This window comes from Priestia sp. ST2 (assembly GCF_055810735.1).
Map to the genome: position 1 here is coordinate 1 of NZ_JBVVNT010000016.1, position 46,488 is coordinate 46,488.

Annotated in this window: 37 protein-coding genes, 4 pseudogenes and 1 other annotated feature; of the genes and pseudogenes, 28 read left to right on the forward strand and 13 right to left on the reverse strand. The window is 33.5% G+C overall.

Going from position 1 to position 46,488, the window contains the following annotated elements; genetic code table 11:
- The first annotated feature begins 407 nt into the window (after nt 1–407).
- The 8 genes and pseudogenes from AC0KUU_RS29090 to AC0KUU_RS29125 all read left to right on the forward strand — a co-directional run bounded on the left by AC0KUU_RS29090 (nt 408) and on the right by AC0KUU_RS29125 (nt 9,645).
- Complete coding sequence (locus AC0KUU_RS29090; protein ID WP_322552715.1) at nt 408–776, forward strand: DUF5412 family protein; 369 nt, start codon at nt 408–410, stop codon at nt 774–776.
- Nucleotides 777–986: 210 nt separating this feature from the next.
- Nucleotides 987–1,571, forward strand: a complete 585-nt coding sequence (locus AC0KUU_RS29095; protein WP_322552714.1) for a TetR/AcrR family transcriptional regulator — start codon at nt 987–989, stop codon at nt 1,569–1,571.
- A 159-nt stretch (nt 1,572–1,730) separates the two neighbouring features.
- Nucleotides 1,731–2,204 carry a nuclear transport factor 2 family protein gene (locus AC0KUU_RS29100; RefSeq protein WP_322552713.1) on the forward strand — a complete coding sequence of 158 codons (474 nt, stop codon included), beginning with the start codon at nt 1,731–1,733 and terminating at the stop codon, nt 2,202–2,204.
- 38 nt (nt 2,205–2,242) lie between these two features.
- Complete coding sequence (locus tag AC0KUU_RS29105) at nt 2,243–3,097, forward strand: ergot alkaloid biosynthesis protein (protein WP_322552712.1); 855 nt, start codon at nt 2,243–2,245, stop codon at nt 3,095–3,097.
- A gap of 388 nt (nt 3,098–3,485) precedes the next feature.
- Nucleotides 3,486–3,917, forward strand: coding sequence for a VOC family protein (locus tag AC0KUU_RS29110; RefSeq protein ID WP_318331331.1), 432 nt, complete (start codon nt 3,486–3,488; stop codon nt 3,915–3,917).
- A 610-nt stretch (nt 3,918–4,527) separates the two neighbouring features.
- Entirely contained in the window at nt 4,528–6,144 is a 1,617-nt protein-coding gene (locus AC0KUU_RS29115; RefSeq protein WP_322552711.1) for an FAD-dependent monooxygenase, read from the forward strand.
- Nucleotides 6,145–6,698: 554 nt separating this feature from the next.
- Nucleotides 6,699–6,942: a binding site (T-box leader), on the forward strand.
- 57 nt (nt 6,943–6,999) lie between these two features.
- A pseudogene (locus tag AC0KUU_RS29120) lies at nt 7,000–8,576 on the forward strand (2-isopropylmalate synthase).
- 259 nt (nt 8,577–8,835) lie between these two features.
- Entirely contained in the window at nt 8,836–9,645 is an 810-nt protein-coding gene (locus tag AC0KUU_RS29125; RefSeq protein ID WP_165574700.1) for a class I SAM-dependent methyltransferase, read from the forward strand.
- A gap of 164 nt (nt 9,646–9,809) precedes the next feature.
- Here AC0KUU_RS29125 and AC0KUU_RS29130 read toward each other — a convergent pair whose 3' ends face one another.
- The 4 genes from AC0KUU_RS29130 to AC0KUU_RS29145 form a co-directional block, all read right to left on the reverse strand.
- A complete protein-coding gene (locus tag AC0KUU_RS29130; RefSeq protein WP_035335339.1) occupies nt 9,810–10,307 on the reverse strand; it encodes a hypothetical protein in 498 nt (165 codons plus the stop codon).
- A gap of 356 nt (nt 10,308–10,663) precedes the next feature.
- Nucleotides 10,664–11,104: an aspartyl-phosphate phosphatase Spo0E family protein gene (locus AC0KUU_RS29135; RefSeq protein WP_025751378.1), complete on the reverse strand. Its 441-nt coding sequence runs from the start codon at nt 11,102–11,104 to the stop codon at nt 10,664–10,666.
- Nucleotides 11,105–12,838: 1,734 nt separating this feature from the next.
- Complete coding sequence (locus tag AC0KUU_RS29140) at nt 12,839–13,021, reverse strand: hypothetical protein (protein WP_025751379.1); 183 nt, start codon at nt 13,019–13,021, stop codon at nt 12,839–12,841.
- Nucleotides 13,022–13,159: 138 nt separating this feature from the next.
- Complete coding sequence (locus AC0KUU_RS29145; RefSeq protein WP_080781676.1) at nt 13,160–13,300, reverse strand: FbpB family small basic protein; 141 nt, start codon at nt 13,298–13,300, stop codon at nt 13,160–13,162.
- A gap of 243 nt (nt 13,301–13,543) precedes the next feature.
- On the opposite strand from AC0KUU_RS29145, the gene AC0KUU_RS29150 reads away from it, so the two are divergent.
- Nucleotides 13,544–13,744, forward strand: coding sequence for a cold-shock protein (locus tag AC0KUU_RS29150; protein WP_013056497.1), 201 nt, complete (start codon nt 13,544–13,546; stop codon nt 13,742–13,744).
- A gap of 265 nt (nt 13,745–14,009) precedes the next feature.
- Here the strand turns inward: AC0KUU_RS29150 and AC0KUU_RS29155 are convergent, their stop codons facing one another.
- Both AC0KUU_RS29155 and AC0KUU_RS29160 read right to left on the reverse strand, forming a co-directional pair.
- Nucleotides 14,010–14,213 carry a cold-shock protein gene (locus AC0KUU_RS29155; protein WP_057239729.1) on the reverse strand — a complete coding sequence of 68 codons (204 nt, stop codon included), beginning with the start codon at nt 14,211–14,213 and terminating at the stop codon, nt 14,010–14,012.
- 831 nt (nt 14,214–15,044) lie between these two features.
- Nucleotides 15,045–15,965, reverse strand: coding sequence for a DMT family transporter (locus tag AC0KUU_RS29160; RefSeq protein WP_043980863.1), 921 nt, complete (start codon nt 15,963–15,965; stop codon nt 15,045–15,047).
- A 120-nt stretch (nt 15,966–16,085) separates the two neighbouring features.
- Here AC0KUU_RS29160 and AC0KUU_RS29165 point away from each other — a divergent pair, with 120 nt between their 5' ends.
- The gene (locus AC0KUU_RS29165; RefSeq protein ID WP_322552709.1) at nt 16,086–17,426 is read left to right on the forward strand and encodes an aminotransferase-like domain-containing protein; all 1,341 of its coding nucleotides are present in this window, start codon (nt 16,086–16,088) and stop codon (nt 17,424–17,426) included.
- Nucleotides 17,427–17,803: 377 nt separating this feature from the next.
- Here the strand turns inward: AC0KUU_RS29165 and AC0KUU_RS29170 are convergent.
- Both AC0KUU_RS29170 and hemA read right to left on the reverse strand, forming a co-directional pair.
- Nucleotides 17,804–18,927 (reverse strand): IS3 family transposase gene (locus AC0KUU_RS29170; RefSeq protein WP_116733221.1). Its coding sequence is split into 2 segments (ribosomal slippage): nt 17,804–18,642 and nt 18,642–18,927, totalling 1,125 coding nucleotides; the frame shifts between segments, so codons are not numbered across the junction.
- A 127-nt stretch (nt 18,928–19,054) separates the two neighbouring features.
- On the reverse strand, nt 19,055–20,287 hold the full coding sequence (gene hemA, locus AC0KUU_RS29175; RefSeq protein WP_043980855.1) for a 5-aminolevulinate synthase: 1,233 nt from the start codon (nt 20,285–20,287) through the stop codon (nt 19,055–19,057).
- Between the two features lie 493 nt (nt 20,288–20,780).
- Between hemA and AC0KUU_RS29180 the strand changes: the two genes are divergently transcribed.
- From AC0KUU_RS29180 to AC0KUU_RS29205, 6 genes and pseudogenes are all read left to right on the forward strand, one after another.
- A complete protein-coding gene (locus AC0KUU_RS29180; protein ID WP_043980854.1) occupies nt 20,781–21,689 on the forward strand; it encodes a DMT family transporter in 909 nt (302 codons plus the stop codon).
- Between the two features lie 1,002 nt (nt 21,690–22,691).
- On the forward strand, nt 22,692–24,098 hold the full coding sequence (nhaC, locus tag AC0KUU_RS29185) for a Na+/H+ antiporter NhaC (RefSeq protein WP_043980852.1): 1,407 nt from the start codon (nt 22,692–22,694) through the stop codon (nt 24,096–24,098).
- Nucleotides 24,099–25,286: 1,188 nt separating this feature from the next.
- Nucleotides 25,287–25,415: a hypothetical protein gene (locus AC0KUU_RS29190; protein ID WP_277813726.1), complete on the forward strand. Its 129-nt coding sequence runs from the start codon at nt 25,287–25,289 to the stop codon at nt 25,413–25,415.
- Nucleotides 25,412–26,977: a spore germination protein gene (locus AC0KUU_RS29195; RefSeq protein ID WP_377570510.1), complete on the forward strand. Its 1,566-nt coding sequence runs from the start codon at nt 25,412–25,414 to the stop codon at nt 26,975–26,977. Before AC0KUU_RS29190 ends, AC0KUU_RS29195 begins: the two co-directional genes overlap by 4 nt.
- Nucleotides 26,978–27,001: 24 nt before the next feature.
- Nucleotides 27,002–28,090 (forward strand): annotated as a pseudogene (locus tag AC0KUU_RS29200) (spore germination protein).
- A pseudogene (locus AC0KUU_RS29205) lies at nt 28,090–29,300 on the forward strand (Ger(x)C family spore germination protein). The pseudogenes AC0KUU_RS29200 and AC0KUU_RS29205 overlap by 1 nt, the downstream one beginning before the upstream one ends.
- Before the next feature lie 95 nt (nt 29,301–29,395).
- Here the strand turns inward: AC0KUU_RS29205 and AC0KUU_RS29210 are convergent.
- The 4 genes from AC0KUU_RS29210 to AC0KUU_RS29225 all read right to left on the reverse strand — a co-directional run bounded on the left by AC0KUU_RS29210 (nt 29,396) and on the right by AC0KUU_RS29225 (nt 33,481).
- Nucleotides 29,396–29,668 (reverse strand): HU family DNA-binding protein, encoded by a 273-nt coding sequence (locus AC0KUU_RS29210; RefSeq protein ID WP_013083575.1) that lies wholly within the window; start codon nt 29,666–29,668, stop codon nt 29,396–29,398.
- A gap of 272 nt (nt 29,669–29,940) precedes the next feature.
- Nucleotides 29,941–31,287 (reverse strand): branched-chain amino acid transport system II carrier protein, encoded by a 1,347-nt coding sequence (gene brnQ / locus AC0KUU_RS29215; RefSeq protein WP_043980842.1) that lies wholly within the window; start codon nt 31,285–31,287, stop codon nt 29,941–29,943.
- Nucleotides 31,288–31,569: 282 nt separating this feature from the next.
- Complete coding sequence (locus tag AC0KUU_RS29220) at nt 31,570–31,797, reverse strand: hypothetical protein (protein WP_043980840.1); 228 nt, start codon at nt 31,795–31,797, stop codon at nt 31,570–31,572.
- Nucleotides 31,798–31,846: 49 nt separating this feature from the next.
- Nucleotides 31,847–33,481 (reverse strand): APC family permease, encoded by a 1,635-nt coding sequence (locus AC0KUU_RS29225; RefSeq protein WP_043980838.1) that lies wholly within the window; start codon nt 33,479–33,481, stop codon nt 31,847–31,849.
- 743 nt (nt 33,482–34,224) lie between these two features.
- Here AC0KUU_RS29225 and AC0KUU_RS29230 point away from each other — a divergent pair.
- On the forward strand, nt 34,225–34,509 hold the full coding sequence (locus AC0KUU_RS29230; RefSeq protein WP_043980836.1) for an AbrB/MazE/SpoVT family DNA-binding domain-containing protein: 285 nt from the start codon (nt 34,225–34,227) through the stop codon (nt 34,507–34,509).
- A 308-nt stretch (nt 34,510–34,817) separates the two neighbouring features.
- On the opposite strand, the gene AC0KUU_RS29235 is transcribed toward AC0KUU_RS29230, so the two are convergent.
- Nucleotides 34,818–35,999 (reverse strand): YhgE/Pip domain-containing protein, encoded by a 1,182-nt coding sequence (locus AC0KUU_RS29235; protein ID WP_322552708.1) that lies wholly within the window; start codon nt 35,997–35,999, stop codon nt 34,818–34,820.
- Between the two features lie 189 nt (nt 36,000–36,188).
- On the opposite strand from AC0KUU_RS29235, the gene AC0KUU_RS29240 reads away from it, so the two are divergent.
- The 11 genes and pseudogenes from AC0KUU_RS29240 to AC0KUU_RS29290 all read left to right on the forward strand — a co-directional run bounded on the left by AC0KUU_RS29240 (nt 36,189) and on the right by AC0KUU_RS29290 (nt 46,193).
- The gene (locus AC0KUU_RS29240) at nt 36,189–36,797 is read left to right on the forward strand and encodes a TetR/AcrR family transcriptional regulator (protein ID WP_043980832.1); all 609 of its coding nucleotides are present in this window, start codon (nt 36,189–36,191) and stop codon (nt 36,795–36,797) included.
- Nucleotides 36,798–37,580: 783 nt separating this feature from the next.
- On the forward strand, nt 37,581–37,913 hold the full coding sequence (locus tag AC0KUU_RS29245) for a carboxymuconolactone decarboxylase family protein (protein WP_322552707.1): 333 nt from the start codon (nt 37,581–37,583) through the stop codon (nt 37,911–37,913).
- A 48-nt stretch (nt 37,914–37,961) separates the two neighbouring features.
- Nucleotides 37,962–39,731: a fatty acyl-AMP ligase gene (locus AC0KUU_RS29250; protein WP_322552706.1), complete on the forward strand. Its 1,770-nt coding sequence runs from the start codon at nt 37,962–37,964 to the stop codon at nt 39,729–39,731.
- An 81-nt stretch (nt 39,732–39,812) separates the two neighbouring features.
- Nucleotides 39,813–40,850 (forward strand): flavin-containing monooxygenase, encoded by a 1,038-nt coding sequence (locus AC0KUU_RS29255; protein ID WP_322552705.1) that lies wholly within the window; start codon nt 39,813–39,815, stop codon nt 40,848–40,850.
- A 33-nt stretch (nt 40,851–40,883) separates the two neighbouring features.
- Nucleotides 40,884–41,150, forward strand: a complete 267-nt coding sequence (locus AC0KUU_RS29260) for an acyl carrier protein (RefSeq protein WP_274862770.1) — start codon at nt 40,884–40,886, stop codon at nt 41,148–41,150.
- Nucleotides 41,147–42,316 (forward strand): LuxE/PaaK family acyltransferase, encoded by a 1,170-nt coding sequence (locus AC0KUU_RS29265; RefSeq protein ID WP_322552704.1) that lies wholly within the window; start codon nt 41,147–41,149, stop codon nt 42,314–42,316. Before AC0KUU_RS29260 ends, AC0KUU_RS29265 begins: the two co-directional genes overlap by 4 nt.
- Before the next feature lies 1 nt (nt 42,317).
- On the forward strand, nt 42,318–42,722 hold the full coding sequence (locus AC0KUU_RS29270) for an iron-sulfur cluster assembly scaffold protein (RefSeq protein ID WP_322552703.1): 405 nt from the start codon (nt 42,318–42,320) through the stop codon (nt 42,720–42,722).
- Nucleotides 42,723–42,724: 2 nt separating this feature from the next.
- Nucleotides 42,725–43,894 (forward strand): cysteine desulfurase family protein, encoded by a 1,170-nt coding sequence (locus AC0KUU_RS29275; RefSeq protein ID WP_322552702.1) that lies wholly within the window; start codon nt 42,725–42,727, stop codon nt 43,892–43,894.
- A gap of 44 nt (nt 43,895–43,938) precedes the next feature.
- A pseudogene (locus AC0KUU_RS29280) lies at nt 43,939–44,408 on the forward strand (DinB family protein).
- A gap of 154 nt (nt 44,409–44,562) precedes the next feature.
- On the forward strand, nt 44,563–44,892 hold the full coding sequence (locus AC0KUU_RS29285) for a nucleoside triphosphate pyrophosphohydrolase (RefSeq protein WP_144633050.1): 330 nt from the start codon (nt 44,563–44,565) through the stop codon (nt 44,890–44,892).
- A gap of 467 nt (nt 44,893–45,359) precedes the next feature.
- Nucleotides 45,360–46,193, forward strand: a complete 834-nt coding sequence (locus AC0KUU_RS29290) for a hypothetical protein (protein WP_144633052.1) — start codon at nt 45,360–45,362, stop codon at nt 46,191–46,193.
- Nucleotides 46,194–46,488: the final 295 nt, after the last annotated feature.

A 46,488-nucleotide genomic window follows, 5' to 3' on the forward strand; every position in this document is an offset into this window, starting at 1 on the left:
GTTGCTGTTTTTCTGCCCTTGAGTACTTTATTTACATCATCCGGCATCGTTACAAGTCGATCGATTGTACATGTTTTTGGTGGCAATTCATTTTGTGCTTCATAGTTATTCATTAAAAAAACTCCTTTCATTTCTTGTCTCTTATTTAATGTATCACACTTCCAATAACAAACTTCACTTGAATTTATTAGTTTGAAATTCCCTCTAATAAATCTGTTATAATTTATCCCTTTTCTTATTCGATAATCTAATAATAGAGCTTTTTCTTTAATTGCGTATTCCGATAAAATCCATTATGTTAAGTGTCACTAATTCTAAATATAATATTCAGATTTTACTATTTTTGATTTATTATTATATAAGTTGTTTAGAGGGATTTTATATTTAGGACAAATTGGAGATAGAACATGAAAAAAGTATATATTATTATTTTGGGTGCATTAGTATCAGTATTTATTATAGGTTTTACTATATGGCAACTATTTTTTAACCCGCAGCATTTACCTTCAGGTGACTATATTTCTCAAAGTACTTCACCAAATGGAAACTACACAGTAAAAGTATATCAATCAAGTGGTGGAGCAACCACAGGCTTTGCGATAAGAGGAGAAGTTACATACAATAATAAGATCTTTAACAAAACTAAAAATATTTATTGGAATTACCCTCAGGAAAAAGCTAAAGTAAAGTGGATCAATCATGATACCGTTAATATTAGTGGTCATGTACTAAATGTAAAGAAAGATACGTTTGATTTTAGATATGATACTGAATAAATGAGTCAAACATAAAAGCCTTTTAAAGGGCTTTTATGTTTTTTAATACCAATAATGTTGATTATGTTAACTTTATTTTTATATATTGTTAAGCTAAAACTAGAAAAAACTTAAATCCTATCGCAAAAAAGCGCAGGAAAATAATTGTATTTTAATTCTTGACTATTCAGTCCGAAAAGGTTATTATTTTATCCAAGAGGTGGAAATAATTTGGGAAGAAATAAAGAATTTGATACAGTACTAGTCCTTCATAAAGCGATGGAGATCTTTGGAGAAAAAGGTTTTGAAGGTACATCTCTTCAAGACTTACTTAAACATTTAGGAATTGCACGCCAAAGTTTATATGATACCTATGGTACAAAGAAAGATCTTTTTTACTTGGCTGTTAAACATTATGTTGATGAAAAAAATGCGCTCGTGATTAAACACCTTGATAACTCTCCTTCTGTAAAGGAAGCCATTCATGAAATATTTCAAGAAGGTATAAATGCTCTTCAAGATCCTGAACGAGCAAAAATGTGTTATATCATTAACAGTGCAGTTGAACAGATGCCACATAACGAAGAGATTGCCCGGTATTTTCATCAGAAAAACCAGGAACTTGAAACAGCTTTTTATCGAGCGCTTGTGCGTGCTAAAAACCAAAATGAATTAAAAGACCATCACAAAGATCTTTTAAGCCTTGCTCGTTATTTAAATCAAGCGAGATTGTCTCTTACCTTTGTAGCTAAATTAACGCCAGATCTTAGATCGCTCCAAGATGTGGTTCGTATTAGTCTCTCAATTATTGATTAAGTAAGAAATTTTTTAAACTTAGTAAATTTTATAGGCAAGGAAATAATAGAACTTTGCCTATAAAATAATATTTTTTTATACTTTTCGGACTGTTCAGTCCAAAAAAGTAGCAAATGTAGTACAAAAATTTCAAATAAAATAATAAACGAGGTGTCTACTATGACTAATAATTCAAATGTAACTAGTACCAATAAGAGAGATGCTGAACAAATTCTTGAGCAGTTTTTAACATTTATGTTGGAAAAAGATATGGATAAATGGATTTCTCTATGGGATGAACATGCTGTCTTTGAATTTCCTTTTGCCCTTCCAGACTTTCCAGAGAAAATAGAGGGTAAAGCAAATATCTATGAGTATATAAAAGATTTCCCTGAAAAAATTAATTTATTTAGGTTTACTCCCCCTCAAATTCATCACATTTTAAACTCAAATATCTTAATTGCTGAGTTTAAATGTGAAGGCCAGGTTGTTCATACTGGATTGCCTTATAAGCAAACTTATATTAGCGTAATTGAAATAAATAACGGAAAAATTAGTCACTACAAAGATTATTGGAACCCCTTAGTAGCAATAGAATCTTTCGGAGGAAATAAGATCGATTTTCTGAACAATTCACATACTCTTAACCAGTAAAAAAATATTTGTATTATAAGAAAAAAGGAGAGATTTACATGAACATACAAAACCAAATACTAATAACAGGTGGAACAGGTACAACTGGAAGTCGCATTGCAAAAAAACTAATAGAATGTGGTTATAAACCTCGGATAGCAAGTCGCAAAAATACTTTGGGAACTGAAGTAGACCACGTGTATTTTGATTGGTATGATGAGGCAACACATAACCTTGCACTAGAAAATATAAAGAAATTGTACCTTGTAGCACCTGTAGGTGTAATGGATCCATCTCCTATCGTCTTACCGTTTATAGAACTAGCCTTAAAAAAGGGTGTAAAAAGGATTGTTTTGCTAAGCTCTTCGTTGATTAATGAAGGAGGTCCTGTATTTGGAAAGATCCATCAAGCTGTAAGAGAAAAAGCTCCGGAGTGGGCTGTGCTACAACCATCCTACTTTATGCAAAATTTTATTGGTATTCAACACGGCTATACTATTAAAGAAAATAAAGAAATTGTTACAGCTACAGAAGATGGAAAAGTAGGTTTTGTAGATGCAGATGATATTGCTGAAGTTGGAGTACATGCACTGATTGACGAGATTCCTCACAATACTAATCATCTTATTACAGGTCCAGAGGCATTAAGTTATACTGAAGCAGCAAGCATTATTGGTTCTGTAATAAGAGAATCGATCCATCATGTTCCTATTTCCACTTCTATTTTAAAAGATAGAATGGTCGAAGTTGGAATGAGCAAAGAATATGCTGAATTTATGGTAGGGTTAGATAAAGCAATTCAAAAAGGTGCAGAGAATCGTACTGCTGACACTGTAGAGCGTATAACCGGTAGAAAGCCACGTTCATTAATTGAATTTGCGACTATAAACGCTCATTTCTGGAAGCAGAGATAATGATTAAATGAATAAAGTTTAGTTTTCTAGACTCAATAGTCTTTCATATATATATATTGGACTAATCAGTCTGGAAAATAAGATATAAATGAAAATAAAACAATTAGAAAATCATTTAACACTAAGCTGTATCTTTTTGTTGATTGATAATATAAACTAACGATAATCCGTTTTATGGTAACTAGGTTTTTATATGGTGTACATAGAAATCTATGTTTTCAGATGTACGTGTATCTTTTTTTCTTAATCAACTAACGCTGCAGGATAACCCAATGAATTTGTTGTATAGATACGTAGTGAGAGTTATGACTAAATCAAACATGATTTCTTTTTTTATGTAACTGTGATTTGTTAAAGTCTAACTAAAATTTTAAAAGAGGTGTTTTCAATGGTTTTAGGAATTTATCCTTATTTAGTTATGAACGGTAATGGACAAGAAGCTGTTAAATTTTACGAAAAAGCATTGGATGCCAAAGTTATTGGAGTTCAAACGTTCGGAGAAATGCCCGGAAATCCAGAATTCCCTACTCCTATAGAAGCAATAGACCGTGTAATGAATGCGCACTTAAAAGTGGGTGATAATGATTTGATGCTTTCTGACACATTCCCAGGTCAACCATACCAAATTGGATCACAAGTAACGGTAGCTATCGCCATAGACAGTATAGAAAAATCAAAAGAAGTGTTCGAAAAACTAAAAGAAGGTGGTCAAGTAGGAATGCCACTTCAAGAAACTTTTTGGAGCCCATCATATGGACAAGTAACAGATAAATTCGGTGTTACTTGGCAAATTTCCACACAAGCTACTGATAATGAGTAATTAATAAAAAGCTGGTATTTTTATTATTTCAAGAGTTCTTCTCGTTTAAGCTTTTCTTGGCTGAGTTCCGGAATGTGTTTTATGTTAACCAAGGATATGCATCACATACATCAAAAAAAAGAAAAACCCACCTGATTTGTCAGAGGTGGGCTTTTCTTTTAGCTAAATATTAAGGGTGTAATTGCTTGTTACTTACATATCATTTAATATTTTTGTAGATATTTATTATAACCTATCAAATCGTTTTGAGAAAGCAAAAAATGAAAACGGTTACTTTATATTAAAACTAAAAGGTTTCTTTTCTATTTCATACCGATAAAATCCATTATGAGAACTGAACATGTATAAAATATAAGGACACAGACAGTAAGATAATACAGAATAGAACACATGTATAAAGTCAGGAAGTGTCTGTTGTTTCCATTAATATTAATGAGTATTCCTTTAAAAAGTTATAGAAAAAAAACGCCCCTCATTTGGGGCGTACTCTATTATCATTATAAAACATAACCTAAAAACAGTCTACAATTTCATTTTTTTTTAGGTTATAGTTTGATTACTGAATTCAGTAAGACCCATGGGTACATTTAAAATTGAAAGGAAAATTTCTATGATACACAAACATGTTCCTGTTTTAATAGTAGGTGGAGGTCTTAGTGGACTTACCTCTGCTCTATTTTTGGCACGCCATAACGTTGATTATTTACTAATTGAAAAACACACTGGTACAGCTATCCATCCAAAAGCTGGAGGGATTACATTTCGTACGATGGAAATATTTCGACAACTTGGATTAGAGGCAGCTATCCGGACTGCTAGCGAACCATTAGATAATATTCGTGGAAGGATTGCTGTAGAGACAATCAAAAGCATAGACCCTGAGAAATTAGAAACGGCGGAGAACTCCCAAAAAGCTCTTGAGAAAGAGAGAATAGAAAATTTTGAAAAGGTGAGCCCTTCAAAGCCAGCATCTTGTTATCAAACTGAACTAGAACCTATCCTTCTTCAAACTGCTAAAGAAGGAAAAGGGCATATACGCTATAATACTGAACTTATAAAGTATCAACAAGACGATTTAGGAGTAACAGCCACTATTATAAATCGAGAGACAGGAACGAAAGAAAAAATTCGAAGTGATTATTTAGTTGCAGCAGACGGTGCTAAAAGCACAATTCGTCAATATACAAAAATTCCAACTACAGGAAGAGGAGTCATCGGCGGACATTATATTAACATCTATTTTCAGGCTGATCTAAGTCGCTTTCTAAAACCTAGCCAGTTTGGCTGGATTCAAATCCTAAACCCAGAAGTATTTGGCGCGCTCATCACCGTTAACAATCGTGATGAATGGATTTACCACGTGGCCTATAATCCCTCAAATGGAGAAAGTCCAGAAGATTTTTCTGAAGAGCGATGCTGTGAGATTATAAAAAAAGCTATAGGAGTTTCAAATCTTGATATTGTCATCTTCAGTATTTTACCGTGGGCAGCTGCAGAACAGACAGCTACTCGTTTTCAAGACAATCGAGTCTTTCTAATTGGCGACGCAGCTCATCTTATGCCACCTACCGGAGGATTTGGTTCGAATACAGGTATTCAGGATGCTCATAATTTAGCTTGGAAGCTGGCTGCAGTGATACACAAACAAGCTCATCCACGATTGCTCCAAACTTATCATGATGAGAGACACTATGCTGTAGAATTAACAACAAAATATGCCAGTGATTTGTTATTTAGTGTTATAAAGAAAGGTGTAAGCACCCTCAATAGTATGGACCATACTGCAGTTACTGTAGGGTATAAATATAACTCAACAGCAATTATTGAGGAAAACTCCGATACACCACATAGAATGGATCAATTAGAACTAAACGGAAGACCAGGTACTCGTGCTCCACATATGTGGTTGAAGTACCAAGGTAAGCGTATATCTACCTTAGATCTAATAGGTGAAAATTTCATCTTATTTACGGGAAAAGATAATAGCCTTTGGCGCACTGCTGCCCGGAATGTATCTTCTCACTTAGGTGTTCCTATTAATGTTTATAGTATCAGTTTACAAGGAGATTGTGTTGAGTGTGAGAATAGCTGGGAAGCAGTGTACGATGTTACCTCTCAAGGAGCTGTATTGATAAGACCAGACGGTTTTGTAGCATGGCGTACAAAAGAGGAGGAATCAAATCCTCATCTAATTCTTAAGAAGGTCATGAATAGCATACTATCGTAAATAAACTGATACGCATGCTTCTGACTTAAAATTAGTTAAAAATTAAATAATATAACATCTTAAAAGGCATACGTGTTAAAACGTATGCCTTTTGAGTGAGTTTTCATAAAAATCACAAAGTATCAATATCAGATATTGCAGACAGATAACATGTTCTACCTCTTCCCTTTTAAGCAATTGTTATATTAACTATGAATTAACATTAAATTTAAAAACACTTAACTTTATTATACTTTTAATAAAATATATTAAATCAAAAATAAGAAAATAAAACCATTTATATATAGAAGTAAATGTATAAACTACATTATTAAAATAATAGTTTTATTAGTTACTCTTACTGACGACAAATAGATCATTTTTCTCCAATATAAGTAATATACAAAAATCTTTTTAAGAAAATACTTTAAACATTACTCAAGAATAGTGGATGTTTATGTGCAAATTAATAACTTGCAAAATAGATATTTTTTATATTCCCAATAAATTTTATATTCAAAAAATTTTGTTGACAAATCGATTAGATAGATATAATATTGCATGTAATCAAATAATAATAAGCAAAGATTGGAAATATTAGAAGGATATATAAACTTGTCAGAGAGCCGGTGGTTGGTGAGAATCGGTAGTTATTACCTTTGAACTCATCCAAGAGCTACTCCCTGAACATTATAAGTAGGGGATGTCGGTTTTCTACCGTTATGAAGATAGGTGGTGATAGCTGCCGAAAATGAGTGGGTTAATTATGTAATGATTAATCAATTAGAGTGGTACCGCGAGCAACGCCTCGTCTCTATATTTTTATAGAGGCGGGGCTTTTTTTATACATTAATATGACAAAGGAGTGTTTCCGAAATGACGAGAAAAATTTGGATGTTTGATACGACTTTAAGAGATGGCGAGCAAGTTCCAGGGGCTAAGCTGAATCTGTATGAAAAACTAGAAGTAGCGCAGCAACTAAAGAAGATGAAAGTTGATATTATCGAAGCTGGTTTTCCTTCGTCTTCAGCTGGTGATTTTAATGCTGTGAAAGAAATTGCTATGAAAATAGGAAATACAGAAGACATGATCATCACAGCGTTAGCAAGAGCAGTAAAGGCTGATATTGATGCTGTTTATAATATTATAATAGTGTGAAATATGCTAAAAAACCGTTAATCCATATAGTTTTAGGCGCTTCAGACATTCATGTGGAAAAGAAGTTTGGGAAATCGAAAAGTCAAATTTTAGATCTCGGCGTTGATGCAGTAAAATATGCAAAAACATTTTTACCAGATGTACAATATTCAACGGAGGATGCGTCTCGCTCCGATTTTGAATATTTATGGGCAACGATTGAAGCCGTTGTAAAGGCAGGGGCTACCATTATTAATGTACCCGATACAGTTGGCTATGCCGAGCCGGAAGAGTTTGGTGAACTAATCTTTAAAATAAATGATCGCTTGAAAAATTTGAATGATAAAGTGCTTTTAAGTGTCCATTGTCATAATGATCTTGGTATGGCAACAGCGAATACGTTAGCTGCAATAAAAAATGGGGCAGATAAGGTTGAATGTACGATAAATGGCATTGGTGAACGTGCAGGTAATGCTGCACTAGAAGAGGTTGTTATGGCAATTAATACGCGTTCATCAGTTTATAACGCGTACACAAATATTAATACAAAAGAAATCATGAATACATCTAGGTTGGTAAGTAGTTTAATGGGACTTGAAGTACAAGTAAATAAAGCCATTACAGGTGATAATGCTTTTGCTCATTCTTCAGGTATACACCAAGACGGTTTATTAAAAGCAAGAGATGCTTACGAAATCATTAGTCCAATTGAAGTTGGTTTAGATGATATGGAACTTGTTTTAACCGCCCGTTCTGGACGTCATGCGGTAAAAAACGCGCTTGAGTCATTAGGTTTTAATGAGATGACTAATATACAATTTGAAGGGGTATTTGAAGATTTTCTTGAATTGGCAGATGCAAAAAAGGAAGTATATAATCATGATTTATATGTCATCGTTGAGAACTATTATACAAAAAATGATATTCATAATCAGGATATGACGCATTATAGCGATCACTTTTATGAACTAATGGACCTGCAAGTGATTAGTAATACAAATTTCCCGTCTGCAAGTGTGAAGATTAAAAAGGGCGATCAAATATTGAAAAACAGTGCAGTCGGGTCTGGCCCGATTGATGCTTTGTATTCTGCTATTACAGAAATTAGTGATTTAGATATTAAATTGATTGAATATAATATTAGCAGTGTATCAAGAGGTAAGGAAGCATTAGGGAAAGTGAAGATTCAAGTGGAATACAGAGGAGAAAAGTATGTTGCCAAAGCAACAGATACGGATATTATGAAAGCAAGTGCATTTGCGTATATCAATGCTGTAAACAGTATTGTGGTTGATACTTTACTTCCGATTGAATAGATAAAAGGTAATATTTAAGGGAATGTGCTTAGTTTGTTTGGGTAATTACTTCGGTCGACTTACATCGTTAACAGAAGGAGAAAAGGGATTAAATTATTGGTTAGATAGTTTTGCAGATGATTTTTCCTGAGTTTCTAAGTGGAAAAATAAAATAAATACCAATCTATATAAAGATGGTATATGGGTAGCTGAATATAAACGAATTCGAATTGTCGCCTTTAAGAAAAAGTAGGGATTTATTAATTAGGAGGTCTACCATATGGAAGGGAATATTGCCCGCAATCGGGCTGAATTAGCAGGGAAGTTAACAAACGTATTAGATTCCCGGTCACTAACATACTCCCATAAAAGGCTTGCAAGTATACTTAAGGAAGGTATGAAGGTTCTTGATTTAGGATGTGGAACAGGAGCAATTACACGTGGAATAGCAGAATCATTAGGTCCAAAGGGGTGGGTCGTAGGAATCGATAGCAATCCCAATCTAATCGAAAAAGCTCGTCAAAATCATGGTAAAACTCCAGGATTAACTTTTGAAACAGGTGATATCTTTAATCTTACCTATGAAGGAGAATTTGATATTGTTACCTGTGCTAGGGTGTTAATATGGCTGTCCGACCCTTTGAAAGCATTGCAAATGATGAAATCTGCTGCCAAAATTGGTGGTCGTATTTTGGTCGTAGACTATAATCATGAAAAGATATCATGGGAACCGGCCCCTCCTTCAAGTATGACTTCTTTCTATTCTACATATTTGAAATGGCGTTCTGACGCAGGTATGAATAATGCAATTGCTGATGACCTTACTAATATGTTTCGGGAAATTGGTATTCAAGACATCATTATAACCCCTCAACACGAGGTATCTAACCGAACAGATTCTAATTTTAATACAAATATTGGAATATGGGCAGATACTGCTTCAAGTAGAGGAATTCAAATGGAAAGGGATGGGTATATTACTGAAATAGAATATATAACGGCGGAAAAAGAATATCGCGAATGGATGACTAAAGAGGCTCAATCTTTAACAATGTATATGTTAGCTGTAGAGGGTGTAAGAACTTTGTAAATGTATCTCTCATAAAACCTCCAATTTATATTAATAGATTGGAGGTTTTAGCTACCTATAAAATCTATTTCTCGGAAATAATATACGAAAATGATCTTTATGGAAAAATAAATAAGTACCTTGATAAAATAGGAGTACTTTTACGTATTTATTTCTTCTTTACCCTAAAGTAATTCTTTCTTTAACTTGTCAAAATCTCTTTTAGCTACTTTTTCAATCTTATCAAATAATTCATCACCTTTGATTAATCCTTTTTCTTCTAGTATTTCTTCTAAAGCTTTAAATCTTACTCTAGATAAAACAACCTCATTTACGGCATTAACCATCAACTTCTGATCTTTTGTAAGTTCTTTTTCTTTGGCTGGTTCTTGTTGTAACTTAATTCTAAATACGATTTTTGTGTCATCTGTTATCTCTGCTGCTTGATAAAAAGTACTGTGTGAAATATTTTTCATTTTAAGTTTCTCATTTGTATCAACAATAGTAAGTTCAAAATCGGGGCTCTCGAAAAATAAGTCATATAAGTTATAATCTTTTTTTCCTATAATCGAAAACGCAAAACCAATCTTTTTTAGCTGCTCACCTGTAGTGGAATGTGTAATTGTTTTTTCTTCGAAATTTTCAACGTTAAATTCAACATTATTGATAATTAATTGTTTCAATTCAACCACCTCTTTATCTATATGAATACGACGAGTCTTAAAAGATTCCCTGTTTTCTCAAAATAAAAAAGGAAACTGATGAATCAGTATCCTTAAAGAATTATTTAGAAAACCTTGCGCTTGGTAGGATAATTAATGAAGGTTGGTTGTAACGTCATATTCAAAGAAAAAAATTATACTGTTTTGTGGTTATATAACAATGGTACATATGAAATCAAGGAATAAGATTCATTAGGAAAAGTTAAATTAGTATCAGTTTCTAATTTTAAAGTGCTTAAAAAAACATCAGTTTTTTCTAATCCGATGTTTTTTAAGTATTTATACATTTAGTTTAAAGCGTTAGAAAAGATAGATTTTCACGAATGAGTTGTTAACTTTCGTAAATTTTGAAGGGTAACAAAACCTGCTTTAGTTCCATTACCAACTAGAACTAAAGCAGTACATACTCCAAATGTTGCTAGATTCGAATGAGCAATCAACTGGGCAGAACAAAAACGAATATTACTTCTTGCAAGCTCAACGGCTTTTACCTCATATTTAAAATCACTACCTTTACGATTACCATACGAGTGTCTCGTTCTAGGTAGATCTCCTCCGTAATCTAAAAACATGTTAGTTGAACTAGAATAAGATTTCATATGCAAATTTATAAGCTTGTCCAAATCTTGACTACACTTAATTGTTTTTTTATCTAAAAGTCCATAATTATTACCTAGATCAATTAATTCTTTCCTTTTTTTTGCAATACACTTTCGTAAGTCCTTTATTTGACCTACTGAATTGATTACCATTGACATAGCTTTTTCTCACCTCATCGCAATTTTTCAGTTTCTAGGAAATTTAGTAGGTCTATAATAAAAAGATAGAGCCAATAAAAAATATTATGAGCAATATAAGATAGAATGAAAACGGTTTCTACAAAAGATATCAAAAAATTACAAGAAAATACAAAAATTATAGACATTAATGAGCTATCCCATTCGAAAAAGTATACTTTTTCGAATGGGATAGCTGTTTTTCAAGTCATTTTTTCACAGTCTAAAAGGTGTACTTTTTGGGACTATCTATATTGGACAACCTTAATCATAAATTAACTATACATAGTTAAGGGGATTCTGGTGCATAAGTGTTGAAGTGTTGTTACTGAGAAGCTACCAGAAGAAAATATCCTTTATTTCGCGGGTCATTGTCCATTCATTGCAATTCTGAGCGTTTCTCATAATACTGTTTTTAGTGAAGGAGTTGAGAAGATTGAAAAAAATCATATACTGGATTATTTTTATTTTGTTGATTTTAGCTTATGTGACTGACGTAGAAAACATTGACTTAAAGGATTTATTCTCTTCATCACAAGAGAGTAACACATCCTATGATAGATAAAGTGATTTATTTTCCGACTGATAAATACTCTAAAACTGCAGCACATATTGAACATACCATTAATAAAGGTAAGTCAGCTATTTGTACAATTAATCCTTATGGGGCAGAAGAGAACAGAAGCCAATCTTTAAAGAGGCTTCCTACTAAGTAAGGTTATGATAGAGATGAATTTTCAATGACATTTTGTGATGAAGGAGGAACAGGTGCAGAAATTGAGTATGGTAATCCTGCTGATAATCGGAGCGCAGGTTCTTTGATATCTTATCAAGTCGATCAATTGCCGAGTGGAACAAAGGTTTTAATTCAGATAAAATAAAAAGAACAGGTATTGTAAGGGAATTAGACAAATTGGGATGTGTGAAAATTCAATATGAATTATGTAAAGCTTTTGGGATAGAAAATAATACAACACATTTAAAGCTACTTGTTACGGGAGGGTTTGTACAGGTACAGGAGAAATTAAATGATCAAACATTCTTATTCTCGAAGAAGAATTGAAAAGAAGGGCTCTACCCTTCATTACTAAAACAGATAGGAGTAATTAATTCAGAATTACGCTTCTATCTGTTTTTCCTTTTTTACAACCCACATCAGGAATTCCTTTTCTTGATTAGTTAGCTTTCTATTTAAGGATTGTTCAAACTGTAAAACTAACTCTATAAAGCGCTGCATGTTATCCATTTATGCTATAACTCAACTCCTTGAGTTTATCTTTAAGTATAGAATAAGGTTAAGTTTTTTATTTTGTCAAATTTTGTTGTGTCTTAATACTATAATTTATGAAGATGCATAAAGAAGCCATTATAAAGATATTTCAACTAGACGATTAGCTCTTTTCTTTGGATGTTATATTGAGGTTAATTATGAGAAGGAATGGAAGAGATATAAGCGTGAATTAACTTTTGTAGATCAAGTAATCTGGACCATCAAAGATTTATTTTGGAAATGAAACATGTTGATTTAAAGTAAATAGAGATTAATGGAATCTCATCATAAAACATACATACATAGATAGAACTGAATTAGATAAAAAGAGAGTAAACCATCTTTTTTATTTGTTTGCTCTGGGAGAAAGTCTTAATCATAGATAGGTGGTTCTGAGGCAAAAGTACTAAAATGTTGAAAAAGCACCCCTGAACGGGTGCTGTGAATTAAAGTAGTTCATCGTTCTGGTTTTTTAGGTACTTGCTTTCTAACTCTAATTGTTTCATTCGTCGTTGCAATCCTAAGTTCTCTAAGTCCTGTTCTAATTCAGAAGATAAATCAGTTTGTTCTTTAGCATTCTCCATTTGTTCTCTAGTAGTTGCCAACCTCTTTTGTTCTTTTGAATTCATATTAACAGCCCCTTTCTTATGACTTGCTAGATTCGACATAGCAGATGAAATATCCTGTAAAAAGCCATTTACCTAGAAATGCAACAGCAGCACAATACAAAAAAACATCCGTTTAGATAGGATGTTTTTATTCTACTCTTATTTCATTTTCATCTTTATAGCCTGCTCCTGGCGAGCTTCAATTTTTTCTTCAATCTTTTCCATGACCTTTTTATCTTCTAGTATTTTATGTCTGTTTTCATTGACTAGGTTTTGAAAAGAGGGTTTTAACTTTCTCATAGTGGCACTTCTTTCTTACTGTTTAATTTAGTCCGTATACAAGTATGATTATAACGGTTAAATGGAAAAAAGCAATTATTTGCTATCAATATCCCTATGTGTTAAACTATATTTAACTTGTTTTTGTTCGGTATAAGATTGAGAGAAGAAAAAATCTTAAACAGAAGTTTTTATCTTGAAATAGTATGATTGAGCAAGAGAGGTAATACATTTGTGGAGCATTCCACAGCAGGAGGCAACATTATGACACAAGGTACAGTAAAATGGTTTAATGCAGACAAAGGTTTCGGTTTCATTGAAATCGAAGGCGGAGACGATGTATTCGTTCATTTCAGTGCTATTCAAGGTGAAGGTTTCAAATCATTAGAAGAAGGTCAAAAAGTTACTTTTGATATCGAGCAAGGTCAACGTGGAGCACAAGCTGCTAACGTTCACAAAGCATAATTAAAAGTGATAACAAAAAGGACTCCTTATGAAGGAGTCCTTTTTTTATGGTCTTATAATTAAAAAACCATGATTTATCTACTATTAGTTCAATAGAAAACCCAGGCTTTAAAAAAAGCCTGGGTTTTAGACAAGACGATCGATACAAGGTATAACTAGTTATAACATACATTAGAAATAGAAAGCAAATGCAAATAAATTAACTATATTTTCAATTAAATAATATAGTAGTAATTTTTAATCTATGTGATAGCGTTGGTATAAATTATCTTCGATGAGGATTAAGGGGGATTTTATTAATAAGTCGTTCTCCAGCTTTCATATAATTTCCACACAAAGGGCATTTTTGGTGATTGTCGTAAGAGAAATCCTTTCTCATCCAGCCCTTACAATCTTCTACTGTACATTCCCAAACCTCTGTTTGTTCTTGGGCTAAAGGTTCTTGATTTCTTTTGCCGTAATAATACATACTAACATCACTATTCCTCTTACTATAGTATACCTTATAAAGGAGTAATGAATCATTTATATGCATTGGTAGTTTTTACAGCTTTATTTTTATAAATTCAAGAATCAAAATATGTATTAAGTATATCTTGTCCCCATAGAAAAAACACCTCCAAGTGATTGTTAGGTCGTATATACCCGTTTTTTAACTTAAAGGTGTTTCTTATTTGTCTCACTATTAGGGGTCAGTCCCTCTTCTGCGACAAGGCTTCTTTTTTGTGATGTTTACTGGAAAGAGGTATTATGTTAACTATAATTGTATATCTTATACACCTTAAAAACAGAAAAAACTACCTTATGTGAGTAAGATAGTTCTTCTGGTGAATGCTCTAAATAGATGTATTTGACACCTTATAGTGTCTTGGGTAGTTTGCTCACGATATTTGATATTATTCAAGGTAGACAAGTTAAATATAACAAAAGGAATAGGCGGAATATTTTAATAATTACTTTACTTTGTAATCGTTTTCATATATACTAAGGATAGGTTGGATGGCATGAGTGGCTGTCATAGTATTTAGCGTAGGTGGGGCTGATACGAGGGAACAGGGCATAGAAGAAATGTCCTTTTTTATTTTTGTACAAAAAAAATATTCGATTATCTATGTCAGAAATCATAACAAAGTTATAGTTTTTTTATATCAATTTTTAGTAGTATAAAGATAGTTGATTGAAGATTCTGAAGAAATCTTTTTTGTATAAAGACAGCGTTCAATTGATTGAGCGCTGTCTTTGTGCGGTTTCCTATAAAATCCATTATGGTAACTAGACTTGTATATATTCTAAAAAAAAATTAGGCTTTTTCACTGTGTTTATCTTTTGTACCAAAGTAATTTGTCCCAATAACTCCTGTAATAATGATAATTGCCCCAACTAGATGATAAAGGTGAAATTGTTCTTTTAAAAAAATTACTCCTGCTAAGATTGTAATGAGTGTAGCAAAATTACTGAAGACACTCATTTTAGATGCTTCTATTTTTGATAAGGCGTAATTAGAAAGATAGGACGTGACTAAAGATGATAATAAACCTAGATAGACAATTGCAATCACAAAATCCAGGTGAACAAAAGGCTGGATAAATTGATGGATAGTGTTATTCATTAGATGATTTGTCAATGCCAAACCATTAAATGTAATAAAACCAAATAAAGTCATTATATATGTGATGGTGAATAAGGAATATCGTTGAGTTAAATTTCTAGCACATACATTGTATAGAGACGATACAAGTGCGGAAATTAAAATCAAACCACTTCCTAGTAGACTAGGATTTTTATTTCCTATATCGTTCATATACATAATATATATCACACCTACTACCGAGAAAATAATAGCTATCTTTTGACCAGATGTAGATGTTTCTTTTAAAAATATGCTCGCAAAGATTAATGTGAAAATTGGGGTTGTTGCTTGAATGATTCCAGCTTCAGATGATGATATGTTCACTAGTCCAAATACCTGAAAAGCAAAAAAGAGAGTGGGGTATAAAATAGCTAACAAGGCAATAATCCCTATATCCTTTTTGGTTACTTTTAATGATTTTTTCGTTAATACTTTTAAGATTGTAACCCCTATAAAAGCAATAGTAAATCGATGTGCTAATGCATCAAAAGGTGTAGCAATAATTAATGCAACTTTGACAAACATAAATGATAATCCGATAATAATGGCATAAGTAAGTGCTGCTATATATGCTTTTTTCTTTTCAGCCATATGAATGACCCCCTTTAGATTTACCCGGCCGGTTATCATTATAGTAAGAGAAACTAACAGTATCTACGATATAAAAAATACACATCTGTATCGGTACAGATGTGTATTTGGAGGAATACTATGCTTAAATATGAAACAATTTATCAATCCCTACTTCAAAAGATACAGTCTGGAGACTTTCCAGCAGGGGCAAAATTACCCTCAATTAGAGGCTTATCGCAACAATATATTTGTAATAAAAGTACAATATTAGCTGCCTTAAAACGATTAGAAGAGCAACATATTATTTATTCCATTCCAAAGAGTGGTTATTACGTCGTGGAACATCAGGTCTTCGAAGTACCAACATTTACTGAAGGCATTGATTTTGCAACATCATCTCCAACGTGGCATGCATTTCCTTATAAAGACTTTCAACAGTGTATTAATAAAGCGATTGATACATATCAAGAAGAATTGTTTCGTTATGGAACACCAAAAGGTTTATCTTTATTAATTACAGAAGCTAAAAAACTCTTAGAATCTTATCAAGTATTTGCGAAATCTGAACAGATTTTCATCACTTCAGGGGTTCAGCAGGCACTCGCTTTACTAAGCATGATGCCATTTCCAAATAATGGATCTGATATTTTAGTTGAACAACCTAGTTACCATTTGTATATGGATATGTTGAAAACATATGGAATTCGTACAATAGGGATTCCACGTACAGCACAAGGTATTGATCTAAAGCAATTAGAAAAAATATTCAATGAAGAAGAGATTAAATTTTTTTATACAATGCCACGCTTCCATAATCCTTTAGGAACGTCATATAGCAAAAAAGACAAAGAAGCTATTTTACAGTTAGCTTATAAATACAATGTGTATATTATAGAAGATGACTATTTAGCAGATTTTGAATATAACACAAAGAATGATCCTCTTTTTGCAAAGGATATTAAAGAACAGGTTATCTATTTAAAGAGCTTTTCAAAAATCATGTTTCCAGGTTTAAGAATTGGTCTAGCCGTTCTTCCTACCACTATTCTTAACACCTTTCAAAAATTTAGAACGACCATAGATATAGATAGCTCTATGATTTCACAAGCTGCACTATATCTTTATATAAAAAGCGGTATGTTTAAACATAATAAATTAAAAGTAAGTAGTATTTACCATAAACGTGCCGAAGTTCTTCATCAATCACTGCAAAATCATCTGGCTAATTACGAATCATCATCAGAAATAGTTATGCACGGTCATATTTTGCTACCTAAACAAGTAAATATGAAGTCATTTATTCATTATTTACATGAACAGCAAGTATATCTGGATTCAGTTGAAAGTAATTATCTAGCCAGCTTTCACAAAGAACGAGTTTTAAAGTTAAATGTTTCAAATGTTGAAAATCATCGAATTGAAGAGGGTGTCAAAAAAATTGCGAGTGCTTTAAAGAAAAGAGATAACTATTTTCTTTGATTTTTGATGTAGTTTAAATATCTAACACTGTTTAAGAAGAGACTTAAAAGTATTATTCTTGTAATAATGTACATTTTTCTTATGCGCCATTTGTATTTATTCCTACCGGTAATGGTGATTACGTTAACTAAACATGTATAGCATATAAGGTTAAAAACAGAAAAAACTACTGGAACGGAGGGAACCAGTAGTTTTTTCGCTGTTGATTAGTTGGGTTTTATGAGATGATGCCCCGTTTTTTCTTGAGTAGTTTGCTCAAGTTATCAATAACTTATGTATTAAAAGAAAAACCCACCTGGTTTGGGGACTGACCCCTGATTCCGAGACAGGGATCAAAACACCTTTTAAACAGCCAGTTGTCGGTATTGTACCGGTGACTAGTTGTTTAGTTTAGTTTGAATACGGATATGGTTATAATAAGTAACGTAGCTTTCGACAGTTTGTTCTACGATGGCAGTCGTAGTACATGTTAACTCGTCGAGGTAAAACGTTTCAGACTTTAGGCTGGAATGAAACGATTCAATGGAGGCATTATCTGCAGGTGTCCCTTTGCGGGACATATTCATGATGATGCCTCTTTCTTTGACTTTTCGTTGATACGCATATGATGTGTAAACCGAACCTTGGTCGCTATGCAACGTACATCCCTGAGGTAAAGAAGGGAGTTGACTTAATGTATCTAAAACAAACTCTACGTTTTGACAATCCCTCACTGAATACGCAATGATTTCGCCATTAAATAAATCTTGAATACTTGAAAGATACAACTGTTTAGGTCCAAAAGGCAAGTAGGTAATATCGGTAACCAGCTTTTGAAGAGGGCGCTCTGCTCGGAAATTACGGTTTAACACGTTTTCTGCAACCTGATAAGGTTGTCCTGTTTGTTTCCGTTTCTTCCTTTTAACTCGGCATTGCCAACCGTATTTCTGCATGACACGCTGCACTGTTTTATGGTTGATATGCATGGTTTGATTGAGTAACGCTGTAATTTTTCGATAGCCATATCGAAATTTATGTTTACGGCACTGTTCACCAACTTTTCCTTCTATCCATTTCTTCCTCTTTGTTTCTTCTCCTTGCTCATTTTTCTGCCAACGATAATAAGTTGATCGAGGAATACCCAGACACTGACAGATTTGAGAGATAGGCAGTTTCTCTTTTAATTCTTCTACTAAGTTCAATACAACTTCTGGTACCACTCCCTTTCCAACTCTTTATACTTTTTTAAGACTTCAATCTGTTGTTTTAAATATCGATTTTCAGCTTCTAACTTTGATGGAGTATCTTGAGAATGAGCCCCTTTTCGAGGGGTATATGTTTGCCCAACGGGCTGTGCCAGGCGATAGGATTCTCCATCTCTATGCCACCTCATCCATGTTTTGAGCTGTGTATAGTTGCGGATCTGTAAAGTTTCCATAACTTCTTTAATTGGTACTCCTGCCAATCTCATTTCAATTGCTTTTAATTTCACTTCTACTGGATAGCTAACTCTTCTTCCCATAGAAAAAACACCTCCAAGTTATTGTTAGGTACTACATACCCGTTTTTTACTTAAAGGTGTTTTTTTATTTGTCTCACTCTATGGGGTCAGTCCCCTATTCAAAGGTTTTTTTATGCTTTTCTAATTATTAAACGTATGCTAACTCTTTAGTGCTAGCAAAAGGAATATCAAAGTGATTAAAAACTTCTACTAAAGCTTCCGTAAGATGCTGTAGTTGTTCTTCAGAATGATTAGGAGTAACATTCACTCTAAAGCGTTCCGTCCCTACTGCTACTGTTGGTGAATTGATAGGTTGTAAATATACACCATGAATTTTTAATAATCTTTGAGCTGCTTCTTTACACTTAGATGCATCACCTATTAGAACAGGTAGAATATGTGTTTCACTGGAATCCATGATAGGAATGCCCGCCTTGTTTAAGCTTTCTCTTAAAATATTAGTTTTATTTTGTAAAGCTGTTCTCTCTACTTCAGAGTTTTTTAAATGTTCTATGCTTGTATGACAAGCAGCTACGACTGCTGGAGGTAATGAAGTTGTAAAGATAAAACCAGATGCAAAAGATCTTACAGCATCTATTAGTGAGGCTGAAGCAGTTATATAGCCGCCAATGATACCAATTGCTTTAGCCATTGTTCCTTGTATAAAATCAACTTGATCAGCGATTCCTAACTGTGCAGCAATACCTGAGCCTCGAGGTCCGTACATTCCAATAGCATGAACTTCATCCAAGAAAGTAAGCGCATTATACTTCTTGGCAAGTGCTACAATCTCCTTAATTGGTGAAATATCTCCATCCATAGAATATACAGATTCAAAAACAATAATTTTAGGTCTATCAATAGGTTGTGCAGCAAGTAATTCTTCTAAATGAACAACATCATTATGTCTAAAAATATCCTTATCAGCTGAAGTACTACGAATACCATTAATGATTGATGCATGGTTTTTTTCATCTGAAAAGATTATACAATTTGGAAGTATTCTTAATAAACATTGGATTGTTGCATCATTTGAACCGTATCCAGTAGGGAAAACTAGAGCTGCTTCTTTACTATGCCATTCAGCTAAAGATTCTTCTAACTGAGTGTATTGATAATGAGTTCCTCCAATATTTCTTGATCCTCCAGATCCAGCACCATACATTTCAATAGCATTGTGCATTGCTTCTGTTACTTTTGGATGTTGTGACATTCCTAAATAATCATTACTACACCAAACAACGACAGGTTTTCCATCTTGGGTACCGTCTAAATTTGCTAAAGGATATTGACCACTTATTCTATTAATCGTTACAAACTCACGATATTGACCACTTTTTTTTAGATCCTCTAACTTGTTTTTTACAATCATTTCGTACATATCATATAATCCCCCTGCAGAACTGTGAAAAATTTCTTTATCAAAAAATACAATAAATTCCTTGGTTATTTTTTGAATATATTCACTATAATAACAATTGGGCATTATTGTCAACTTGGATTTAAATATTAATATAATATTGAAAATTCTAATAAACTATAAAAGAGAACCTTTTTAAAGCTTTTTATTATCTGTTTTAACAGATAAATATCACTTAAATATTATATATAATATAACGTTATTTATTTTCTGATGAGATATAGGTAGAAAGGCTTTAAAAAATAGAAAATAATTAAGAGATTTATAATGTCTGTTTTTTAGTGTTGGTGAATTAAATAATTATATATTCTTATTTTGAACGACTTAATCATAAAATACAGGAAAAAACCAAATTTATATATATTACCTTTTATAGATATTATTTCTTTTTATTTGTGCTACTATTTAAGAAGTTTATTCTATAATCTTTTTTTATTGAAAAGGAGTTCAGCATATGACTAACTTTATGTACATCTTTTGCTTATTCGCTTGGGGGCTAAATTTTATTGCTGTAAAAATTCAAGGTACCCCTATTAGTCTGGAGCTTTCTTTAACGTACAGGCTTTTAATTACAGCTGTCTTATTCATAATTTTAAGCGCATGTCTACGACCTAAAGACAAACCAAAAAGAAACGATATACCCTTTATTGTTATATTTGGTATCTGTAACTTTATGTTAAGTTATCTTTGCCTTTATTATGCAACAATCTTAAGCTCAGCTGCCATGGTAACATTAATCTTTTCTTTAAAAGTCATTTTAACCCCAATTGCACTACGAGTATTTTTAAAAGAATCTTTTCATCCTCGCATTTTATTGGGAGGGATACTAGGTGTTCTAGGAGTTTGTATTTTACTGTACCCAAGTATGGGAGATATTCATAGTTTCTCAGATTTAAAAGGAATATTAATTGCTTTATTAGGTACTATAATAACGGCTATTGGAGACGCTACATCAGCTAGAAACGCTAAGAATAAAGTAAATCCTTTATATGCAAATGCTATAGGTTTTACAGTTGGAGGAATATTATTAGGTACATTTGCACTCTCTAAAGGACAAGTAATTAGCTTTCCTCATTCTATTTCCTATTGGTCTGGGTTACTTTATCTAACTCTTATTGCTTCGTTTGGTGCATGGTTATTTTACTTGAAACTGGTCGAACAAATTGGTGGTGCTAAAAGTGGTTATATGGTAGCGCTTTTCCCTGCTATAGCAGGAATTGCATCAGTAGCAATTGGTGAATCAGCTCCATCTGTTTATCTGTTAGTGGGATGTATCTTTAGTTGTTTAGGGGCTGGTATAGCTTTAGGTATAGGATCTTACATATCTAAAATAAAAGTTAAAACAAATTCAATAAATAAATAATGAGTATAGTAACATATGTTCCATCCATTTTTCTTTTTTGGATGTTATATAAACAAAAGCGCTTGGGACTCTTAGTCCAAGCGCTTTTGTTTTCTCGGTGAATATTTTGAATTTTGTATTATACGAGATATATCGTAATTGGAAATGGTGAGGTTTTGCAAGTATCAAATTTAAATTTATTTCGCATGAAAATTTAATCCGTTGACTAATGTATCATGAAAGACAAATATAGTTAAGTTGAATTTAAAGCCTCAGTAGCAAAAATGTTTCATTTGGGACACATTCTCTCAAAAGTCATTGCAAAGACTTAATTAAACCGTGTCCATGAAACTATACTAACTCCACATATCCTAATCAATATTATCAATTATTTGTTGAACAATTTTCCCGGCAGATCTCCCATTTGTATAAATTAACTCTACATCAAAATCAAATAGATTGTACGCGAAATGAATAATAAATTACTTGATTTATCCTCGTGTTATAAATATAATGTAACTTAAGTACGCGAAAGGAACACAAAAAACCTAGAAATATAATTTTCTATTTTTGTTTGATTTTATTCAATATATTTCCTCTATACAAAAAAAGGAGATTCACTATAATGAAGTTACATCTTGAAATAGAGACTGTATTCTTTAAATGTCTAGGAAATATATGTAGAGAGATTTTAAATAACATCTTTTGAAAACGGTATCATTTTATTTTAAAGAATAAACATGGGAAACAATTAAGTATTTTCAAAAATACACAAATGTCTACAGCCATTGCTACTTCATGTTTGAACAAAGGATAAGGCATGTCTCTATATGCAGGGAGGGAGGAAGGAAGAAAAAATACATCAGGTTATCATTACACATTCGAGAAGCATGAACAAGAGAAGTGAGCGTTTCTAAATTAGTATGCATGTTAGACAAAAAACTGGATGCCAAGAAAGCCAAAAAAATAAGTATATTTTTTATAGCAAAATTATGAAAACGCTTTATTTGAGGGGGAACTACTATGAAAAACGTACGATTACCATCTATGTTAGAGATCATTTGCACATTGGGATTATTTTTAGGCATTGTCTTTTCTTTTACTGTAATTTTTGACTTACCTATACAGCTAGCGTTGTTTATTTCATGGTTCCTTGTCATTTTACTTGGATTACGTTTGGGACACCGATACCAAGAATTACAAGGAGCTATTACCAGTGGCATCTCGAATGGTCTTGAAGCTATATTGATTCTCGTTTCGGTCGGTGCTCTTATTGGGACTTGGATTGCAGGAGGAGTTGTACCAACACTTATTTACTATGGGTTAGAGTTTATCCATCCAAGTATTTTTTTATTAGCCACACTCGTTATTTGCTCACTTACCTCTTTAGCTACAGGCACATCATGGGGAACTGTTGGAACTGCTGGAATTGCTATGATAGCAATCGGAGAGGGACTTGGTATTCCTCTTCCACTTGTAGCTGGTGCTGTTCTTTCTGGTGCATATTTTGGAGATAAGTTATCTCCACTATCTGACAGTACGGTGCTTGCAGCATCAATGTCGAAAGTGGATGTAATTGCACACGTACGTGCCATGTTATATTTAGATATTCCTGCATACGTTATCACGGCTATTCTTTTTACTGTCACAGGGTTTATGTATGGAGGTAAAAATACAGACTTAGAAAAAGTAGAATTTCTTAAGACTTCATTACTTAAAACCTTTGATATTCATGTTTGGATGCTGATACCTGCCGTATTTGTAATTCTTATGCTTGCATTAAAAAAACCCTCTATGCCTACGATTGTTATGGGGGCCTTTCTTGGAGTGATTTGGGCTTTTGTGTTCCAAGGCATGAATATTGCCGATGCTCTTGGTACTGCTTATGAAGGTTTCTCAATTAATACTGGGATCGACTTCATAGATACTCTCCTAAACCGGGGAGGAATCGAAGGAATGCTGGGGTCAGTGGTCGTAATTATTTTTGGGTTAGGATTTGGAGGATTGTTGGAGCATTTAGGAGTATTAAAAGTAATTGTTTCTAAGTTTCAACACCGCCTAACATCAGCAGGGAACGTGACCTTATCTACTTTAATCGTTGCTTTTTTAGCAAATGTATTTGGTTGTGCTATGTACGTTTCATTAATTTTAACCCCTAAAATTATGGCAGAAAGCTATGATAAATTACACATTGACCGAAGAGTACTGGCTCGCAACTCTGAAGTTGGTGGGACATTAACATCTGGTATGATTCCCTGGTCAGATAATGGAATTTTCATGGCGGGAATTTTAGGTATCTCTACCTTCTCCTACGTTCCATTCATGTGGTTAAGCTTTGTTTCCATCGCACTTGCTATTATTTATGGCTATACAGGGAAATTTATTTGGTATATTAAAGGTAATAGTTCTGATACTAAAAAAATTTCTTAGAAATCTAGAAATTTTGTTCCATTTGAAATGCTAGCTTCATGAGATAGCGTCAATATTCTATCAAAGATTTTTTGAATTGTAGGTGGAATTAATACGTAAGCTGTTTGGAGGATTCCATGAAGATTTATCTAAAATTAAATATATAATTTTTCATTTATATAGGATTTCGCCTCTGAACCAATAAATTTATATTTAGAAGACACTCATAGAGAGTGTCTTTTTTGCCGGTATGTAAAAAATTAATTTATAGTGATTTTATAAAATATCGCAATAGGTTTACCTTTTAGTTTTAACGCACCTGTCATTTTTGAAGAACAGACGACCTTTTGAGCACCTGTTTTTTAGAATTTTTTCTTCATAATGGTAAATGGATTATTTGACTACTTCAATCTTTTTACATTAGAGGCCACTTATAGTGTATTCGACTTGTTAAAGTAACATCTTTAGTTAGAGTGATCATATGCTGTTTCTAATTGCTGTCTAGTTCTTTCCTCTTTCTCGCCCCCTATTGAGAGCCACTGTTTAATTTTCTCTAACCGGGAGTTAAATGCTCTTTAATATAAACCGGTTAATTGATATTCAAAGAAATGCTTTACTTTAATTTTTATAAATGCTCAGCATAGGAGGAAAAACCAAGTTATTGAAAGAGAAACCATTCTATTACCTCTTCCATGTATACGGGATATTTCCTAAAATTTATAACTACATGATTTAATTTCCAGTAATTTTATATGCCGGGGTAAACATTATTGATAACATTGAATGGGGATTGAGCAAAAATACCTCCTATCCTAAACGATAGTTCTTAAAGAAATGATGATTAATAGTAGAAGGGATTTTATGAAGGGTGATTCCAGCATCAACTTCAATGACATATTGAACTGCTTAAATTGCTCTAATGCTTCCTTCTTCTCCTTTCCAGTATCCATTTGGAACGTGTTGAAATTCCCATGGCCTGAATTTACCTGGATAGGCATTTTCAATTATTCCATAGTAATTGCATCCATGTAGCTCCATGTTATTTGTAAATCAATATGCAGATCAGATTAAATTTCCGTTGTATAAGAAATAAAAAAGCGAATAATACTACTTGGTAAATAAAGGAATTTTCTATAGAATGAATAACGATATTTTACGGCTATTTATTACTAGAATTGCTTTGATATTGACACAAGTAGGGTGATTAGTATGTGGAAATCAATTGTTTCCTACCTTCCAGAATGGCCAGTTTTTGTACAAGCGTTTATGGTGTTTGTCATCCCGTATTTAATCTACAAATTATTTAGTGAGATTCGTAACTCAGAGGAAGAGCGATGAAAATGAAAAGATGGAAATCGAAAATGAGAAAAACAGGGGAATCCACTGACGAAAATGAAAGCAAACAGAAATCTGCGTCTCGAGATTCAATTAATCAGTTTACTGACGATCTCACTATAAATCTAGAAGTAATTAGAAAAGAAATTAGTCATAACTGGGACGTTCATTTTCGGGATTTTATTATAGGACGTACCGGTATCCAGGCATGTATTATTTTTGTGGAGGGACTATCAGATAAAGATCTCATTGATAAACATATTATGACATCATTGATGGTCGATTTTTCAGCAGAATACCAACAGGAACAGCCTTGTCTTTCAAATCAATTTATCAAAAACCAAGTGTTATCAATCAGTAATGTAGAAGAGGTCCATTCTATTAAAGAAGTAACATCAAAAGTTTTAACAGGCTCTACTGCACTTTTAATTGACGGATTATCACATGCATTCATTCTTGGTACAACTAAATTAAAAACAAGAACGATTGAAGAGCCCGTATCAGAAGCATTAGTGAGAGGTCCACGGGTAGGCTTCACTGAATCTTTAAGTGATAATACATCTCTTTTAAGAGGAAACGGGGACATTGAGAATTTGTCGCTCGTAAAATTTCAGGTAGGAAAGCGTTCCAAAAAAGACCTAGTTGTTGCTTATATAAACGAGATCGTTGATCCAGAATTAGTTGAAGAAGTAGAAAAGCGAATTAAGAAAATTGATCTTGATAATGTGCCCGAGTCAGGTTATGTCGAACAACTCATTGAAGACAATTACCTTAGCCCCTTTCCACAGGTACAGAATACCGAGCGTCCTGATCGCGTAATGGCTGCCTTGATGGAAGGTCGGGTTGCCATTTTATTAGATGGGACGCCTTTTGCTTTGATTGCTCCGGTTACATTTAGCATGATGTTACAGTCCCCGGAAGATTATTATGAAAGGTGGATTCCTGGTACATTCATTCGTTTTCTTCGTTATATCGCAGTGGTTCTTGCTCTTTTTACACCGGCTGTGTATATTGCGTTTATTTCGTTTCACCCAGGAATGATTCCCACTAAGTTAGCTATTTCCATTATAGGAACAAAGTCTGGAGTGCCATTTCCAGCCCTTATAGAAGCCTTATTCATGGAAGTAGCTATTGAAATCTTGAGGGAAGCCGGACTCCGATTACCAAAGCCAATTGGTCCAGCAATGGGAATTGTCGGAGGGTTAATCATTGGAGAAGCTGCAGTGCAGGCAGGGATCGTTAGCCCCATTTTGGTAATCGTAGTGGCGTTAACTGCCATTTCATCGTTTTCTATTCCGCAATATAGTGTAGGGATTACATTACGTATTCTTCGCTTCGCAGCCATGCTTTGTGCCGCCATCCTTGGATTATATGGCGTGGTTTTATTTTTCCTTTTCATGATGAGCCATTTAGTAAAACTAAAAAGTTTTGGTGTACCTTATATGAGTCCAGCTGTTCCTTATCGTTTAAGTGAATGGAAAGACTTGATGGTCCGTATGCCTCTTATGATGATGAAACGACGTCCAAAGATGACGCATACCAAAGCCCCTTTACGTAAAGGATAACCTCTCATGAAAGGAAGAGGAAAAATGATTCTTAGTCCAAAAGACACAATAACAACTCCTCAAACAGCTGTTATTGTCATCAATTTTACCCTTGGTACGGGAATTCTCACCCTACCCAGAACATCTGTTGAGAAGGTACACACACCAGATGTATGGCTAACGGTTATTTTAGGTGGGCTAATCGCGATGATGGCAGGGATAATCATGGTAAAGCTAAGTCTATAGTTTCCTGAAAAAACCGTTTATCAATACAGTCAAGAAATTGTAGGAAAATGGGTCGGCAGTTTACTTAGTTTACTTATTGTCGGCTATTTTCTAACAACTTCTGGATTTCAAATTCGTTCATTAACAGAAGTAACAAAGTATTTATTGTTAGAAGGGACTCCTACCTGGGCTATTGTCATGCCATTTATGTGGGTGGGAATCTATTTAATCGTGGGAGGAATCAATCCGATTACTCGTCTATTTGAAATTATATTACCTATTACGGTTGTCATTTTTTTGATGGTTACCTTTATGAGCTTTAAAATATTTGAACTGGATAATTTACGCCCGGTTCTTGGGGAGGGAATTATCCCTATTCTCAAAGGGATAAAGACAACGAGTCTGGCATATACTGGACCAGAAATTATGCTACTACTTGTGGCGTTTATGAAAGAGCCGAGTAAAGCAGTAAAAGCTACTTTAAGTGGAATTTTTATGGCCTTAATTTTTTATATGATAACCGTTGTAATGGTCTTGGGAGCGTTATCAGTTGATGGAGTAGTTACGAGAACATGGCCAACACTTGATTTGATACGAAGTTTTGAATTAACCGGTTTAATCTTTGAACGGTTTGATTCCTTGTTACTGGTGGTATGGATGATGCAAATGTTTACTATCTTTACTATGGCTCATTATGCTGCTGCTCTGGGGCTGGCTCAACTTTTCAAAAAGAGCATCCATCCATTTATATATGGTGTAATTCCAATTATTTATTTAATTTCTATGACTCCCAAAAATATTAATGACGTATTTAAGCTTGGGGATATGGTGGGTACTCTTGCATTATTTTTATTTGGCTTACTTCCATTGCCTCTTCTTATTGTCGCAAAATGGAGGGGAGGAAAATAATGAATTTAAGTCGAAACAATATACGCTTTCTCTCAGTTTCGCTCCTTGTCCTTTTGCTCTTTCCTCTGACAGGCTGCTGGAGTAGTCATGAAATTGAAGAGCAAAGTTTTGGGGTAGGGGTGGCATATGATAAAGATAAGGAGTCTATGGTTGAAAAAGAATTTGATGAACAAGCAGAGGGATATCCAAAAAAGAATCTGATTACGTCAACCTACCAACTGATCACCCCACAAGTAGCAAGTTCAACAACTAAACAAGGAGGACCTCAGCGAAAATCTTACATGAATGTGTCTGAAACAGGAGATTCTGCTTTTCAAATAGTTCGTGAATTATCCTTAAGAAGTGATGCTCCTTTAACCAGTCCCCATATGAAAGTGATGGTTATTGGTGAGGCCCTTGCGCGATCATATAGTTTGGAACAATTAGTGGATCAAAACCTTCGTGACAATGATTTTAGACCAAGTTGTCTTGTACTTATTAGTAAAGGGAAAGCCAGCGACACACTCGAATCGAAAACAGGAGGAGAAATCCCAGCTTTACGTCTGGCTGGAATGATAGACAATACCTATCGAACAACGAGAATTTTACCTCCTATGTCTCTTATTAAATTAGAGAGTAAAATCCAATCAGGGTCTAGTTTTTTATTGCAAAATGTATTGTCAGCAAATGGAGAAATCAAATTTGCTGGTGCTGGGATAATTAAAGGGAAAACACATAAAATGATTGGTTTTTTGAATGAAGAAGAACTAGATGGTCTGACTTGGATCACAGGAAAAGGGAAAGGAGGTCTAGTGAAAAGCTTTGATAAAAAGACCGGTTAGCTGATCGTGTATGAAATAGAGTCTATGAAAAGTCATATAAAACCCCATGTGAAAGGAAATAACATCTCCTTCGATGTACACATTAAATCAGAGGGAAGGCTATCTGAGAATTGGGTGGTCTCAGGAAATCCTTTAAAAAATCAATTTTTACAGAAGGCACAAAAAACTTCAGAAAAAGAAGTAAAGCATTTGATAAGGAACGTAACAAAAAAATGCAAAAAGAATATGAGGTTGATGTTGCGGGTTTCGGAAATCAATTGAGAATTAAGCATCCTAGGGTATGGATAAGAGTCAAAGACAATTGGGATCAAACATTTAGTGAAGTTCCCATTAACTATGATGTAAAATTAACGATTAAAGATTATGGAACATCAGGATCAAAAAAGTAAACCTCCAAGTTTAATTTTGCTTGTTTTAATCTCAAAAATGAAAGAAAGCTCAAAGGAATAACCTTTAGGCTTTCTGAAAAGTATTCATCCTATACTTATTTAAGAGCTTCTTTTAATTCTTTTCCGGGTTTAAACGCAGGAACTTTTGAAGCTGGAATCGTCATTTCTTCACCAGTTTGGGGATTACGTCCAGTACGAGCTGCACGTTCACGTACTTCAAATGTACCGAATCCAATCAATTGAATTTTTTCTTCATTAGCAAGTGTATTAGAAATCGTTTCAAACAACGCATCTACAGCTTTTTTAGTATCTTGTTTCGTTAGTTCTGATTTTGTTGCAACTGCATCGATTAATTCAGCTTTTTTCATATGTAAATACCTCATTTCTTATTGCATATATAGTATGTATATGTAGAACATATCACAGTCTTTATAAAATGTTCAAATATAAGCACTCATTTGAGGATTTAAAAAGTTATCTAATAAACTAGATGCTGAGATTTGCTTTAAGACAAAATGAACCCTATTCAAGACAGAAGAAAATCGTCAAAAAGGGAGCTTTTCTCAATAAGAAAAAAGCTTCCTTTTTGATGAGTTTCTCCTATTTTCAAATAGATGTAACCTTTGCATCAGAATATTTATTATTTATTCAGTCTAGATGACCTGTAATTAAGAAGGGTTTTTCCTTGTACTATGCTAAAACCTATTAATCCTCCAATAATAGCTGGAACAATCCAACCTAATCCTACTTTGTACATAGGGAGAACTCTAATAAAGAAACTATTAATAGATGAAATGTGAATACCACCCGTATTTAATCCATCAAATAGACTAATAATAAATGTCAAAAGTAAGCTCCCTTGATAAACTTCAGTTTTTCCTTTAAATAAAGGATGAAAAAAAGTTAAGAATATCAATACAATAGCTAATGGATAAATAGCTGTTAATAGAGGTATAGAAATAGCAATTAACTGTGTTAACCCGATGTTAGCAACGATTGCACTAAAACCACATAGACTAATAGCAAGTATTTTATAAGGTACCTTTGGAAATAGTTTATGAAAGAATGAAGAACAAGAAGCAACAAGCCCTACACTAGTTGTTAAACAAGCTACCGTAATCATTAATCCTAATAGTATTCCACCGTAAGCTCCAAAATAATAATTCGAGACTTTTACCAAAACAGTACCTCCGTTATCTAAGTGTCCAAGTTTTTCTACACTTGAAGCACCCATGTAAGAAAGAGCCGTATAAATGGTTATTAGGATAATCGCAGCAATTCCTGTTGCCTTTGCACAAATAGTCATAATGTGTTTTTTTGTTTTTGCGCCTTTCTCTTTAATAGCATTAATAATAATAATTCCAAAAACAAAAGCTGCAAGAGCATCCATCGTTAAATAACCTTCCTGAAATCCCTTGAAAAATGAGTGAATTTTATAGTTCTTCGTAGGTGCCTGAAAATCCCCAATCGGATTAATAAAAGCCACCGCTACAAGAATTCCAATAAATGTTAACTTAATAGGTGTTAGGAATTTTCCGATAATATTGATAGTTTTAACAGGGTTTAGTGAGAAAAAGCATGTGATGCTAAAAAAGATGATGGTGAAAATAAATAAAGGTATATGGTCTAGATCTTCCGCCAAAAAAGGTTTGACGCCTATCTCAAAAGAAACGGTTCCTGCTCTTGGTATGGAAAATAAAGGACCAATCGCTAAATAAAGTACGGTTGTAAATATAAGAGCAAACACAGGGTGTACGCGACTTGCTAGTGACTGTACGTCATCTTTCCCTGAAAAACCAAATGCTAACACACCAAGTAACGGTAACCCAACTCCGGTTACTAAAAATCCGGCATTAGCTGACCAAATATTTATTCCTGCTGATTGACCAAGCATTGGTGGGAAAATTAAATTTCCTGCCCCGAAGAATAGAGCAAATAACATTAAACCAATAACTACTATAAATGAAAATGGCACTTTATCCGACATATAAAACCTCCATAAAATAACAACTTTCACTATTTTTATATAAATGAAACAAGAGGCCGAAAGAATGTACAGGGTTTTTTAGAGAACTTTTCGGCCTTTTTCTGTTTTGGCTTCTCGTGGCATTACGATAAATAGGAATTCGACTTTCCCTATAGCTCTCGAACATATGAGAAAAGAGAAAAAGATGCCCTAGGCATCTAATAAAACAAGTAAAATATCTCAATAACATCGTTAAAATAAGCTCTTGCTATTATAAGTAAATTCCTTTTTTTACGAGTTTTCCTATTCTAAATTATGCCCATGAGATAGGATGGACTTAAATCTTAAAATCTTTACATTTTGAATGAACACTCTTTCTTTTGTAGATATATCTAGTTTAGCTAACCTTACAATTTCATCTGGATTATTGATGGATTGGATGACTATAGAATTATTGATTATTTTATTGTTTTTTAATATAGAATAGTCTACCGTAAAGATCTTTAACTTTCCTACCTTATTTTTTACCATAACAACTATCTCCACATACTTATAAAATACTGGTACTAGAAATCAATTTTTATACAACTTTTTCTTTATCTAATTGAGATTCTATTGTTCTCTCCCTTAATCTCATTTCTTCATTTACTTTGGTGGCTTCCTTGAGGTATTCTGTCTTAAATCCACTCTTTACAGCCCAAACATAAAAAACAAGAGACAAACATGTAATGATCAGCATGTCCCAACCGTATGGAATAACATTTATTCCACCAAATTTTTCACTTCCTAAATATGAAATAACTATCATACATAATAAGTAAGTAACCATCCAAAGTCCTGCTAGGAAGTTCTTTTGAAATCCCTTCCATTTCAACTTTGCTTGATAATAAAAGTATATAGGAAGACCCATTATAATAATGAATAACACCTGTCCTGTAAGTGGCCATCTCGCCCAGTACAGAGTTAATGACGCAAATATAAAACCCAGTGGTGCAATAATACTTAATCCTTTTAGACGTAATGGTCTATAGAATTCTTTCCCCGTTCTTCTTAACGTCATAGCTGTAACAGGCCCTGTAATATAAGAGATTAATGTCGCAACTGAAATAATTTCAGCTAATACACCCCAACCTCTAAAGAGAAATAAAAAAATGAATGATACTGCTAAATTGAAAAACATTGCTTGACGTGGCACACCATAAATAGGATGCAATTTCCCTAAAACACCAGGTAAATATTTATTCTTTTCCATACCGTATATCATACGAGATGTAGTAGCCGTATAGGTGATTCCCGTTCCAGAAGGAGAAACAAATGCATCAGCGTACAATACAATCACAAGCCAGTTAATACCTAAAGCAATAGCCAAATCAGCAAATGGAGAGTTGAAATTAAGGTGACTCCATCCATGAACAACCATAGAAGGAGAAACTGCCCCAATAAATGCCACCTGTAATAAGATATAAATAACGGTAGCAATTAGAATCGATCCTACTACAGCTAATGGAATAGAACGCCCAGGATTCTTTGCTTCTCCAGCCATATTAATAGGGCTTTGAAAACCATTAAATGCAAATACAATACCGGACGTTGCTACCGCCGTCAGTACGCTTGCCCAACCATTTGGCGCGATGCCTTCTCCAGACGTAAAATTTCCACTATGAAAACCGGCAAATAGAAGTGATCCAATTGTTAAGCCAGGAATCACTATCTTAAAGATTGTGATGAGTGAATTTGCTTTGGAAAAGAGACTTACTGTCCAATAATTTAGTAAGAAATAAATAAGTAATAAAGCAGAAGCAATGCCTAATCCAGGTAAAGTAAGCGTGCCATTTTTCACTAAACTACTTGTCCACTTTGCCCATTCCCAGGGCCAAGAACTCATGTATTGTACAGATGCAACAGCTTCAACTGGGATAACAGATACAATAGCAATCCAGTTTGCCCAAGCAGCAATAAATCCAAGAAATGATCCATGAGAATATTGTGTATATTTAACCATACCTCCTGCTTCTGGAAACATAGATCCAAGCTCACTGTAAGAAAGTCCAATAAATAAAATAACAATCATACCGATAATCCAGGAAATAATAGCAGCAGGTCCAGCAATTTGAGCTGCTCTCCATGCCCCGAATAACCAACCTGAACCAATGATTGAACCTAGTCCAACCATTGTTAAAGAAAAAGTTCCCATCCTGCGATGTAAATGATTCATTTTTTAACCTCTCTCATATAAGTTGTAGTAATTATAGAAAGACTATTACATCCTCCAAAATCCCTTTCTTTATAAGGGAAGGATTATAGTAGATATTGTAGTCTGCTTAGCTTCAAAAGGAGTGGATACATCAGCGTAATTCGAAGAGATAGTGATACTCCTTTAAGTCATTAATAAGGATACAATGAGAGCAACTTTTTTTCTGTAGTTAGTTTATAAATATCTTCACTCCATTGAAGTGGAACTAAGAAAAGATAAACTAGTATTAAACGCTTTCATTTTTCTCCAGCGACATCGTATCTTTAATTTATACTAGGAACTATATAATCATACAGAAAACGACAAAAATTAAAAATTTTCTAAATTATTTTTTGTGAATGATTCGATAAGAAAGAAGTGCTTATTCTCCATTATTTAGATATAGAAACATTTAATGTTATCATATATGGATTTAAATATTTTTTACATATAAATAATTTAATGGATATTATTGGTTTTTTATGTAGATTTTTGTTTAATTCTGTAGTTTGTATCATAAAATGAGGCTTAATAAATCTTTGTTATTAGTTTAAATTCATATATTACTTTTATTAAAAGAAAAAGATAATAAGGTAATATAATACATTTTCGAGATGGGAATTACTCCAGCAAAAAATTCTCTTATGGAGATAATTTTTCACCCAAATACAATTAATTAATAACCATTATTAAATTGAAAGATAATTTAAATTAGGAGTGAGAAAATGAAGAAAATAGGGCTGATTAAGGGTCTAGGCAAATTTGGACGTGTCACATTCCCTAGTGAACTACGACGAACCTTAGGGATAAAAGGCAGTGAGAGTTATGTGGAAATGTTTATAGAAAATGAAACAATAATTATCGAAAAATGTGGTGAAAGTAAACCCTGTGCTATCACTGGTAAGGTAAGTGATAAAAATAAAGTGTATCTAGGTAATATCGTGCTAAGCTCAGAAGGAGAAAAGATTTTATTACAACAATTAATTGATATGAAAAAACAGATTGAATGACCATTCTTTCATTTTCACCTTCTAGGAGCTACATTCCTTTCAAAATATTTGGGTCGGCTCTTACGTTGCAATGCGACTTACTACTGTATTATATTCACACATTAATATGCTAAGGTTTCATATGTAGACTTATATAAAAGTGGTTATAAAAAACCAACACCAACTCCTGAAGTTTAAGATCAAGTATAGGCTTATAGCTCACATGTAATTAAAGATATCAAAAGATTAATTAAAACAAATAGGACCTTGAGAGGAGTAAGTTATATATCTTGCTCTTCTCAAGGTCTTTTTTTATTAATAAATAAAAATTACTTTTCTACAGCCACCCTTGGTTTTTCTTTACTTGTTGTTTTGAGTATAGAAAGTGACATGATTATAAATGAAGCCACACCTATCATTCCTAGAACAAATAAATAGCTTTCGATAGCATGCCCTGCAAAGTAGAAGATGTTACGTAGACCTTCTACGCTATATTTAAAGGGAACCCATGAATAAAACCAATCTTGAGTTACTGTAGGTAGAAACTCTGGAGGTAAATTTAATACCGGAATTGAGAAGAGAAAAAGTAAGATAAATAGTGGAACCCCTACTAATCCTAACCAATTTAAAATAGCGTTTTGAAGTAAATAAAACATAAATGCAGTAAAAAGTAAAAATAAGAATGTTGCCTGGAAGTCAGATATATTAACGTTTAATACATTATCAGTAAATAAAAGGACTGTAGAAGCAATGGCTGTTGCAAATAGTAGTCCTGCAACTAATTGAGCTAAAACAGATCGGGTACTTATACGGCCATTTGTAACCTTCTTCATAATAACAAAATGAATAACAGAACTAATAATGACCGCGATCCATATTATCTGTGTAAATAAAACAGGAGCATTCCCATTGGCTGTGTGATCTCCAACTTCGTTAATGGTTTCATTCTTCACAAGTAAAGGGCTGCTCAAAAGTTTTGCTTGCGAAGGAGTAATAGTAGCTTTTTTAGCTTCTAACTGGGTAAAAACTGTATCCTGAATTTGACCATTTATTTTAGAAAGCGATTGATCGATAACCTGTTTTGTTGTATTAGCAGCCGTGTAATGCATTCCTTGATTAATAATTACCTCTATCTCTGGCTTTTGTGGTGAAGGGGATTGAAGTGACATAATTTGTTGAGACATGCTCTCTGGAATGACAATAGTCGCATAGTATTTCTTTTCATTCATTGCACTGATAGCTTCTTCTCTTGTGTCAATCACTGACCACTTAAAGGGAATATCTTTATTATCTAGTAACGCTTCTCTATATTCCTCACCAGCATTTAGTTTTGTCTTATTAGGCAGTTCAGCACCTTTATCATTTACCACCAATGCAACAGGCAAGTCCTTCGGAGTGGGATTAACAATTGATCCTATGAAAGCAATACTGAAAATCATAACGACAATGATAATTCCTAGTAAGCTCCCCCAAAATCTTTTTTGTGAAAAAAAACTCTTAAATACGCACACGTAATCTCCCTCCTGAACATCTTGTTTTCATCGACAGAGCGTTGCATAAGAAACGCCCTGTTATATACAATGTAATTATATTCCTTATTCTCACATACTCAATAATCAATATTGCGCTATTTGTTATATATACAACACATGAGTCCTAAGTGTTAATTAAAAATGAAATCATAGACAGGTGATGAAAAAATGTTAAAGAAAACAGATTTGCGTGTTATTCGAACACGAAAAATGATTAAAGAATCGTTTATTGATTTAATTCAAGAGAAAGGCTATGAATCTATTACCATTAGGGATATTGCAGACAATGCATTAATTAACAGGGCTACCTTTTATCTTCACTATGTAGATAAGCAAGATTTGGTGGATAAATTAATTGACGAAGTTTTTGAGGAACTAACAGATATTATTAACCCTTGTATATACATTCAAAAGAAAAGGGTGAAAATATCAGAGTTTCAATCAATGATTGAAGCTATATTCACAAATATTTTCCACCATGCTACTTTTTATCAAATTATGTTAAGTGAAAAAGGGGTACATGGATTTAATGGCAAAATGCAAGGGGTTATTCTAGAGAAATTCAGAAAAGAATTCGCCACAATAAATTTACAAGAACAAAAATTTTCAACTCCTCCAGAATTATTAATACATTTCATTTCTTCAGCATTGATTGGTACTGTAGAATGGTGGGTTAATAATGATTTAGTCTACTCTCCTAAACATATGGCAGTGCAGTTAGTTAGCTTAATTACAATTGGTCCATTACAGTCTTCAGGTTTTGAAATTGAAGCATAAGATAAAATTTAACTTGTAAAGAGTTCCAAACTTACTTCAATAAGTAATTTTAAAAACATTAGCATCACCTAGGCTTTTATAAAAAATGGGATTATATCTAGGATAACTTCTAGAAGAGATCTTGAATGCAGATAGATATAATCCCTCACACTATCATTCTCATCTTTTAACTTCATTTCCAAATGTAAATTTCATTTTTTAAATTTTTTTTTGTAACATTCTTTTTTGGTGAAAATGGTAGCGTTGTCATATGTTTTAACATTCAAAAAAGCATTTGAGTGTTATAGAGACATATTATACATAGTGAATTTCTCACTTTTAAATAAAGATTCATCTGCCCTAAAAAAACATCTAAACTTTCTTATATCTTATAGTCCACTTATTTTTTTAAAACTTCCCAAAAATACCTCCTGAAATAAGTCTTGCTTTGATTTTATTAATATAATTTTAAGCATAATAATGTACTTATCTTAGTGAATGAATAGCCTTTAGTTTACCTCCTAAAAGTCTTGTAAAATAGTTATTAAATTATTCTTAAATTTCAAATAAAGTAATTGACAACCCAAAATATTGTTTGTAGAATCCATTTGTAGCTGATTTTTTTACAAATAGAGGTAATTATAGGTTAATTTTCTTCCATTTCGACTTAGTGAAATTTTACCATTGTGAAAAAGGGGTGGGGAAATCGTCCGACGATTAAATAAGTTTTTATTATTTTAAAGTAGTTTGTTTTATTCTTCATGATAGTTACTTATATTTGAACAATGAGGGGAGAAATAAAAGATGTCAGACGATACTTTATATAAAAAATCATATTTAAATAGATTAGGTGAATTAAAGGAAAGATCGCCAAAGGTGGCAGCAAAATTTATGCAGTTTGAACATGAAGTCTTTAATACGGGTACGATTCCTTCTAAAACAAAAGAGTTGATTGCTATTGCCGTGGCTCATACAACAGGATGTCCATATTGCATTGAAGCTCATGTAGCTAAGTATAAAAAACTAGGTGGAACTATGGATGAGATTTTAGAAGCAGTGACTGTAGCAGCTGCACTTAAAGCTGGTGCTGCAATTAGTCATAGCGTAAACGCCATCAATGCCTTTGAAAGAGAGTAGAATTTTTGATTTTGTGATTTTAGAACACTAAAAAGAGGTGTAGACCGCATGGAAAAGTTGATAGACAATCCTACTATTCCAAAAAGTAATTATTCTTCAATGATAGACTTGTTATCACATAAAGTGATGATACATCCTGAAAAAGTAGTCTACACATTTTTATCTAATGATAACCAAGATGAAACTAATATTACCTATCAAGAACTTCATATGTATGCTAAGCAAATCGCTGCTTACCTACAACATTTAGGTTTAGAAGGACAACGAGCTCTTTTAATGTATCCATCGGGGATAGACTATGTTAAAGCCTTTCTAGGATGTATCTATGCGAATGTAATACCCGTACCTGTGTACCCTCCCGGGTTAAGTCGAAATATGGAACGTTTAAAAGCAATTATGGATGATTCAGCTACTAATATCATCTTGACAACTACTCAACTGCATTCAAAAATAAGTTTTCATTTCTCAGATGAACTATCAAATATGAATCTAAAGTGGATTCCGATTGACGATATATCTTATGATTATCGGGATCAGTGGTCACAACCAAAGGTAGATAAAGAATCTTTAGCTTTTTTACAATATACTTCAGGATCTACATCTTCTCCTAAAGGAGTGATGGTCACTCATGGTAATATTTTGCACAATGAAGCCATGATCAAAGCAGCTTGTCAGCATAACGAGGATACAGTCATGCTCGGATGGCTACCAATGTATCATGATATGGGGTTAATAGGTAACATTCTACAACCACTATATCTTGGGGCTAAATGTGTATTTATGTCTCCAATGGATTTTTTACAAAAACCTTTTCGATGGCTAAGTGCTATTTCAAAGTACAAAGCAACTATTAGTGGTGGACCCAATTTTGCTTATGACTTATGTCTAAAAAAGATTACAGATGAACAAAAGGTGCAGCTTGATTTGAGTAGTTGGGAAGTTGCTTTTAATGGGGCTGAACCCGTGCGGTATGAAACTATTCAAAAGTTTGCCCAGGCTTTTAAAGATTGTGGTTTTAAACTAAATCAATTTTTTCCGTGCTACGGTATGGCTGAGGCAACTTTATTTATAACAGGTAATGAAAAATTAACAAAGCCTGTCTCCAAAGGCTTTTGCAAAGAAAGTCTTTTAGAAAATAAAGCTATAGAGCGACCTGTAAGTTCTGAATATTCAGTAAAATTAATTGGTTGTGGTATGACTTGGCTTAATCAAAAAGTAGAAATTGTTAATACTGATTCCTTATCCAAGTGTGCATCAAATGAAATAGGTGAAATTTGGGTTAAAGGAGACAGTATAGCAAAAGGATATTTTGGACGGAAACAAGAAACAAATTATGCGTTTAATAATATAGTAAAAGACACAAATGAAAATGGCTTTTTAAGAACTGGGGATTTAGGATTTTTTCATGAAGGCCAGCTTTTTGTAACAGGTAGACTAAAAGATGTCATTGTATTAAGAGGGAAAAACTATTACCCACAAGATATTGAATTAACTGTGGAAAAAGCAGATCAAGCTATTATTTCAGGAGCCAGTGCTGCGTTCTCTGTTGATATTAATGGGGAAGAAAAGTTGATTATAGTTGCCGAAATTGAACGTAAATATAGGCCTAGACCACACAAAGAAAGAGAATTAAAAGGTTATTTAGACAGTGTTTTAAGGAACATCCGTCAACAAGTAATGGAGGAACATGAAGTTCAGCCATACACTATTTACCTTTTAAAGACTAGCAGTATACCAAAAACATCTAGTGGGAAAATCCAAAGAAGTGCTTGTAAAAACGCGTATTTAAATAATGGTTTAGAGGTGTGGCATAATTAAATTCGTTCTTTTCCCCCTTTTCCTAATAAACTCATCCTACTATGCATAATGTACTTACTATTGTTGAAGGAGGGATGTTAAATGGGAAATTCATATAACACAATTGTAATCGGTGCCGGGCAAGCAGGACTAGCTATTGGCTATTATTTAAAACAAAAATCTCTTTCATTTTTAATTATAGACTCTAATAGTAGAGTTGGGGACTCTTGGCGTCATCGTTACGATTCTTTAACCTTGTTTACACCTAGATCTCATAGCGCTCTACCGGGAATGAATGTAGAAGGGCCACCACATGGTTACCCTAACAAAGATGAGATTGCGGATTATTTAGAAAACTACAGTCGTTATTATGATCTTCCAGTCCAACTGAATACATCAGTTATTAATCTATTTAAAGAAAATAAGAAGTTTCACCTCGTTACCAGTAAAGGAAATTATGTAGCAAAAAATATAGTAGTTGCAACTGGTCCCTTTCAAAAACCCTTTGTACCAAATATGGAGAAAGATGTCTCAAAAGACATTTTCCAGATTCATGCAGCTCATTATAAAAATCCAACTCAATTAAAGGAGGGAACGACTTTAGTAGTGGGTGCCGGTAATTCAGGGGTACAGATTGCAACGGAGTTAGCCGAAAGCAGAGAAGTTTATCTATCTGTAGGTAAACAAATGAAATTCCTACCCTATACCTTACTGAATAGGAGTATTTTTTGGTGGTTCCAAGTGCTTGGAGTATCAAAAGCAACTATCCATTCAAAATTGGGGCAGTTTATGAAAAAAAATGATCCAATTATAGGAAAAGAGTTAAAACCACTGCTAAGTAGAGGAGCTGTTAACAAGGTTTCAAAAGTTTCAAAGGCAGACGGTAAGAGTTTAATTTGTCAAAATGGCGAGAAGGTCCAACCAGAGAATATCATCTGGGCCACTGGTTACCACAATGATTACGAATGGATTGAAGTCCTTAATATAATTGATAAAAACAATAATGTGATTCATGACCGAGGCATAACAAAAGAAAAGGGTCTTTACTTTCTAGGGTTATCATGGCAATACCGAAGAGGTTCCGCCTTATTATTAGGGGTTGGAGAAGACGCCAAGTTCTTGGCAAATCATATAACTTAATTGATATGAAAAGTTTTAGTGGGGGTCCTAACTATGGAAAACGATAAGATTTTTACGATGATAAGAGAGTCTATTTTAGTTTTTTCACCTTTAAAAGAAACGGATATTAAAATAGATAGCAATTTGTCCGGAGATTTATCACTGGATTCAACTGATCGCCTAGAACTTGTTTTAGATTTAGAGCAAAAGTTAGATATTAGCATTCCAACTGAGGACTATGGCTGGTGCAAAACGATTGAGGACGTTGTGTTGTTAGTAAAACAAATACAAGCTCAGAACACTAAGGAGGCTATTAAATGAACTTATCTACTCAGTTAAAAGAACTAGGATTATCCCCATTAAATACATTAGTCGGTAGTGCTCATAACCTTTATAAAATGCCTTTTGATACAGTAAATGAATATAAAGGTAGCGTTATCGCAGATAACTTTAACTATCATTATGAAAACAACGAATTTTATCGTGATTTATGTAAGAAGAAAAACATTAGCCATCAGGATATAAAGGGTTTTAATGATTTAGCGAAAATCCCTTTAATTCCAGTTCAAACATTTAAACAATGCGATTCTCACCTTCTTATGACATCGAAATTAAACGAAGTTGAATTCGAAATGAGAAGTACAGGGACAAGTGGGATTCCTAGTGTATCTCGTCGTGATCGTTTAACGATGGACAGTGCATTTGATAGTGTTGTAACTACCTATAGAGAGTTCTTTAAGTTCTCCAGAGGGATGGGATTATTCCTTTTCCCACCAACTGAAGAAATGCCTGAAATGGGAATGGTAAAAGCACTGAATGTTTTTGCTGGTTTATTAGATGGTAGCGTTAATTTAGTAAAGAAAATAACATTCAACCCCGAAAAAGCTGTAGAAGCCTTACAAAGTTGGGATGGAAAACATACTAGACATATAGTAGGCCCTCCATTTTTAGTATATAGATTAATTAAATATTGTATGGATCGTAATATTAAACTTAATTTAGAAAAGAATAGCTTTATTATTACGCTTGGAGGATGGAAAAGGTTCACTGGTGAAGAAATTCCACGAGCAGAATTTAATGAGCTTTGTCATGAATACTTAGGCGTTCAATCAAACAATGTAAGGGATATGTATGGATTAGTAGAAGCTAATATGCTTGCAGTAGAATGCCATAAACAAGAAAAACATATTCCACCATGGGTCCACGTTTCTATGCGTAACCCACACAATGTCTTAGAAGAAGTTGAATATGGAGAAAGGGGCATTATGGCTATTTATGATCCAACTTCTATTTCTTATCCAGGCTTCATTCTGACAGAAGATGTTGGCTATTTAAGAAAAGATACATCTTGTGAATGTGGTCGTAATGGACAGACGTTAGTATATATTTCAAGGATGCCAGGTGTAGAAGTAGGTTGTTGTGCAATTAACCTTGAAAAGTTTATCGAAGAAAAAGAAAAAGGCATGGCTATCAAAGGAGGAATTTAAAATGTTCAATGATATAATCTGTGACCATTTTATGAATCCTAGGAATATTGGTGAACTTACAGATGCGGACTATGTGATCGAAATCAGTAATCCTATTTGTGGTGATACAGTACACATGTATTTAAGGTTAAACCAAGGGGTTATCTCCGATGTAGCTTATAGAGCTTATGGATGCTCTACGTCTATTGCTACAGCAAGTATTGTTTCAGAAAAAATAGTTAGTATGTCTAAAGCTGAAATTTCGTCTATTATACGCGATGATGTTGTTGAATGGTTAGGTGAGTTAGAACCTTCACAGCTTCATTGTGTTGATATCGCTTTAAATATTCTAAATCAGTGCGCAAATCCAACAAAAAAGAAATTTGAACAGAAAGAATTTCTGGTTGAAGGGGAAGGTGCATTTTAACAATGCATACACCTATTTATTTTGACTATAATGCCACTACTCCTATTGATCCAAGAGTACTAGAAGGTATGTTACCGTATCTTCAAAATCATTTTGGAAATCCGTCGAGTACTTATTCTATAGGGTATCGCGCTAAAGAGGCCATTGAAATAGCACGTAAAGATATAGCTAATCTTATTGGTGTTGAGGATAGTAATATATTTTTTACAAGTGGTGGATCTGAGGCAAATTCCACTATATTAAAGGGCATAGCAGCTGAAAATTCAAAGAGGAAGCATATTATTACAAGTGCAATTGAACATCCAGCTATCTTAAAAACTTGTGATTACTTAAGAAAGCATCATGGATTTCAAATTACCACAATACCTGTCAATTCGGCTGGTATTGTGAATCTTAATGATATCGAAAGAGCTATAACTAGCCAAACAGTTCTTGTTACAGTCATGATGGTAAATAATGAAATTGGATCTATACAGCCTATAAAAGAAATAGGTAATCTGTGTAAAAAGCACAATATTCATTTCCATTGCGACGCAGTACAGGCAGTTGGGAGAATACCTGTTAATTTAAAGGAACTTCCAATTGATAGTTTATCCATGTCAGCACATAAAATTTATGGGCCTAAGGGAGTAGGGTGTTTATATTTACGTGAAGATGTGAATATTCCTCCTCTTATCCTTGGAGGATCTCAAGAATTTGGTATGCGTTCTGGAACAGAAAATGTAGCAGGTATTGTCGGTTTTGGGATTGCTGCAAAAATAGTTCAAGAAGATCTATACTTAAATTTTACAAAGATAGAGTACCTACGTGACTTATTCTTAACTAATCTCCAAGCAGAAATTGAGGATTGTTTAATAAACGGAGACATACATGCTAATGTTCCCTCCACGATAAACATTCAATTTTCTGGGATTAGAGGGGAATCCTTAGCCAGTATGTTAAATGAATTAGGAATTTGTGTATCTATTGCTTCCGCATGTAGCTCTACTTCATCAAAACTTTCACATGTATTAAAAGCAATTGGAAAGACAGATGACGAGATTAGAAGCTCAATTCGTATAAGTATAGGAGCACTAACCACTGAAGATGAAATAAATCAGCTAGTTAGATATTTAAAGCATTCTGTTGTGAGATTACGTTCTTTCTCACCTAAATATCAAATACCTGTATAGGAATATTAAAGTGAAAAATAATGATTATAAGGTAGTGAGACTATATGAATGAATTAGTATTTAAGCAGTTTAAAGTGGCAAAGGATTACTTTATAAGAAATGTAGAATCTATTTCTAAAGAAGTAGCAAGTGTTCAGCCAGATGGTTTTAACAATACAATTCATTGGCATGTTGGTCATGTATTAACATTCACTGAGCAATTAATGTTTGGCTTTCCAAAAAAACGACTTACCTTCCAGCAAACTATATCGAATTGTTTGGTAATGGTACAAAACCAGCTGATTGGAAGGATGAGGTGCCTAGCTTAGACGAATTGATTATTCAGCTCAAGGATCAGGCCATTCGTCTTCAGCAAATTCCAAATGAACAATTAAAGGAAACACTTCAAAAACCATTTATGGGATTTGAAACTTTTGAAGAATTAGCAGGTTTGGCCGTATTACATGAATCCAATCATTTAGGACACATTCAAGCAATGAAACGTGTTGTTGAATATGAAAATGTAAAAAACTAATCAATGTAGATACAAATAAAAATACCTTCTAACAGTTTATATTAACAAGTTCTAAACAAAAACAAGCATTTGTTTTCAAAGGCTTGTTTTTTTGTTTAGATAGTTCTGCTACGTCTGTATAGTAAACACTCTAATTATAAAGGAGATAAGATATATGACCATTTATAATAAACTAATTAGAGACCGCATACCCGAAATTATTCAAGAATTCGAAGGCGAGTGTGTGGTTGAAGTTTTAACAGAACAGGATTATTTAATAGAACTTCAAAGGAAAAGTCAGGAAGAATTAAATGAGTATTTAGCAGCTTCTAACTCAAATGAGGCTATAGAAGAACTTGCAGATTTATTAGAAGTAATCTATGGATTAACAAAGTGTCATGGATTTTCCATCGAAGATTTGGAGAGAGTTAGACGACATAAAGCTGATAAAAGAGGAGTCTTTGATAAAAAATTATTTCTAGTGGAAGTTCGCAAGAAGGAGTAAATTTAATCTCATTAACGTTGTGAAACAATATCAAATATACCGTCGGTAGAAGTATAGTTTATAATCATTTTACATACCTTTCTAGTTATGTAATTGTATCTAATTCACTAATATTATCCAAAAAACCTATTTAATTGATTATATTTCCATATTTAACAGTCGACATTTATTGGATAAAATAATTTTTGACAAACCCTATAAGCATTATCTGGTATTTATATTTTGGGATTTTTTATGAAAGGTCACTTAAAAGGCATGCGTATTAATACGCATGCCTTTTAAGATTTCTTATTTTTATTAAACACAATTTATTATAAGTAAGTTTACGTAATTACTTATCGATTTTTACTTAATTCTGTGTTTGGGTATAGAGGCTATCCTTGTATAGATAGGTCTGCACAGTTTCTCCACATCTATTTGATATAAATGGTGGGCAGCAGTACTTATTACAATGAAAGGGTGTATATATGAAAAAGTTACTATTTGTCGCGGTATCTCTCTTAACTATGATTTCTTTGGTAGCATGTAATAAGGATTCTGAATATAAGCAGATGAAACACGACATGGCAAACATGGACCATAACGATTCTTCAAAAGAAAAACAACAAGTTGCCGTACAAACCGATTGGAAGTTTGAACATTATCCTCAGGCTAATACAACCAATCAGTTAACAATCACAATCAAAGATAATAAAGGGAAGCCTATTTCCGAATTTGAGGTAAATCACGAAAAGAAAATGCATCTGATTGTTGCAACCAAAGACTTGTCAAAATATCAACACATCCATCCTACTTATAAGGGAAAAGGTGTGTTTACAGTACCTGTTACGTTTACTCAGGGAGGATCATTTAAATTAATTGCTGACTTTGTACCGAAAGGACAATCGGATACAGTTCAAATGCATACGGTTTCTGTTAAGGGAAATACATCAGCCCCTGTTAGCCTTATACCTGATAAGAAATTATTAAAAACTGTTAATGGAAATCAAGTGTCTCTTAAAATAGATAGCCAGCTAAAAGCGAATCAGGAAACTATGCTAAATTTTCATTTTGAAGACGCTAAAACCAAACAGCCTATTCAGGATTTACAACCATACCTTGGAGCTGTAGGACACGTTGTCATTCTAAATCAAGACGCAACAAAATATCTGCACGTACACCCAATGGATGAAAGGATAAAAGGATCTAAAGCTATGTTCCATACCACATTTCCTTCACCTGGCATCTATAAAATTTGGGGAGAGTTTCAGCGTAGTAACAAAGTCTTTATAGTTCCATTCGTAGTGGAAGTTAGTAAATAACTAAAAAAGAATCTGTCTCTGTGAGTCATTCGTCAATCATTCTTTCTGTATAAACTACTTCAGGTAAATTAGATCATCCAAAATGCACTTATATTACAATAAGGAACTACTGTTGGGGGACAGTAGTTCCTTCTGTTTTTAGACTGTATAACCTATACTTGTTCAGTTCAGTCGGGTAGGCAGGCACTCTCACGAGCGCCCGCCCCCCTAAGAACCGTACGTGACAGATTTCCCGTCATACGGCTCAAGCCTTCTTTTTATCCGAACAACTTATTTATTTAATACATGGTACATG

What these genes read in the sequence shown, in the direction of transcription:
- AC0KUU_RS29090 (WP_322552715.1), top strand. Translation starts at nt 408, where the DNA reads ATGAAAAAAGTATATATTATTATTTTGGGTGCATTAGTATCAGTATTT.
- AC0KUU_RS29100 (WP_322552713.1), top strand. Translation starts at nt 1,731, where the DNA reads ATGACTAATAATTCAAATGTAACTAGTACCAATAAGAGAGATGCTGAA.
- AC0KUU_RS29105 (WP_322552712.1), top strand. Translation starts at nt 2,243, where the DNA reads ATGAACATACAAAACCAAATACTAATAACAGGTGGAACAGGTACAACT.
- AC0KUU_RS29110 (WP_318331331.1), top strand. Translation starts at nt 3,486, where the DNA reads ATGGTTTTAGGAATTTATCCTTATTTAGTTATGAACGGTAATGGACAA.
- AC0KUU_RS29115 (WP_322552711.1), top strand. Translation starts at nt 4,528, where the DNA reads ATGATACACAAACATGTTCCTGTTTTAATAGTAGGTGGAGGTCTTAGT.
- AC0KUU_RS29125 (WP_165574700.1), top strand. Translation starts at nt 8,836, where the DNA reads ATGGAAGGGAATATTGCCCGCAATCGGGCTGAATTAGCAGGGAAGTTA.
- AC0KUU_RS29135 (WP_025751378.1), bottom strand. Translation starts at nt 11,104, where the DNA reads ATGTCAATGGTAATCAATTCAGTAGGTCAAATAAAGGACTTACGAAAG.
- AC0KUU_RS29140 (WP_025751379.1), bottom strand. Translation starts at nt 13,021, where the DNA reads ATGAATTCAAAAGAACAAAAGAGGTTGGCAACTACTAGAGAACAAATG.
- AC0KUU_RS29145 (WP_080781676.1), bottom strand. Translation starts at nt 13,300, where the DNA reads ATGAGAAAGTTAAAACCCTCTTTTCAAAACCTAGTCAATGAAAACAGA.
- AC0KUU_RS29150 (WP_013056497.1), top strand. Translation starts at nt 13,544, where the DNA reads ATGACACAAGGTACAGTAAAATGGTTTAATGCAGACAAAGGTTTCGGT.
- AC0KUU_RS29155 (WP_057239729.1), bottom strand. Translation starts at nt 14,213, where the DNA reads ATGTATTATTACGGCAAAAGAAATCAAGAACCTTTAGCCCAAGAACAA.
- AC0KUU_RS29160 (WP_043980863.1), bottom strand. Translation starts at nt 15,965, where the DNA reads ATGGCTGAAAAGAAAAAAGCATATATAGCAGCACTTACTTATGCCATT.
- AC0KUU_RS29165 (WP_322552709.1), top strand. Translation starts at nt 16,086, where the DNA reads ATGCTTAAATATGAAACAATTTATCAATCCCTACTTCAAAAGATACAG.
- hemA (WP_043980855.1), bottom strand. Translation starts at nt 20,287, where the DNA reads ATGTACGAAATGATTGTAAAAAACAAGTTAGAGGATCTAAAAAAAAGT.
- AC0KUU_RS29180 (WP_043980854.1), top strand. Translation starts at nt 20,781, where the DNA reads ATGACTAACTTTATGTACATCTTTTGCTTATTCGCTTGGGGGCTAAAT.
- nhaC (WP_043980852.1), top strand. Translation starts at nt 22,692, where the DNA reads ATGAAAAACGTACGATTACCATCTATGTTAGAGATCATTTGCACATTG.
- AC0KUU_RS29190 (WP_277813726.1), top strand. Translation starts at nt 25,287, where the DNA reads ATGTGGAAATCAATTGTTTCCTACCTTCCAGAATGGCCAGTTTTTGTA.
- AC0KUU_RS29195 (WP_377570510.1), top strand. Translation starts at nt 25,412, where the DNA reads ATGAAAATGAAAAGATGGAAATCGAAAATGAGAAAAACAGGGGAATCC.
- AC0KUU_RS29210 (WP_013083575.1), bottom strand. Translation starts at nt 29,668, where the DNA reads ATGAAAAAAGCTGAATTAATCGATGCAGTTGCAACAAAATCAGAACTA.
- brnQ (WP_043980842.1), bottom strand. Translation starts at nt 31,287, where the DNA reads ATGTCGGATAAAGTGCCATTTTCATTTATAGTAGTTATTGGTTTAATG.
- AC0KUU_RS29220 (WP_043980840.1), bottom strand. Translation starts at nt 31,797, where the DNA reads ATGGTAAAAAATAAGGTAGGAAAGTTAAAGATCTTTACGGTAGACTAT.
- AC0KUU_RS29225 (WP_043980838.1), bottom strand. Translation starts at nt 33,481, where the DNA reads ATGAATCATTTACATCGCAGGATGGGAACTTTTTCTTTAACAATGGTT.
- AC0KUU_RS29230 (WP_043980836.1), top strand. Translation starts at nt 34,225, where the DNA reads ATGAAGAAAATAGGGCTGATTAAGGGTCTAGGCAAATTTGGACGTGTC.
- AC0KUU_RS29240 (WP_043980832.1), top strand. Translation starts at nt 36,189, where the DNA reads ATGTTAAAGAAAACAGATTTGCGTGTTATTCGAACACGAAAAATGATT.
- AC0KUU_RS29245 (WP_322552707.1), top strand. Translation starts at nt 37,581, where the DNA reads ATGTCAGACGATACTTTATATAAAAAATCATATTTAAATAGATTAGGT.
- AC0KUU_RS29250 (WP_322552706.1), top strand. Translation starts at nt 37,962, where the DNA reads ATGGAAAAGTTGATAGACAATCCTACTATTCCAAAAAGTAATTATTCT.
- AC0KUU_RS29255 (WP_322552705.1), top strand. Translation starts at nt 39,813, where the DNA reads ATGGGAAATTCATATAACACAATTGTAATCGGTGCCGGGCAAGCAGGA.
- AC0KUU_RS29260 (WP_274862770.1), top strand. Translation starts at nt 40,884, where the DNA reads ATGGAAAACGATAAGATTTTTACGATGATAAGAGAGTCTATTTTAGTT.
- AC0KUU_RS29265 (WP_322552704.1), top strand. Translation starts at nt 41,147, where the DNA reads ATGAACTTATCTACTCAGTTAAAAGAACTAGGATTATCCCCATTAAAT.
- AC0KUU_RS29270 (WP_322552703.1), top strand. Translation starts at nt 42,318, where the DNA reads ATGTTCAATGATATAATCTGTGACCATTTTATGAATCCTAGGAATATT.
- AC0KUU_RS29275 (WP_322552702.1), top strand. Translation starts at nt 42,725, where the DNA reads ATGCATACACCTATTTATTTTGACTATAATGCCACTACTCCTATTGAT.
- AC0KUU_RS29285 (WP_144633050.1), top strand. Translation starts at nt 44,563, where the DNA reads ATGACCATTTATAATAAACTAATTAGAGACCGCATACCCGAAATTATT.
- AC0KUU_RS29290 (WP_144633052.1), top strand. Translation starts at nt 45,360, where the DNA reads ATGAAAAAGTTACTATTTGTCGCGGTATCTCTCTTAACTATGATTTCT.